Source organism: Mucilaginibacter gossypii (genome assembly GCF_900100945.1).
Classification (GTDB): domain Bacteria; phylum Bacteroidota; class Bacteroidia; order Sphingobacteriales; family Sphingobacteriaceae; genus Mucilaginibacter; species Mucilaginibacter gossypii.
On record NZ_FNCG01000012.1, the window covers coordinates 173,014 to 229,916 of the forward strand.

The window sequence follows — 56,903 nt, forward strand, 5'->3', positions numbered from 1 at the left end:
GGTTGCACGGGCTACTCGGACTATACCAACCTTACCGTACAGCTTGAGCAGGCTAAAACGTATCCTTTGAGCATCACCCTTGGTACTTGCGGCAACAATTTTAATAAAGCTGCAAAAGTGTTTATAGACTGGAATGCTAACGGTGTGTTTGAAGATAATGAACTGGCAGCAACAACCGGGATCATTAATGGAACCGGTACCTATAATACCAACATTACCGTGCCGGGAACAGTAACTGCCGGGGCTTATAGCCTGATGCGGGTTGTGCTTACTGAAACCGGCGATGCATCAACCATTAAAGCTTGCGGCAGCTATACCAAAGGCGAAACCCAGGATTACCGGGTGCAATTTCTGCAAACCAGTATTGACGCAGGCGTTATTTCCATTGTTAGCCCTGGCAGCAGTGGTTCGTGCTCGGCGAGTACACCTGTTACGGTGAGGCTTAAAAATTTTGGCAACGCAGCTATAAACAATATCCCGATAACAGTTACCATTACCAATGCCAATAATGTTACAACTACTTACAACGAGATCTATAAGGCATCATTGCCAGCATTGGCCGAGGATAACTTTACCTTTAGCCAGGAGTTTAATGCGGTTGCAGGAGCATCCTATACTATTACCGCTACCAGTAAACTTACCGGCGATCCGGTTAGCAGCAATAATTCGGTTACAGCCAATATTACCATTAATTCGCCGGCAACTATTGGCGATCTGAGTGCTTATTATTGTACCACTACCAATCAATACGAGTTATTTGGCACCGGTGACGGTACTGTACTATGGTATCAGAATGCAACTGATGAATTGCCCATAGCCGCCGGAAGCGAAGCGTTAACAACTCAGGCGCCGGTTAATAATACTTACTATGCAGGCGTTAATGATTTTAGCGGAACAATTGGTCCTGCTACTAAAAGAGTATTTACGGCTGGGGGGTATAACCAGTTTACCCCTTATGTAACTGTAAACACTAAGGTGCCGGTATTAATTAAAAGCGCGCGTCTTTACATTGGCAATTCGGGGAAAATAACATTTAATGTATCCAATGCTAACGGGCAAATTGTATCGTCGGTTACTATAAATGCTGTTGCAACCCGTACCACCCCTCTGGCAGGCGCACAGCCCGATGACCCTAACGATCAGGGACAGGTGTATGATTTAAACCTGTCGTTACCAGGTGCCGGCAATTACCAGATATCGGTTGATTTTGCTGACCAGGCTACAATATATCGTAACAACGGAGGGGTAACAGGTTATCCGTTTAAGATCGGTAATATATTTAGCATTACCGGTAACAGCGCCACTGCAACCAATGGCGATACTACCGCCTACAAAGGGTACTACTATTATTTTTACGATATGAAGGTGCAAAGCCTGGGCTGTGCATCGGCCACGCGTAAAGCGGTAACGTTGAGCAGACCGTTTATTACCCAAACCAATAACACCCTTAACTCAAACTTTACCGATGGTAACCAGTGGCTGTTAAATGGCACTGTAATAAGCGGGGCCACCGCTGCAACTTACAACCCTGTACAAAGTGGAAAATACCAGGTGCAGGTTACACTGGCCAATGGCTGTGTGGCGCAATCAGATAATTATGTTTACGCACGCGAAGGCAGGGCCGGAAATAAAAATGAAATTGGGTTGAGCGTGTTCCCGGTACCGGTAAGCACTGATTTAAACGTGGTATTTGCGGCCAAAGAAGCCACCACTATGAAATTATCTCTCATTAATGCTTTAGGTGAAGCGGTTTACCAGGGTGGGCAGCAAAATATTGATCATGGTAATTACAGCACTATTTTGAATGTGAGCAGGCAAACGCCTGGGGTATATGTGCTTAGGGTATTGCTTGGACAGAAGGTCTATTCGCAAAAAGTTATCATCACCCGTTAGGCAGGTGATGATAATCTCTTTTATTTTTTAGAAGGTATACTTTAATCCCAGTCCGGGTGCGATATCGAAAAATGGCCCTCTTGCCAGTTCAAGTCGTGGATTAAGGTCAAGGCTGATTGCAATTGGCGCATTAGGGATAACATATTCCAAACCGATAACAGCATCGGCACCTATCAGGATGTGTTTGCCGTTGTAGTATTCGTCGTCGCCGCCAAAACGTTTGTAGTAGCCATTGCCTACCGAACCAAGGTGGCCGCCAAAGCCATAATAAAAGCTCAGTTTATCAACATTAAAAGCTTGCTGGTTTAATTCATACAAGCCGGTTAATACCGCACCGTGATCGCGGATACCCAGGATGCCTTCAAGCGCGGTGCCTTTATCCATAAAATATTTAACAGAGGGGCCAACCTCGTATGCGCCAAATTTTAAACCTACTGCTGTTTTATAGTCTTGGGCCTGTGAGTTTTTGCTGATCAATAAAAAGAATACGGAAAATAATAAAAGGTACGTTAGTTTTTTCATGCAGATGAATTTAATGATTGACAATAATGTAGCTGTAACAAAAAAGTGACCAGCTTGTTTAGCTTAATTTTGAGCTTTTTATTTCATGCAAATAAACGCCAGAATTGCTTTTTTATGCTATATGTGTTTAAAAAACATTGTGCTTTGATTGGTATTGGATTGGTTTTCAATAGAAAAGAATGGTTTCGGATTGTTAAATAAAGCACCCAAATAAGTTATTTTAGTGAAAATTAAATTGCTGTAATGACTATAAACCGCCTTGAAATAAATAATCCGAAATTCCAGATACTGTTTTTATCCGTAATATTTTTTGTTTTGTCGGGATGTGCACCGGGGCAGCTCGGGCTCAATAACAGCGGTCAGTACCGTAACGGAATGGTAGTTTGCGCATATCCCGATGCCGCACAGGTGGGGCTTGATATATTGAAGAAAGGAGGTAATGCAGTTGATGCCGCCGTAGCGGTGCAATTTGCTTTGGCAGTCACTTTGCCCGAAGCCGGCAACATAGGTGGCGGCGGTTTCATGGTTTACCGTGCCGGTAACGGTAAAACAAGCACACTTGATTTTAGGGAAAAAGGCCCGGGTGCAGCTAATGTTAATATGTATCTTGATTCGGCCGGTAATGTAATCCCCAATATGAGTTTGTATACCCACAAAGCATCGGGCGTGCCAGGATCAGTTGATGGAATGGTTGAGGCTCATCGTAAGTACGGCAAACTGAAATGGGCCGATTTGATTGAACCTGCCATTAAACTTGCCCGCAACGGTTTTAAAATAACGAAACATTTGGCCAGCGATCTTAACCATACCGCCGGACAATTTAGAAAATTAAACCCGGGTAAAAATTATTTGGTAAAAGAAGGGGAATGGAAGGAAGGCGATTTATTGATACAGGAAGATCTGGCCAAAACATTTGAACAGATCCGGGATAAAGGGCGTGACGGTTTTTATGACGGGCCTGTTGCGGATTTGATTGTTGATGAAATGAAACTTGGTAATGGCCTTATCACGAAAGCTGATCTCAAAAACTATCATGCTGTTTGGCGTGATGCACTTGTTGGTAAATACAAGGATTACAAGATCATTACCATGCCGCCGCCTTCAAGCGGGGGGATTGCTTTATTGCAATTGCTGAAATCGGTTGAGCCTTATCCGCTTAAAAGATGGGGCTTCAATCAGGATTCTACCATGAGGCTTATCGTGGAAGCGGAGCGCCGGGTATACGCAGACCGTTCTAAATACCTTGGCGACCCGGACTTTTATAACGTGCCGGTTGATAGCCTGCTCCAGCCGGCTTATATTACATCGCGCATGAAAAGCTTTAACTGGGACGCTGCTACGCCAAGTGCCAGTATCCAGCCAGGGTCATTTGTTGGTTATGAAAGCGACCAAACCACGCATTATTCCATTGTGGACAGAGAGGGCAACGCGGTATCTGTTACCACCACATTGAATGATAGTTTTGGCTCAAAGATATTTGTAGGCGGGGCGGGCTTTTTGCTGAATAATGAAATGGATGATTTTAGCTCCAAGCCCGGTGTGCCAAACATGTACGGGTTGGTTGGTGGCAAGGCTAACAGCATCCAGCCCGGGAAGCGGATGTTATCATCCATGACACCCACTATTGTTGAAAAGGACGGCAGATTGTTTATGGTGGTAGGAACTCCCGGCGGTTCAACTATTATTACCTCTGTTTTCCAAACCATACTCAATGTAATTGAATTTAATCAGAACATGCAGCAGGCTGTTGCATCAAAACGTTTCCACAGCCAGTGGCTGCCCGACGAAGTAACTATTGAGAAGGACGGTGTTGACAGTACTACAGTTGGCAAGCTACAAAGCAAAGGATATAAGATTGTAACCACCAAATCCATTGGCCGTGTTGACGCTATCCTCAAAACTAAATGGGGCTATTACGAAGGCGGGGCCGACCCGAGAGGGGATGATACTAAGATGGGTTTTTAGTAGCAATAGCATTTTTTAGTGGCAGTTATAATAGGCAGCAGCAGCAGCAATTTTTAGTTGAAGGATAAATATCCAAAAGCATAATCGAAGCCTATAGTAAGAAGTCTCAATTATTACTGTCACTACAACCGCTACTATTAGTGCTGCTGCAACTAAATTTGCGTAATCAATAAGCATTTCTTACGTTTGGTATGCATGCATAATAATGTAAAACACCAGGAAACTATCGACTATTTTATAAAGATAGTGTGGCAAACCATGGCTAACCGTTACAACCAGTTGGTGACGGAGTTTGGTTTTACACAATCAATAGGTTACCTGCTCATTAATATCGACGAAAAGGAAGGTACTACCGTATCGCAGGCTGCTGCCTTGCTGGGGCTTAAATCAACCAGTCTGTCGCGCATGCTTAGTCAGCTGGAAACTACCGGGCTGATATATCGCGAAAGCAATGAGGGTGATAAGCGTTCGGTTAAAATTTACCTTACTGCATTAGGTAAAGAAAAACGACATCAGGCCCGTGTAATAGTACGCCAGTTCAATAATTACCTTGATGCTAACATCAGCGAAGCCGATAAACAACACCTCATCGAAACTCTTAAAAAGCTGAACAAGCTTACCGTTAACTATAAACCCTGATTGGTCATTTTGCTTCGCGTCATTGCGCTGCGCTGTCATTATGCTGCGCAGTCATTGGTCATTATGCTTCGCGTCATTGCGCTGCGCTGTCATTGGGTCATTATGTTGCGCGTTATTATGCTACGCTGTCATTTTGCTTTGCAGTCATCGAGGCATTTACTTCGTGTCATTAGTCATTATGCTTGGAGCCGTTGAGTTATCGACAGTATGCCAGGCAATGACTTAATGACCAAATGATAAAATGACCGCGCAGCGCCCACACTTTTACTTAAAATCGAGCGTTTTACCTTCGAAATATCCCTTATCGGGTGTTTTAAACGGTGCCTGCTTTTTATTAATTGTTAAAAAGTGTTAAGCTGCCGTTTTTCTATTTTAAAAGAATAAATTTGCCTTTTGAATTGATGAACAGGATACTGATAGTTTTATTGCTTTTAGGCGTTATTGCAGGTGGTTGCGTAAAATCATCCGTCAGCCCCTTAGTTCAATACAACAAGCAAAAGGAAATTGACGACAAGATCATAAGTGATTATGTGGCTGCCAACGGCTTAGTAGATAAGGCTAAAAAGGTGTATGATACAACAGGTGTTTATTACATAGTAAACGATGGAGAAGGGGGAACAGGTAATGTGCTTTACACCAGTTCGACACAGGTTACAGTTGGTTATACCGGTAAAATACTAACATCGGGCGTTGTATTTGCCCAAACGGATCAGTTTCATCCTACCTATATATTGGGGGGGGTAATTAAAGGCTGGCAGTTAGGTATCCCGCAGATCAAACCGGGAGGTAAGGTTCGGTTGCTGATTCCATCGCGTTATGCCTATGGGCCATATGCGCAGGATTCGATACATTTGCCAGCAAACTCGGTACTTGATTTTCAAATTCAGCTGTATAACGTAACCAATTGATAAAGCCAGATAAAAGGGACATATAGCCAGCGAGCAAAAGCTTTAGGCGGTTAAAAAGACAAATTATAATAAATGAAACAAACTATTTTTACGCTCTTAGTACTTATCTCTATAGGCCTTATATCATGCCGGAAAGACAGGAACGATCCGGACATTAAGCAATATGACGACACCCAGATCAAGAATTATATAGCGGCAAACAGCATCACAGGCATGTTACGTGATACCACCGACGGTGATACCACCGGTATTTACTACAAGATCCTTTCACAAGGCCGCGGCACACCGATGGATTATTCAGATCAGATCTCATTTGTATTTACCGTTCGCACGCTCGATGGTAAGTTTGTATCTGTTGACTCGCTTAACGCGAACCATTTTTACGGTTATTTGGGACATGTTAGCAACTCACTGCCCAAAGGTTTACAGACAGCTATCCACAACCTCATAAAATATAAAGGTACGGCGGCAAGGGTGATCATCCCATCACATTTGGCTTATGGCGTTAACGGTTACGGATCGGGTAGCTCAAGTAATGCAAATACTCATATCGGCGGTAACCAAAGTTTGGATTATTATATTAATGTGGTTTCAAACCAGGAGCTGTATGATGACGCTGTAATTAAAAATTATATTAAAACTAAAGGGCTTACCGGATTTACCAAAACGGCTGACGGAGTATATATAAAAGTAGCTACACCTGGTACCGGTTCTGATTTAATAGGCCTCGATTCATATATAACATGTACCTATTCGGGCAAATATTTAAATGATACAGTGTTTGACAGTACCTCTCTGCAAGGGACAACCTCTTCATCTTTTACAGTTAGCGGTTTGGTTAAAGGTGCCCAGGAAGGTTTAACCGGGCAAACAGCCGGATCTGCAGTATCTATCATAATACCTTCGAGATTTGGTTATGGCAACACTGGCAGTGGTTCATCAATAGCTGCAAATGTGGTGTTGTATTTTGACTTTACAGTAGCTACGGTTACTAATTGATGTAATTATTTAGCCAGCGCCTTTTTAAACGCTGCTAAACAACGGTCGCGGGCTTTGCTGTGATCAACAATGGGTTTTGGATATTTGCTGAAGTCGGCATATTCCGGAACCCATTTTTTTATGTATTTAAGTTCGGGGTCAAACTTTTTGGTTTGAGCATCGGGGTTAAAGATCCTGAAGTACGGCGCCGCATCGGTACCTGAACCTGCAGCCCATTGCCAGCCACCTACATTGCTGGCCATTTCATAATCCAGCAGCTTACGGGCAAAATAGCGTTCTCCCCAGCGCCAGTCAATCAGCAGGTCTTTGCTTAAAAAGCTGGCCACTATCATACGCACGCGATTGTGCATAAAGCCGGTTGTATTCAGTTCGCGCATCCCTGCATCAATGATTGGGAAACCGGTTTCGCCTTTGCACCAGGCATCAAACTGTTTTTCATCGTTTATCCAATGGATGCGGTCATATTCCGGCCTGAAAGCATGGTCCATCGTATGAGGGAAATGATGTAATATCATCATATAAAATTCGCGCCAGATGAGCTCATTAAGCCAGGTTTTATCATCATGACTGTAGGCTGTAGCTGCCAACTCCCGGATGCTTACGGTACCAAAGCGTAAATGCATGCCAATATGTGAGGTGCCTTTAATGGCCGGAAAATCACGCTGCTCTTTATAATCTTTAATTACACCTTCATAACTTTTGTCGGGCAGGGGTATATTGCTTTTTTCAAAGCCCATTTCTTTTAACGATGGGATAGGAAATGCTTCGGTTTGATAAAGATTTTTAAGATATTTTTTTGTTGGATAGGCCTTTAAATAAAATGGTTTTAGCGTACTGTACCATTTACGCTGGTATGGAGTGTAAACGGTGTAAGGCTTGCCATCGTCTTTTATAACTTCATCCTTTTCAAAAATTACCTGGTCTTTATAGGTTTTAAAGGGGATGCCATGCTCTTCAAGTTTTGCGCGTACCCTATCATCGCGTTTAGTGGCGTAGGGTTCATAGTCGTGATTGGTGTAAACCGCGGCAATGTTATGGTCTTTGATGAGCTTATCCCAGGCGTGTATTGCTTTATCATAAAGTATCAACATAGTGCTGCCATGCTTATGCAATGCTATACTTAAGCTTTCAATAGTTTGATAGATGAACGTAACGCGGGCATCGTCCTTATCTTGAAGCTTGTCAAGAATTTCTCTATCAAAAATAAATACGGGTAAAACAGGATTGCCGCTTTTAAGGGCATAATAAAGGCCTGCATTATCATCAAGCCGTAAATCGCGGCGGAACCAGAATATGCTAACCGGTGTTTTATGATCCATAAATTTCACTTAATGCTGTATCTATATCAGCAAATTTAAATTTGAAACCGGCGTCTTCAATTTTTTGTGCCGATACTTTGGTACTGCCCAGTACTATACTGCTCATCTCGCCCAATAGAAGTTTGAGCACAAAGCCCGGCACATTTGGCGCCCACAGTGGTTTATGTAATTGTTTGGCAACGGCCTGGGTTAATTGCTTATTGGTGACAGGATTTGGTGCAACCATATTGTAAACGCCGCTAAGGTTCTTATTTTCGATCCCTAAAAAGTACATATCCACAACATCCTGCCAATGGATCCAGGGCACCCATTGTTTACCGCTGCCAATGGGCGAGCCAACATATAGTTTTATAGGTTTTGCAAGGGTTGGTAATGCACCGCCATCTTTATCCAGTACTACACCGGTACGGAATTTCAAAATTCGAATCCCAAACTTTTGGCCCTCATCAACGGCAGCTTCCCACAGTACACAGCATTGGGATATAAAATCCCTGGCCGGAGCGCTTGTTTCATACATCAGTTCATCCCCACGGTCGCTGTAATAACCAATGCCTGATGCGGAGATAACTGAAGTAACCTGATGCTGTTTGCGTTTCAGCAGATCATACACCAGCTCAATTGATTTTACGCGACTATCGATCAGGTCTTTTTTACGGGCATCGGTCCAGTGCTTTTCAGCAATGCCCGAGCCGGCCAGATGCACGATGGTATCAATCCCGTCGATACAATGCTCATCAATGATGCCTTTGTTGATATCCCATATAAATGTCTTTACCTGCGGATTGTTACCGGCTTTTCTGCTTAAATGACTTACGGTATAACCCTTAGCCAATAGTGCTTTAGTGAGATGTGTTCCCAGTAATCCTGATCCGCCGGTTAGTAGTATACTTTTGTCCATAATTTTGTCCATAGTGTTTTTACCTGATACGCTATTGCTATGGACTATGGTCTATCGACTATGATCCCGGCTTTTTCTTTATAATTAACAATCTCCCTTGCCATACCGTTAAATATAAACAGGTGAAAAGGCCACATGGCATACCAGTACAAGCGGCCCCACAGACCATTGGGCCTAAAGGTAGCTACCTGACTTAAACTTTGCTTACCATGGCGTTCAATTATTTTAAATTCAAGCCATGCTTCGCCCGGTAATTTCATTTCAGCGTACAGGAGCAGGCGTTTGTTTTCGCGGTCGGCCAGCAAAACCCGCCAAAAATCAATTACATCACCCGGACTTATATTGATATTGCTTGTGCGCCCCCGGCGCGAGCCAACACCACCAAAGATCTTATCCAGGAAACCGCGGATGTTCCAAATCCAGTCCCAATAATACCAGCCCCGGTTGCCGCCTATAGAAAGCACGTTGGTAAACACTTCGTTGGCCGGGCGTTCAAAAGGCATTTTTACTTTGTATTCCTGCGTGCCGTTTTGAGGTACCTTGATCTGGTCCATAAAACCGGGATTAAGGTAACCCTGGTTAAAAGCATCTTTCCAGCTGGAAACGATGGAGTTTTGCTCAATTTTAACAAAGGCAAGCTCAAGGCATTCTTTATAAGTAAGGCATTTACGTGGCACAACCTCATCAATGCCATGATCATGCATAATGGTTTCGTTCTTCATGCTGTTTACAAGGCTTTGAGCAAGTGTAAAGCTTGTAGAAGTAACAAAATACAGCCAATACGATGATATTTTAGGAGATAGGAAGGGTATGGTTATAATATACCTTTTCAGCTTACGTACCTCAGCATAAGTAAGCATCATCTGCCTGAAAGAAAGGATATCCGGCCCGCCTATATCAAAGGCCCGGTTGTAAGATTTTTCATTTAGCATTACACCTTCCAGATAACCAAGTACATCACGGATGCCGATGGGTTGGGATTTTGTATTGACCCAACGAGGAACGGTCATCACAGGAAGCTTTTCGGTAAGGTCACGAATGATCTCGAACGAGGCACTACCCGAACCGATGATAATAGCCGCCCGCAAAACGGTTAAGGCTGCTTTGCCTTCTTTCAGTACATCTTCCACATGCCGTCGTGATTCCAGGTGACGCGAAAGATGTTGATCGTTGGTTATCCCGCTTAAAAATATGGTTTGTTTGCACCTGGTTTTATCGAGTGCCTTTACAAAGTTATGGGCCGAAAGAGCCTCGAGTGCGGCAAAATCATGAGTTTGCGCCATGGAGTGCACCAGGTAATAAGCTGCATCAAGATCTTCAGGAAATGCTTCGATATTTGACTCTTTAAGCAGATCGCCGGTAATGAGGGTGACTTTACCGCTAAAATCGCTATGCTCGTGAAAACGACGTTTATCACGTACCAGGCAAACTACATCATGGCCTTTCTCCAGTAAAACCGGGATAAGCCGTGTACCTATATAGCCGTTAGCGCCAGCAAGCAAAACCTTCATGCATAATGAAACAACAAAAAAGGCAGGCTGTTTTAAGCTAAACGCCTGCCTTCATAATAAATTAATAAATAGTTATATCCTATATGTTTACACTATCTGTCACCACTACTTTGCTGCACAGTGGCTTAGCATATTCTTCGGCAAATATCACATGGGTAGGGTCAACCTGGTAAGCTTCCTGCGCTTCGGCGGTATCAAATAAAATCAACAGTGATACATCATAAGAGCGGTCAATTACATCGCGATTGGTATCGGCCGGCACGCCGATATGTATATCGCGGATATGTGGAATAGGCAGAAGGATATTAAGCCCTTCAATCAGTTTATCTTTATCGGCTTTGTTTTTTAACCAGAAGTGTACGTGGTGTACAAAAGTGTTTTGGAGTAGAGGCATAAGGATATGTTGTTAGTTTTTTCTTTTGAAAAGTTTTGTGACCTAATTTGAATTAAAAGGTTTATTTAAAACGATGTTTAAATACGCCTGAAAATTCTGATAGCCGTTTTTTGATGAATTTCCAAGGTCGATCATATCACCAAGCCCTGTATCAAATATTTGCCAGTTATTTTTTATGGCGAGATCTATCAGTGGATAAATAGCAGATTCACCATATAAATTGAGCATTAAAGTACTTGAAGGCTCACCATCATCAAAATAATCTATCGTAAAATCATCTTCTTTTATTTCGTGGTGGTCACCATCTGTAATTATATTTTTGAAATACTTTTTAAAAGCCTTGGAAAATGAGACAGGGAGTAGTTGTTTTTCATCCACATCTGCCAGGTCAGTAATTTTTTGCCTCGAATTAAATAGTACTACATCCCAACTCATATAAGATGAAATTAATGCATACAGCCTACATAAACTCTTCCCTTAAAAACAAAGGCCGTTTTAACCTTATCAATAACTTGTAAGGCGCTATCTGCACTGTTTTTGTTTTCATAAATTCCGGCTACTAAAGCAATCGTTTTTGGGCTTGTATCAAATTGGTAGTTCTCAAGATATTCAAGGCTTAACGTTTTGGATGGAAATCTCCGTGGATAATATTCGCCCGCATAAATCTCATCTTCATCCTTATCGGATAATGCAATGAGGTCTTTAGCTTTATTATATCCCCGTTCCATCGTATCAATAGGGATACCGGATAATTTATTCAAGGCAAACATTCTATTCCTGAGCGTATAATAATTGATACCTGTATCGGCAATTAAAATATAGTAATTTGCATAAGCAGGTTCACTATCCGTATTAGATGTATCAATACCTGCTGCCTTAATCTTGATTGTGTTTTTATAGGATGAAGCCAAAACCTTAACATGTTTTACTTTAAGAGAATGGGCATCTTTATCAGAAGGTTTCGATTTGCAGGCAGCAAATAAGCATACTATTATAAGCAGAAAATGAACTTTCATATGAGGGTATAGGTTATCCAAATATAATTGAATTTCAATTTGAAAGGCAAATGCGTGCTGTCCATTGTGAACTCAAAACTGCCAAGTGCTTAATATTCCAATACCACATGCGGTTTAAAAGTATCCGTTTTAACTTTTGCCTTTAGCTCATGTAAAATATTATACAACCCAAAATTGGTGCGGTTTACGTAGATAAAATGTTTAACGCCTCGGGCTTGTTTAAATTCCGGCATTTTTGATATGCGCTCGCCAAAACCGTATAACTGATCAAAAAATTCGGTCTGGCCAAAATCAAATGTATCGGTAATATATGGTTGGGCAAACAGGCTTATCATTTCCTTATACTGGGTATAATAAAACTCGATCTGCGCCGGGGTATCTCCTTTATGGATCATATCCAGCTGGCGGAATGCCTTGATGGTTTCTTCCTTGTTATCCAGTAAATTGGTTGATGTAAGCGAAAAGAACGGATAATAAAAGTCCTCCGGCATTTCCTTAATGCAGCCAAAGTCAATAACCCCAAGTTTGCCTTCTGGCGTGATCATAAAATTACCGGGATGCGGGTCGGCATGTACGGCGCGGAGCTCATGTTGTTGAAAGTTGTAAAAATCCCACAAAGCCTGACCTATCTGGTTGCGAAGATCCTGCGATGGATTGGTGGCCAAAAACTCTTTCAGGTGTTTGCCTTCCAGCCAGTCCATCGTAATGATACGCTTGCTGCTTAGCTCAGGGTAATATTTAGGGAAAACAACATTATTAAGATTGGCACAGGCATTGGAAAACTCAACAGACCGGCGAACTTCAAGCTCGTAATCGGTTTCCTCGAGCAGGCGTTCTTCAACCTCTTTCATGTAAACATCCAGTTCCTTCTCGCTCATGCCCAGCATCCTGAAGGCAAAAGGCTTAACAAGTTTCAGGTCAGACGAGATAGAATCGCCTACACCAGGGTACTGGATCTTAACTGCAAGCTTTTTGCCATTTAGCTCGGCCTGGTGAACCTGGCCTATCGAAGCTGCATTGGTTGATCGGATATTGAACTTATCAAAAATCTGATCGGGGTTTTTGCCAAAATACTTCCTGAATGTTTGCACAATAAGAGGTCCGGAAAGCGGCGGAGCATTATATTGCGATTGGGTAAACTTATCAACATAAGCTTGCGGCAGCAGGTTTTTATCCATGCTGAGCATTTGCGCTACCTTGAGCGCGCTACCTTTAAGCTCACTTAATGATTGATAGATATCAGCGGCATTATCCTCGTTCAACTCCGATTTATCCAGATCAGGGTTGAATAGCTTTTTGGAGTAATGCTTAATATAGTTGCCGCCAATTTTAATACCTGTTTTTACAAATTTGGCCGACCGCTGTACTTTGGTAATAGGTATGCTATTTTGTTCGGGAGTGGCTCCCGGAGTTTCATCTGCCATAGTTTTAAAATCCCATCTTATCCTTTATCCCGCCATTTTGCACCAAAAACTTACCGTATTCAAAAAGGTTGTCGATAGGTGAGCGTTGAAAAAGATCAAAAGTGACATTAATGCCTTTTTCGATGGCCTCATCGGTTTTCTCAAAGCCGACCGAGTTATCGTTGATCCAAAAGTTAAGTACGAAGACAAACTGGATCCATAAGGCGTCTTTATACTTTTTTGAGAAGTATTTACGATCGCTTAGTTCGGTGCTTTCAATTCCTTCCTTCAAAATCTCATCTGCAAAGGCCTCAAAAAGGTCTTTCAGCGGGCTGAATACCCTGGGCGTAGTAAAACCTTTAGGCTGCTTTTTAATGCTGTAAACCGCGAAGCTGCGGCTGCTTTTCAACAACTCAAAAAAACCGTAAAAAAATGATAAAGCTTTTTCACGTGCCGTATAGCCTTCCCAAACTTCCTGGGCACGGATCTCGGCCAGTGTTTTGGTGGCAAAACCAGCCCAAATGCCCTGTTCAACCGCTTCAAATGAGCCATAGAACTGGTAAAATTCGGCTTCGCTCATTTCATTTTGTTTTGCGAAGATATAAACCGATTTAGGCTGTTCGCCTTCGGTTAACACATAATCGATATAGGCGTTCTGGATGTTTTCGATAGTTGCCATGTTAAACCTTTCCTCAATCCTCTCCAAAGGAGAGCACTTTTTTAAGTTGTTATATTTAAATCAAACTCTATAAACTTCCTCTCCTTTGGAGAGGGTTGGGGCGAGGTTACAAAAACTGCTCAACCACCTGTTGCAGCTGCCTGGCCTGCACCACGCCGCTTTGGCGCCATTTGCTTTGCCCTTTTTGAAAAATCATGAGGGTTGGTACGCTTTGTATGCGGTAAGCACTGGCTGCAGCAGGATTTTTGTCAATATCTATTTTGATGATCTTTACCTTATCACCTAACGCTGTTTTAACATCGTGCAGTATAGGCGGCATCATTTTACAAGGCCCGCACCATTCGGCCGAAAAATCGACCAGCACCGGTGTTTCTGATGCTATTATTTCCTGGAAATTTGCCATAAGTATTTTATTAATTGTTCATGGTTCATGGATGATGGTTCATAGTACGGGCATTATAGTGATGCCTGTTTTCTGTAGATAAGCTAATTGCTATGAACTATGATCCATAAACTATATGCTATTCAAATTTAACCATTTACCCGCGAAAAAGTTTAGTGTTTTAATATCAAAGCATCGGCTATGAAGTATATTTACTTTATGCAAACAAAACTAAGCACTTACCTATTCCTGGCGGTCCTTGTATTGCCTTTTTCGGGTGTGGCCCAGGGCACTGTTATACCGCTTTGGCCAAACGGAGCGCCGGGATTTGAAAACCGCCGCAATGAGCCCGAACAGGCTAAAGACTATTGGGTTAAAAATATTCACAATCCATCACTTACTGTTTTTGCGCCGCCGAAGGATAAAGCCAATGGTGCCGCGGTGGTGATATGCCCCGGCGGCGGGCATCGCTTGCTGGTGTATACTGCCGAGGGTGTTGACCCTGCAAAATATCTTAATACGTTGGGTGTTACGGTTTTTGTGCTGAAATATCGTTTAGGCAGAGATACACTATCGCCATACAAAATTGATGTACACGCCAAACAGGATGGCTATAGGGCCATGCGGCTGGTACGCAGCATAGCAACTCAATACGGCTTGGATACAAACCGTATTGGGATGATGGGTTTTTCGGCAGGCGGCGAGGTGGTTGATATGGTTGCTTATGGCGAAGGTAAAGGTGACCCCGGGGCTCCCGATCCTGTCGACAGGTTAAATGCCCGTCCCTCGTTTTTGATCCAGATTTATCCGGGGCCTCTTTATATTCCCGATAAACTACCTTATGACGCCCCGCCGGCGTTTTTGTTAGCCGCCAATGATGATGTTTGTTGCTCGCCATCGGTAGTAAAACTATTGCAGCGTTACCGGGAAGCAAAAATACCGGTTGAGGTACATATTTATACCCAGGGCGATCATGGCTTTAATATGGGGTACCGGTCAAAGCTGCAAAGCATCAGCACGTGGCCCCAACGCATGGCCGACTGGCTGAGTGATAATAATTACCTGCACCCGGCAACAGCCAAAAGGATGAAACTTCATTAAGTACGGTAAAAAAATAGGATTATAAAAGAGAGGCATATGCATGACTGAACAGCATAGCCTCTTCTTTTAACAATAGCCCTATTGTACCCCTACGTTCGGGACTAATGTATCTTGTAACAGCTTTCGGTAAAAGCTGTGCGTTTTGTAATGAATCTCCCCGGTTCGTATTAATTCATTTTTATACAATTTTCCACTACTTCGGTACGCCGGCCAAATGAATAAGTGGCGTCATTGACAAATTTGTAACTCAGCGTAGCTGTTTTTACTGTTGAAACCAATATCACGTCTGAAGCATTATCAACCACAAGTACACCATTCGTATTACTGTTTTGTTCAGGTGCTGATGATGTACTGGTAAGCATCACGTTAGTATACTTGTCAGGCTGTGTTGATTGGCTTACTGTATAAGTAGTGTTTATCTTCTCATTACCCGAAGATATATTGCTCACCCAGCTTGCACCCGTTTTTAATGCTTCCGAGTTATCGGCAACCAGGTTTAAGCGTGTGCCGGTTATAAACTGATCCTGTTTAAAACCTGCGAATAATAACAGCGTGTCGGTAGCGTATCGCTCATCCGGATCATTTACATCGGTTATGATCCCATTTTTATCGATGCTGAGCGTTACCGATTTGCCTATAAGACTTTGCAATGCCATCTGGATATATGAGCTGGTATCGGCAGGCCTGTCTGAGCTGTATTCCATTTTTTTACCAAAGGCATCCATTGTATCGTTGATGTGACTTGTGGTAACGGTTAAAACAAACCCGCTACGGGTAATACCTGTAACCTTATAGGTTTTTGATATTGATGATGTTGTATTGATATTGAATGTTTGCTTCCCCCGCTGCAATATACTTGCCGCACTTATATAGGTTGTTTTATTGTACTCATCGCCCTGCTTAAACGTAAGTTCGCGGCGTTGAGCTTTGCTGAAGCAGGCTGTGAACAGCAATAAAGCCATTAATGCCGTTTTTATATTGAAGAGGTGTGTTTTCATTTTTTTAATCGATTTATATTATCCCCTGTTGGATTGAAAAAGCTAAATATAGATCACTGTTTACTAATGGCTTGGCATATGGGTCGGTGGCGGCATATGCGTTGGCGGTGGCATATGCGTAGGCGGCGGCATATGAGTAGGCGGCGGCATATGAGTAGGCGGCGGCATATGGGTTGGCGGTGGCATATGTGGCCCCGGTCCCGGTGGTGGCGGAGTGGGCGGAATGTTAGGTGGTTTAATCGGTGGCACTGGTATTACCGGTTTATACGGCGGTGGAGGTAGTGGCGGCACTGTGGGTGGCGGAATTACCGGTGGTGGTGGCGTATAAGGAGGTAGCGGTGGTGGTACATTCCAATCTGATTGATTGTTTCTGCTTTGGGCAGAAGTCTGCTTAATGCTTATAACTAAAGTTGCGGACACGACTAATGCTGCTATGATTATCTTTTTCATAGATCTTATATGTTTTAATGAAATAATTAATTTTTTGCTGAGAAAGAATTATCGTCGGTTTAGGGAGAGGGGGTAACCGATGGAGAATACCATATTGGCTTTATTATTGGTATACCGGGTAAGGTTTGCAACCCCTACTGCTAAACTTAAAGGCACCGGGAGCGGTCGGATCCCCGCCGAGATACCGAGGTTCATGCCGGTCCATTCGGCATTTACGTTTACATGCTGTATAAGTTCGTAGGATACGCTGCCAAATACTGCCGTACCGTGTTTTCCTCTGCCGGCAGCAATATCTTTGGGGCTTTTTTCGTAAAACCGGCCACTGCCTATGCCTATTGTATAACTAAGCCTTGAGCAGCCCGGGGTTAATGATTTAATGGTTTGTATAGCATGGGTTACGGCAAGATAATAGGTTGAGCCGGAAGCGTCTGATTGCCTTGCATTGGCAAACATCTGCAATGCCCCGGCCGAGATACTTGTACCTGCAAATAGCTTACGGCTTATTATGAAGTTTCCTGAAAAATCCCTGAACCTGTGCACATCCGTCATGTTTAAACTGGCGGCAAAGTTTATTGCTTTTACAGGATTACCAACGCATGCCCCTGCAGAGGCGATCAGATCGGCTTTGTTGTCTCTGTACACTTCAGGGTAGGTAGCGCCAAGGCCTCCAAACAGATAGGTGCCGTATCCCCCAAAGCCCGATGGAATTAATATGCCGCCTGGGGCATCGCTTGGGTAAAGCTCATTTTGTGCTGATATTGTTTGCTGGTTGGTTTGAGGAACAGGAGCCAGAAAGTTGTCTATCTTTTGCGTAAGTTCCTTTTCAAACTGGTTTTGGCTATAAACAGTTTGTGTACTCAAACAAAATGCGCCGGTAACACAGCAAATAATTGCCCATATTTTGGTTTTACAGATCATTTTAGTAAACGGATTAGGTGTGTTTTGATGATTGTGATGAACAGATCAACGCCAGCAGGCAATGATCTAATGTATGCAATTTACCTGCAAAAAAGCAACCGGTAATTTTTTGTTTTTGGGATAAAACGGCTGGTTTATTAACGGAGCTGCGGGGCTTGTCATAATAAAATTTAACGTGCTGCTGTTAGCAGGCGTTACACCAGGGGTACATGATTGTGGCTTTTTCATTGTGATTTGGATTGTTTTTATATCACAAGTTTACGGAGACCGGGGAGGGCACACAATACAAAGTAGTTTGTATTTTGAGCTGATTGGGTTGAGTAAGCTTAACCGGGATGTTTTTACAAGAGATACAAAGCAATAACGCCTCCTTACATTTAGTGCAGGGAGGCGTTATGAAAATTTCTAAATAATGAGCCAGGTTACTTCTTCTCATCAAGTACAACCCATCTGTTCGCTGTATTATTCAATCCTTCAATAACAACCTTATAAAATTTAGAGGGCATATTTTTAACATCAACCAGCACATGCTCATTAGTAACCGGTACAGTAGCTAACAGCTTATAATCATCGGCCTTACCTTCTTTAAAAGTATTATCGGCTGCTACCCATACCTTAACACTGCCTTTGGGGTCAAGCGCTTTCCATGTGATATCCAATGAGCCCTGCACATAATTAGCGGCAGGCTCTGCCACTGATAGCGGACCGATAAGCGAGATCCCATCCATCTCACGTTGTTGTGCTTCGGGTACTTTTACATTTAAAAAACTATTGATAGAGGGCGTTATATCAACAATACCCGGGGTATAGAATTTAGCATAGTTATTAAGCGGGCGGTAACTGGTAACCATCCAGGTTGAGCGCTGGCGGGTGCTTTGACCACCGTGGTTTTTACCGGTTGCTTCGTCGCGGCCATGATCTGTTGTGATAAAAATCAGCCAGTCTTCTTTAAAATGTTGCTTCCGGTATTGTATTGCTGCCCAGATCTTGCCTACCTGTGCATCCATTTTTTCAATAGCATCATAATATTGCGGGCTATCGCCGTATTTATGCCCCATATCGTCGGTATATTCCAGGTATACCCATGAAAGGTCGGGAGCTTTATCTTTAACACAATCCGCTGCCGCTGCTGCTACCTGCTCATCTATCAGGTGCATATAGTTCCCGGCCTTGTCATGCGGAAATTTAACCGTATCCAGTTCATAACCATCATAAGCAAAATCAGGATGGATGTTACCTGCTGCGGATAACCGGTCCCCAATTAGCTTGGTGCGGTTATCTGTCCAACTGCTAAATACGGCTGTCTTTTTGTTGGGATAAGCATTTTTAAACATCCGGAATATATTCCAGTAATTATAGTTTGGAGCCTTGATGTCGTTGCCCCAAACGTTGTGTTTGTTAACCCAGGTAGCTGTAAGTAAGCTGTTGTAGCCATTGGCAGATATGGTTGGCGTTTGCGAATAACCACCTTTTTCGCCGCCAACATGCGCACGAAGGTAGGTACCCTGTTTAGCTATCAGTTTCAGGTTAGGTGTATTCAATTTTTCAATAACATCTGCTGGGATGCCATCAGCAATAATAAAGACTGCTTTGCGGGTTTGGGCGGTGGTATTTAGCCCTGCCGATATCAGGAGGACAGAAGCTGCGGCTTTAAGTAGATTTCGCATCGATATAAGTAAATGTTTTAAAGGACTAAATTACGGTGTTTTAAAAGTACAGGCGTTAAAAAATTGTTATGCTTTTGGGGCTGTTATATTTTTAACGTGCTGTAGCGTAAATGATTTACAAGGCGTAATATAATTATAAACCTATCAGCCATGATGCGCAAACTAACCTTACTTTGTTTTGGGATTTTAGCTATAACCGCCTGTAAAAAGGGAGGTATCAGCCCAGTTAATAAAGATCCGGGTAAAGATCTGGTGCTTTCCGCAACCGAACAGCAACAGATTGGGCCTGGTAATGCTTTTACCTTAAAGCTTTTCAGCGCGAATGTTAATAGCCTTGACGCGGATAAAAACGTCATCATTTCGCCATTAAGCGTAAGCTTTGCCATAAGTATGACCAGTAATGGCGCCAGCGGGCAAACCCTTACAGATATCCGCAAAACCATGGAGTTTAGCAGTTTTACCGAAGAACAGGTTAACAGTTACTATCATAACCTCATCACAAACCTCCCCGATCTCGATCCAAATACTACGCTTAAAATAGCCAATTCCATTTGGTACGCTCATAATTTTACGGTGCTGCCGGCATTCCTGAAAATCAATACCGATTTTTATAATGCCGAGGTGAAAACCCTCGATTTTAGCAATGAATCAGCATCCCTAACTACTATTAATGATTGGGTAAGCCAGCAAACTAACAGCAAGATTCCAAAGATCCTCGATAAAATTTCGGATGGGGCCCGGATGTACCTCATCAATGCCATTTATTTTAAAAGCATATGGAAAACCCGTTTTGATGCAAAAGCAACTTTCAAGGCGCCATTTAGTTTGTCAAATGGAGGCACTGTACAAGCTGATTTTATGACCAATAGCCATGCTGAACTTAAAAGCGCGTATTATAACGGTACAAACGTGGTTGAACTGCCTTATAGCAACAGTAAATACAGCATGATATTGATGATGCCTGATGGAGATATAAAAAGCTTTGCACAGGGCCTCGATTCAAGTAAATGGAATTTACTGATGGGTAAACTCACCGCCGGCAAATCGGATATTACCATGCCCAGGTTTAAATTTAGCTATGACATTACGCTGAATGATATTTTAAAATCATTAGGGATGAGCATTGCCTTTAGCGATATGGCTGATTTTAGTCGCATTAACGCGGGTGGTGGCCTTAGTATATCCGAGGTGAAACACAAAGCTTATATTGATGTGAATGAAGACGGTACCGAAGCCGCGGCAGTAACATCTGTTGGCATAGTGACTACGGCAGCTCCACCGACTCATGTTTTTAATAAACCTTTCATTTTTGCAATACGGGAAATGAAAACCGGGCTGATACTATTTGCAGGGATAGTGAGGAACCCGGCGCTGAGTGAATAAAATGCTCTCCGGGTTTATGCCAGGACCACAGCACTGCTCAATACATTTCTACAAAAGCCTTCAAAGGTCTTGATTGAGGAATGTTTTTACGATAGATGAGCACCGTAGACATAGTGCCCAGTTCTTTGTTTAAGGTATGTGTTTTTAGTTTGCGGCCTGCGTAGTATTGCTCAATCAGTTCGGCAGGAAGGATGCTGATCCCCAAACCCGCTTCCACAAAGTTAATGATCCCTTCCAGTGAGTTCAGTACAATACTTTTATATTGGATAATACCTTTTGAATTTAACCATGCTTCTAATCGGGCCCGAAATACGCAGCCTTGGTCAAACACAATGATCTTGAGTGGCGAGGTAATAAGGAATTCTTTAAGTTCCAGGCCTTGTGCGGGGGCGAGGATCACCAGTTGTTCTTCTTTGATATGTACCTGTTCCAGTTCGGGCGAGTTGATAGGGGCTGATACAAAGGCTGCATCGAGTTTGTAATTGATTACATCGCTAATGAGGTCACTGCGCATTTGCGACCTAAATTCCAGGTCGACATCGGGATAAGTATCGGTAAAGCGGGTGAGGATATCCGGTACTTTAAAAGCCATGGTGGTCTCAATGCATCCTATTTTAAGGCTGCCGCTTACCCGGCTGAATTTTTTAATGTCCTGTTTGGCTTCATGCACTAAGTGATCTATCCGCTTGCTGTATTGCAACAGTGTTTCGCCGGCACTGGTTAGCGTTACTTTGCGCGATGTGCGGGTAAACAAATCGGCACCAAACTCTTCTTCCAGGTTTTTAATACGTGCCGTAACGTTAGACTGTACGGTAAACATCGCTTCGGCCGCTTTAGTAAAACTTCCGTTGGTAGCTACTGCTTCAAAAATCTTCAGATCGTTAGTATTCATAAATCGTTATTTATGATTTTATATATCGTTATTAATCGTTTTTAATAATCAAATGTCGATATTAATTTTGACTCATCAAACACAAAAATGAAAACTAAAAATCTCATACTAAGCGCAATTATAGCTACTGTAATTACCAACGGGGCCAATGCACAATCAAAACCGAATTCAACTTTAAAAATTCAAACCATGGAAAAAAATCAAATTCATTACCGTAATATCAAAGCCAGGGGCTTAAATATTTTTTATCGCGAAGCAGGGCCTGAAGACGCCCCAACAATATTGTTATTGCACGGCTATCCTACATCTTCACACATGTTCAGGAACCTGATCCCGACGTTAAGCACAAAGTATCATGTACTGGCGCCCGACCTGCCCGGTTTTGGATATTCTGACGCGCCCGATCATACCCAATTTCAATATACTTTTGATAACCTGGCTAATACCATGCAATCGTTTATTGATGAACTTGGGCTTAAACGTTTTGCCATTTATATATTTGATTATGGTGCCCCTACCGGTTTAAGGCTGGCTGTAGCTAACCCCGAAAAAATAACCGGCATCATATCTCAAAATGGTAATGCATACGAAGAAGGCCTGAGCACAGGCTGGAATCCTATTCAAAAATATTGGCAATACCCAACCCAGGAAAACAGGGATGCATTGCAGGACTTCGTAACCGAAAAAGTAACTAAATTTCAATACTTTGAAGGCGTATCCGATCCGTCGCTGATAGCCCCTGAGTCATACGGCTTAGACCAGCACTTCCTCGATCGCCCGGGAAACGTGGAGATCCAGCTTGACCTGATGCTTGATTACCGTACCAACGTGGCTTTATATCCTAAATTCCAGGCTTATTTCCGCGAATATAAACCAAAGCTCTTAGCTGTCTGGGGTAACAAAGATCCTTTCTTTTTACCTGCCGGAGCCGAAGCCTACAAACGAGATAACCCCAATGCTACCGTTAAATTTTATAATACAGGCCACTTTGCGTTGGAAACACATGCCAGAGAAATAGGCCTGGATGTGCTGGGCTTTTTGGATGGATTGCCTAAGTAATTGAATAATCAATGGCCTCACCCAACCCTCTCCATTGGAGAGGGTTGAAAAAGTTTCTTAAAGTAGTCCTTCCGGGAAGATTTAGAAGAGCCTATTGCTTTGTCAACGTCCCTTTCTCCGCCAACAAAAAATCGGCAGTAGTAAAACCTTCCAGCTTTTTGGCCAGCGAACCATCGGCGTTGAAAAAGAACAGGGTAGGAGTGGCCCTAATAGGATATTGCTCCTTTAACTTTTTACCGTCCCCGCTATCTATATCAATAGCTACATTAACTAAACTTGGGTTATAAGCTTTACCTAATTCTTGTTTAATCAATACTTCCTGCTCCATTTGTTTACAGGTTGGGCACCATGACGCATGGGCAAATACAAACAGCGGTTTGTTTTCGGCTTTGGCCAATGCCTGCGCATCTGCAAGAGAAATAGTTTTAAAATTGATACCCTGCTGTGAGCTAAGTCTTGGTTTGTACCTGGGGGTGCATGATGCAAGGCCAATTACCAAAGGAGCCAAAAACACCAATAATATTTGAGCTGATTTTTTCATTTGATTTCTATTTAGTTGTATTTGTGCTGCAATGAGTTTATAGGCCTGTACCAGGCCTGTCATTAATAGAGTTAATCCTAATATCCAATTGATGAGGTTATGCTGTGCTTTAAGTATATTCATGAGGTAATTACCCACAACACCATAGATAATAAAAGAGAGCAGTGTTCCTGTGCCAATGGCAATTATAAAAATATTGTAATCGCGGGTTTCATTGCTTAACACTTTGCGGTTTTTTAAAACGGCTGTCCAGCCCATCCAAAAAGGTAAATGAAGCGGGTTGAGCAAGCTTAGCAATAAACCCGAATAAAAAGGGTTTATCCTTGCAAAGGGCAGTACATCCCGGAAATTGTGCATGTGGAACGCGGCCCAGAGGGTTTTATAGGCCAGCATGAGTATAGCGATGCAAAATACTATACTTAATATTTTGAACAGTTTTTTTAAACGAACCAGGTGGTCAACCACCACAAGGCCAATGCGAACGATCACTACCTCAACCAAAATAGCGGCAAAGGCAAACCAGGCAGCCCCCGCAACATCATTGTTGAGGGCGAAGTTGGCTATGCTGGTATTTAATGTACCAATGGGCAGCGCACCAACAAAACTAATGCTGAATGCCACCCAAAATAGTTTTAATTGCTTTGTCATGGTCACGATACCAGCTTTAAGTATTCGGTGTTATTTTTAAGCATGGTAATGCCTTGCTTATGAGTCATGTAATTAATGCTTTTTTGTTGTTTATTAAGTTTGCTTACGCGATAAAGGAGCTTCCAATGCCTGATGATCTCGTACCAGGCGAAGAATATTGAATGTTTGGGATCGTAAATATGAGTTGGTTCGCTGCCGGCACCGTTCAGTTCTATGATGGATAGATTTTTGCCGCGGCATAGCTCATCCCAGGTGTTATACATTACATCCAGCCGGCCAAAATAAAATCCGGGGATCTGGCGGCATATGTCATCTATCGCATCCGTCAATTCATCGGTAATAAGATGACTAAGGTCAATGAATTTAGCACCCCGGGCATGGTTACCATAAGGCACCAGCGTTTTTGATTTGCCAATAGGTAAAACCTGTTTCAGTTCATCACCATAGGTGTCTATCAATACAGGCAGTTGCAGCAGGTAGCGGGGCTCTTTGATAATGAGCTCCATCATGGTATGTTTGCCATCGCCGGTTAGGGCTAAAAACTCCTTGCCAACTATACCGGTTACCTGGCCTTTGGCTTCGCCCGGTAAGCGGTAGTAAAATATGCCTACTTCGCTTTTGTACTTAATATATTCCTGCACCAGGAAATCAACCCTGATTTGTTGGGTATATTCCAGCAATTCTACTTCGTTATGCACCAGTTTGACCTGTACACCCCTGCCTCCAATATCCGGTTTGGCGATTAAGGGGAAGTCGAAATTTTTATCCTTTATGACCGATTTGATCTGCCTAAAGTCTGTTTTTGTTTTAAAGAGGATGGTTTTTGGATAATATTGTTGGGGGATGAGGTTATAAATACTGGCTTTGCTTTCCAATGTAAAACCACCATTTTCGATCAGTGGATTAGCCGTGCTGAAAAAGAAAAATGAACGAGCCTTAAAACTCAACCAGAACCAATAAAACATAACAGGTGCGTAAAACATATTGAGCGACCAGTATTCCCAATTAAAAAGCCTGATTAAAAATCTTCTTAAGCCAAAAAAACGGGGCAATACAACAGGTCTGTTGCTATCAGCTTCTATAGCAAGATCATGCACATATTCATTGCCATCTCTCAAATCATGATAGGTCATGGTAATGTTTTGCAGACTGACGTTGATGTTGGTAACACTTACCGTTTTCATTTTACCGCTACGGTTTATTACCAATGCGTCGGTATCATCACCTTCGCCAGCATGGTGATGAAAATACATGATATCTTCCACCTGATCCGGATTGGCTGATTTACACCAGTTATTAAACCAATTGACACGTTTGGCGGCTGCCACCTCATCATACAAAGTAGCCGACGACCAGATATGTGCGTCCTTGCCATCCAGCAATTTAATATGTTTCCGCTCGCCGTCCCAGCGGCACTCATATAAACTGCCTTGTGCATAAAGCACTAAAGTGAAGGGCTCAACAGCTATAAGATCAATGTCCTGATAAAAAAGGAAAGGGTTCTGTGCATTGATAATATCCATTAGTACCAGCCCACGGCTGGTTTTATAGGGAGGTACGGCCGTATGTTTTACAAAAGCTCCATTTAACAATACAACAGTGTCGCCATTGTTTTTGGTGGCTATCCAGCTGCCGTTGCGGTCGGCGTCTTTTGGGTACAATAGGGTGTAATTGCCATTTTGATATTTGCGTGGTGCTATGGCCTGCTTGCGGTTAACGTTTTCATCGCGGTTGGAGGTAAGCTGGAACCCGCTTTTTGTAGGGATATAGGTTACTGTGCACATGCCTTACGGTACTTAAGTGTTGACGCGGCAACGCCAAATTCATCAGGAATAACCACATCCGATACCGCGTTTACGCCAATACGGATCAGGGCCATATGATGAACGGTATGTTCCAGGTTATAAACCAGCTCGCGGTAGTAATTTGAAAATACCTGTGCCGAATGTGCTTCGCCTTCGCCGTATTCGGCTTGTAGCAATAATTGTTTATCAGGCTTTTGAACGTTTGCTTCTACCTGGCGAATGGTTGTGACGGCGAAATCTTTATCAGCTTCAATGGCTTTATTGCGGACGCGTTTATCATAATCAACCATGCCGGTTTCGTAACCTTTATTCAATTCAATAAAGAACTCAAGAATATGACGGGTATGCTGGCCGATACTTGATTGCGACAGCAGTTTTACCGGTTGGGTGTATTGTAAAGGACTTAATTCGTCAATTACATATTGTAGCTGCTCCAGCAGGTTGGAGATAGGTTCTTTCAATTGCATGATGCTAATTATTAGCAGTGGTTTTTAATTTTATTAATGAAGAAGAGGGATGAGGTTTAAAACCTCTTTCCTGAAAATGTAAAGCAGTATGGCTGATGTTGCGAACACGATAGTTGCCAGTATAAAAAGCTGACCGCCATCGCCCTGTACTACGATTCCCAGTTTGGTAAGATGAAAAAATATGGCACCGGCCATTAACCCTACAGCTATCAAAGCGCCTATGCCGGTAGTGCGGGGGATAATGATCAGTATGGCGGCTACCAGTTCCATGCTGCCAATGCCAATCCTGCCCCAGGGTTCCATACCCAGTTTGGTAAATATGTAAACCGACTCGGGGGCAGCGGTGAATTTGAAGAACAAGGTTTGTAACATGATGATGGCTGCTACAAGGCGCAGGGCCCAAACAAGTATGTTAAATTGTGTGTAAGTCATGATATTGAGTGGTGTGTTTGCTGAAAATATTTATGCTTGTACAGGCGCTTGCAGTCTTTGGCTCACTTTGATGGCGGCCATAACAATATCCCGGGCTACCTCTGCTTTGCTTTTAAGCGGGTATGCCTGGAACAGGAAATCGCGGTTGATGACCGTGATCTTGTTTGTGTCGTACCCAAATGTTGCGCCTTCGTCCTGTACAGAATTGAGCACCACCAAATCGAGATTTTTACTGTATAGTTTTTTGAGCGCGTTTTGCTCCTCATCGTTAGTTTCAAGAGCGAAGCCGATTGATACCTGATCCTTGCGCTTGATCTTACCGAACTCAAAGGCGATGTCGACATTTTTAACCATTTGCAGGCTAAACTCCTGGGTCGATTTTTTCATTTTTTGAGCGTATATCTGTGCCGGTTTATAATCGGCCACTGCTGCGGCGAAGATTGCTATCCGGGCTACGGGGAAATATTGTTGACAGGCCGCATACATTTCATCAGCCGAATCAACATGGATAACTCTGAGGCTGCTGTGAGATAAACTGATATTTACCGGCCCCGAAACTAAAATCACCTCAAAGCCCTGATCTAAAAAAGCCCCGGCAATGGCATAACCCATTTTGCCCGACGAATGGTTGCTAATGAAACGTACCGGATCGATAGCTTCGCGGGTGGGGCCGGCGGTGATTAACACTATGGGTTTGTTGTGTGTGGTTTTCATATTGTTTGGTGGTGTTTCTTGAAAGCATGGGCTTGCATGATTCCCCTCTTGAGAGGGGCGGAGGGGGGCAGCCTTGAAAAGCGTACTGCATAAACACCCCCCTTCCGTCGCACCTTGCCTTCGCGCCGCCTCTCAAGAAGGGATTTTGAATTGCTTTTACTTTTGCCCCTTTACCTCGGGCCATTTTTCATCGGCCACTTTAATGAGGTTTGCCTGGTCTTTGGTCCACAGTTCTTTTACCTTATCGTTGTAGTTGAAATAAAGCTTATCGTTCAGTACCGTCCAGGTATCAGTTTGGGTAGGGGCTTTGTGACCTTGTGAAGTGCCATAAGCGCAGTAACCGCCGTACTGTGGGGCATACTTTTCAGGGTCGGCTTTAAACGCTTCGAGGTTTTCATTGCTGGAGAAGAGCCAGGTAGCTTCTTTCCATTTGTATTGAAATTTGTCTGAGCCTTTTACCGGTTTCGATTCTTTGAAAAATGCAACCGGATCATAGCCTTTAATAGCCTTGCCGCCCGGAGCAAATATTTCTGATTGCTGGGCATAGGTTTGAACTGCGGTAACAAATGCGAGTGCCGCGATAATTAATAAACGTTTCATTTTTTTGATTTTAGATTGATTTATAATTGATTATTAAAAGCTGTTTATCGGATGGTTTTAGCCCAGTTGGCATCGGCTTTGGTTTTGAGGTTAGCCTCGTCCTTATCCCAGGATTTTTTTGTATTATTAAAAAACTTGTTGTAAAACAGGTACAGCTTGTTATTAACGAGTTTGAAGGTCTTGGGATCTATCTCTACTTTTTCGCCTTTAGCGCCCATGGCATAAGCGCACCAGCCGCCGTATTGTGGTTCGTATTTAGCAGGATCGACTTTAAATAAGTCCCTGTCCTGAGTGGAAGCGAAGTAATAAATAACGCCATCGTTTGCAAGGGAGATTTCTTTTTTGCCCTCTACGGCTTTTTGCTGAGTGAAGTAAGCTACAGGATCATAGCCTTCGAGCGCCAAGTCTGTTTTATCTAAATTGAACTGCTTTTTACGAACGTTTGTCTGGCTTTGTGCCGAAGCCATGCTTACAACAAATACAGTAGCTAAGAATAAATTGAATAATTTTTTCATGATTGTGTTAAACTTGATGTTTGGTTTTTCCTCCTTTGTCGGGGCGGACTATCAAACCTTACAGCGAATCAGAAAAATATTTAAACAGGGGAGCGAAGCGATTTATAAAGGAAATGAAATAGGTTTAAATTTTGTTTATCGGTCGTTTTTTGCTGATCTGGGCTGGTGTTAATTCTGAAGTTTATCTATTTTGCTTTGAATAAGGGTGTTATCAGCAGGCGTTTTTATCAGCGTTAGTGCTTGCTCAAAGTTTAGTTTTGCCCGTTCATTGTCAATGCCGGTGTATAGTTCGCCAAGCAGGGTATAGTAAAACTGGTTTCCGGTGAGTTTCAATTTTTCTGCCTCACTAATGGCTTCTTCGGGGCTGTTGGCTCTGGCAAGCGCAAAGGTGCGGTTGAGTGCCGCTATAGGTGAGTAGGCTATTTGCAGCAGGCGATTATAAAGCTGCAATATGTTTTCCCATTTTTGTTTGGAATCGGTTTTTTGGGTATGCCAATAGGCTATACTGGCTTCAATGTGATATTTTGATAATTGAGTGCCGGTGGTGGCTAGGTTTAAATAAAAGGCACCTTTGGCTATAAGGTCATAGTTCCAGAGGTTGGTGTCCTGATCTTCATATAAAATTAGTCCGCCGTTTTGATCTGTGCGGGCTTCAAACCTCGAGGCATGAAAATACATGAGCGAAAGCAATGCGTTAACCGGCGGTTTGTTGGTGCCTTCGTTTTCAATAAGCATGTGGCAAAGGCGCATGGCCTCAAAGCAAAGGTCTTTACGCAGAACCTGGTTATCACTAACAGAATAATAACCCTCGCTAAACAACAGATAAATAGTGGTGAGCACGTTTTCGAGCCGGTTATCAATTTCAGCCGGACCAGGCATTTGGATTTCTATTTTTTCATTGCGGATTTTTTCCTTAGCCCTGAACAGGCGTTTGTTAATGGTTTCTTTATTGGTCAGGAATGCTTCGGCTACTTCATCAATTCCGAAACCGCAAAGTATGCGTAACGAAAGTCCGATCTGTGCCTCGGGAGGGATAGCAGGATGACAGATTGCAAACATCATTTGCAACTGGCTGTCGGTGATGTTTTGGAGCGAAAGATCGATTTCCGGTTCATAGGTCTCCGCGGTTTGAATTTCCGTGGATATTTTGTTTTCAAAAATGCTATTACGTTGTAAATGATTTTTCGCCTTGTTTTTGGCTACGCTATAAAGCCAGGCGGTTGGGTTAGGCGGGATGCCTTTATAACTCCAGGCCTGGGCTGCGGTAAGGAAGGTATCGCTGGCGATGTCTTCGGCAGTTTCCATCTGATCAAACCCAAAGCGGCGGCACAGCACCGATACTATTTTGCGGTACTCGGTGCGGAATAGATGGGGAATGATTTCGGGGTTTTGCATGGGGCAAATGGAAAAATGTCATTGCGAGTGATAGCGCGGCAATCTCGTAGCTGTGCTTCGCCGCTTTGCATATCTCGCAGGCATAACTACGGGATTGCCACGTTGCGCCGGATACTCTTTTGCCCGAGCTGCTCCCCGCAATGACATGATTTATAAAATTATTCTTAATGCACCCCGTCATTTTTGGCAACCTTCCGTACTTCAACGGTATTACCATCGCCCTGCAAAACAGGGCAGCCTTTGGCAAACTCCACAGCTTCTTCAACAGATTCGGCTTTTACAGTGATTAAGCCGCCGATCGTTTCTTTGATCTCGCCAAAAGGACCGTTGGTAACTACGCCACCGTGACCTACAATTTTGGCATCGGCAAAAGGCAAACCAGTGCCACTCACAAATTTGTTTTGAGCAGCTATGCCGCCAATCCAGTCCATAGTTTGTTTCATCCAGATTTGGATCTGTTCGGGAGAAGCCACTTTGGTGCCGTCCTCGTGCCTGAAAATTAAAACGAATTCGTCCATCTTTTTAAATTTTAAAGGTTAATAAATATATGAATTACACCTCTATATCAAATGGAAATGGCTAAATAGGACAGGGCGGGTAATATTTATTTTGAATTTGAGATGTTCAATTTCGGAGTTTTTCTGAACCCGGGTAATTTCAAAAATCAGAAAGTTTATGTGATAGATAATCGCTTTTTAAATTCCAGGAAACAAACAGTTCGCCCTTCGGCAATATCTGTCTGACTTTTAGCAATCCTTTCCAAAACCCACAATGGTAAAATCTCATCTGATTTATAGTCAAGCTGCTTGGCATCAGGAGACGATGCCTGGGCTTTATTTTCTTTACCTATTATATTTGTTGTGTCAGCTTTCATCGCTTTATTATTTGATTTTAGCAATTATACCATAACATGTTTTCTTGATTGTACAATCGTATTTGAGATCGCCAATTGCTCCTGTTACTCCATCGGTTTCATAGGGACTTACAAGTACAGAATCGGAAGGGACAGTATTTTGAGTATAACACGGACCGCCTATGCGGATTGTATCGGTTTTATTAACAATGATTATGGTGTTGGCATGTATATGAACATATCCGCAATATCCCTTTGTATGTAATATAACTAGTCCTTTTATGGGTTGGGTTAATTTGAAGTATTGCCACTTTGCTTTACATTTATCAACAGTTTTTGCCATTTTGTGTATTTTACGCTGTGTTGAGCAGCTAAAACTTAATAGCATAATTGCCAATAAAAAAAGGAAACTTCGCATAACTAAATGTAAAATTTATAAACCAAAAAAGACCATCCGCGTATGCAAATGGTCTTTTTATTTTTTGATCCCACACCTTTCAGTGGGCCGGTCGTCTATCAAACTTTGATCTCAACCTCAACACCGCTTGGCAATTCAAGCTTCATCAGGGCATCTACAGTTTTTGAGTTAGAGCTGTAAATGTCTAATAAGCGCTTGTATGAGCAAAGTTGGAATTGCTCACGTGCTTTTTTGTTTACGTGTGGTGAACGTAATACGGTGAAGATTTTCTTTTCGGTTGGTAACGGAAGTGGTCCGCTAACTACAGCGCCTGTTGGCTTTACTGTTTTTACGATTTTCTCGGCAGATTTGTCTACCAGGTTGTAATCGTAAGATTTCAATTTGATCCTAATTCTTTGGCTCATTGTTAATTAATTTTTGTGATTTCACCGATTAAAGTGATTTCACTGATTTGATTTGACCAACCATAAGAGCTATTTATTATGGCTGATCGGGTTATTATTATTTGAAAATTTGAAGATGAGGCAATTTGATAACGTAATTTTCAAATTATCAAATCGCCCAATCTTCAAATTAAATTAGTCGATAGCAACTTGTTTGCGGCCTTTTGATTTGGCAACAACTTCGTCCTGTACGTTACGAGGTGCATCAGAGTAGTGGTCAAACTCCATAGTTGAAGTTGCACGGCCTGAAGTGATAGTACGTAATTGAGTTACATAACCAAACATTTCAGAAAGTGGTACCATAGCTTTGATTACCTGTGAGCCGTTACGGGTGTCCATACCTTGCAGCTGGCCACGACGACGGTTCATGTCACCGATAACGTCACCCATGTTTTCTTCAGGGGTTAGGATTTCGATTTTCATGATTGGCTCAAGCAATACCGGTTTACATTTTGGCAATGCTTCGCGGTAAGCAGAACGTGCAGCAATCTCGAATGATAACGCGTCCGAATCGACTGCGTGGAATGAACCATCAATCAAACGAACTTTTAAGCTTGTAAGTGGGTAGCCTGCAAGTACACCATTGTCCATAGCGGCTTTGAAACCTTTTTCTACAGATGGGATAAACTCACGTGGGATTGAACCACCAACAATCTCGTTAACAAACTGCAAGCCTTCTTTGTTATCGTCGGCTGGAGAGATAACAACCTGAATATCCGCGAATTTACCACGACCACCAGTTTGTTTCTTGTAAGTTTCACGGTGTTGGATAGTGCCGGTGATAGCTTCTTTGTAAGCTACCTGAGGAGCACCCTGGTTAACTTCCACTTTAAACTCGCGTTTTAAGCGGTCCATCAAAATATCCAGGTGTAACTCACCCATACCAGAGATAACTGTTTGACCAGTATCTTGATCTGTTTGTACCCGGAAAGTTGGATCCTCTTCTGCCAGTTTACCTAAAGCGATACCTAATTTATCAACGTCGGCCTGAGTTTTAGGCTCAATTGCCAAACCGATAACCGGCTCAGGGAATACCATCGACTCAAGAACCAACTGATGTTTCTCGTCGCAAAGGGTATCACCTGTTTTGATATCTTTAAAGCCTACTACCGCAGCAATATCACCTGCACCCACGTTAGGGATAGGGTTTTGCTTGTTAGCATGCATCTGGAAGATACGGCTGATACGCTCTTTGCTTTCTGAACGCATGTTGTACACGTATGAACCAGCATCAAGGTTACCAGAGTAAACACGGATGAAGCATAAACGACCTACAAACGGGTCGGTAGCAATTTTAAATGCTAATGCTGCAAATGGTTCTTTTACATCTGGTTTAACCAAAATTTCGGCACCCGTATCAGGGTTAGTACCAACAACACCTTTTGAATCAAGAGGTGAAGGCATTAACTCCATTACATAGTCAAGCATGGTTTGTACACCTTTGTTTTTGAAAGATGAACCGCAAGTCATCGGAACGATTTTGCCGGCCAAAGTAGCCTGACGTAAAGCGTCTAATACTTCGCGCTCAGTGATGGTTGTAGGATCTTCAAAGAATTTCTCCATTAAAGAGTCATCAAACTCAGCAACTGCTTCCAATAATTTCTCTCTCCACTCTGTAGCTTCGTCAAGCATATCGGCAGGGATTGGAACTTCGGTAAAGGTCATACCTTTATCATGTTCATTCCAAACAATACCACGGAAGTTGATCAAATCAACCACACCTTTAAACTGGTCTTCAGCACCGATAGGCAACTGCAATGGGATAGCAACGCTGCCCAACATTTCTTTAACCTGTTTTACCACATTAAGGAAATCGGCACCAGAGCGGTCCATTTTGTTAACGAAACCAATACGCGGAACGTTGTAGTTGTTAGCCAAACGCCAGTTAGTTTCTGACTGAGGCTCAACACCATCAACCGCGCTGAATAAGAACACCAAACCATCAAGTACACGTAATGAACGGTTTACCTCCACGGTAAAGTCCACGTGACCCGGGGTATCAATGATGTTCATGTGATAGTTATGGTTACGATATTTCCAGTTTACGGTTGTTGCAGCCGAAGTGATGGTGATACCACGTTCCTGCTCCTGGGCCATCCAGTCCATGGTAGCGGCACCTTCGTGTACCTCACCAATTTTGTGGCTTACACCAGCATAGTAAAGGATACGCTCGGTAGTGGTAGTTTTACCAGCATCAATGTGAGCGGCAATACCAATGTTTCTTGTATATTTTAGATCTCTTGACATTTTATTTGTTTTGTGATTTCACCTGATCCGTTAATAATTACACCGATTAAAAAGTGTAAACGTAAATAATCGGTGTAATCTTATTATTAAATCGGTGTAATCTAAATTTTTAGAACCTGAAGTGTGAGAACGCTTTGTTAGCCTCAGCCATTTTGTGCGTATCTTCTTTCTTCTTAACAGCGGCACCTTCGCCTTTTGCAGCAGAGATGATTTCGCCTGCTAATTTCTCCATCATGGTTTTTTCACCACGACGACGTGCATAGCTGATTAACCATTTCATACCCAAAGCTATTTTACGCTCAGGACGAACCTCTGTAGGTACCTGGAAGTTAGCACCACCTACACGGCGGCTTTTTACTTCAACAGCAGGCATTACATTGTTTAAAGCTTTTTTCCAGGTTTCTAAGCCGTTTTCGCTTGTTTTTTTCTCAACAATTTCAACAGCGTTGTAAAAAATAGAGTATGCGGTTGATTTTTTACCATCATACATCATGTTGTTTACAAACCTTGTTACCAAAGTATCATTGAACTTTGGATCAGGAAGGATAATTCTCTTTTTTGGTTTTGACTTTCTCATTGCTTTCTATCCTCCTTAATTATTTCTTTTTACCTTTTGTTGGCGCTGCTGCTACCTGACCTGGTTTAGGACGTTTGGTACCATATTTTGAACGACGTTGGTTACGGCCAGCTACACCTGATGTATCCAGTGCACCACGGATGATGTGGTAACGTACACCCGGTAAGTCTTTAACACGACCACCACGGATCAAAACGATAGAGTGCTCCTGTAAGTTGTGACCTTCACCTGGGATGTAAGCGTTTACTTCTTTACCGTTGGTTAAGCGCACACGGGCAACTTTACGCATTGCTGAGTTTGGTTTTTTAGGGGTAGTGGTGTACACACGGGTGCACACGCCTCTTCGCTGTGGACAGCTGTCCAACGCTGGTGACTTACTCTTGTCAACCAGAGCTACTCTACCTTTTCTAACTAATTGCTGAATAGTAGGCATTTCTTGCTTTTTTGTCTAATTATTTTATCCCGCATTTCGGGACTGCAAAAGTACGAACATTATTTTTGATTTTCAAGTAGTTGTGTGAAAGTTTTTTTGAGGGGAAGAAGTTGAGGGTGTGGTGGTTGGAATTTTGTTTTTGCTATATAGCAAGCCGGGTGTATATTAGTCAATAGGCGGCGGGGGAAGTAACGTGACACTAATATTACTTGGTTCTAATCCGAAAAACTTATCGCCTCTTGTAAAGATCATGTCAGGACACTGATCAAGCAGCCTGTTGAAAAGCGCATTGTGTACTCTGGTTTTATCAGTATAATTATCATGTGTGTACAAGCCTTCAATTGAACATTGCGTTATATAAAAAGGGACAAATTTGTGACCCGGAAATTGCTCTTGTATTGATTTCATTATAAAGTTGAACCCGGTTTCAAATTCCTGATAAGGGGAAGCCGTTACCACATTAATGGCGCTATAGTCAATTTCCCTTTGAAACCTGTCGTCATAGGCAGGTACCGAAGTTTCGTCAATCCCAAAAATTGAAAACAGAGGAGCAAGCATGCTTATTGAAAAAACTAACTTTTTTGTATGATTAAACGATTTATAGTTATTGCGTTGAATGATCATCTCGCCGCTGAATGCTATTTCATGGGGCAAGGCAGTATTGTGGATTTTTTTTGTTGTGTCAGTTTTTAGCTTTTTTAAAAAATCAGTCCAAGGTTTAAATGATTTTTTATAGTTGGTCATATTCTCTTCTACAATTTTTGTTAGTTCAATGATTCCGGGGTATTCTGCATAAACAGGATCAAGATTGTTAACTCCGATTGGATAATACTTTTTAATAACCCCGGAGATTTCGGCAACCAGTTTATTAGGAGAGTTTGTATCTAACACGAAATTATTCAACATAAAGTGCTTGGGTTAACATTAATAACGAGGTACATGAAGTTGATGAATATATTGAACTGCCCCAAAAAAGGGCCGGACACCGATGTAACCAGGTTTAGGTGACAGCGGGCCGGCCCGTAATACTTTATATATTGAATTAATAAGGGAGTTTATTCTTTTACCTTATTCCAGGTGTCGCGGTTAAAAGCCAATACTTTAGTAGGGTTACCGCTTGCATCTTTGGTGAATTTTAACGGGAAGCCAAAAGCTTGATTTAAAAATAACACTTCAGACAAGGGTTTAAAATTGATTTCCTTGCCATCCCATGATTGTTTGAGCGTTAATCCGTCGGGTATCGCGGTTATAGTCAGAAAAAGATCAGCCCTCTCATCCGATTGATATTTGCCCGCCAAAACTTTTATTTGTTCGGGTTTCAGTTGTACCTCTTTAGGTGGAGTATAGCTGTTTATCTTTGCCCATATTTGCCTGCCACCTAAAGTGATCTGGTTTATTTCGCCGGCTTCATTCTTTGAAAATACAACAGGGATCTTTTCATCGCCGTCATCATCTAAAAGTTCAAATTCCAGGTCTGATTTGCGGGTTAAAGTTAGTTTTTGATCTCCGCCAAGCTGTTGGGCAATTAGTTTATCACCATCTGCTGTTACTTTATATACTCTATACTCGTTATCCTTTTGCTGATAAATGCCTTCAAAAGCTTTGAGCTGGGTATCTGCAATAATTATTGTTGGGGACTTTGCCACTTTTGCGATAACCGGTGCAATGCCCGGGCCGGTTAAAGCAACTACAGCTATAAATGCAAACCTGCATATATAGCCCGTGATAATTTTAATGCTGGTCATTTTTGATAGGTTTATAATGTTGAACCAAATCTACGAAAAATGATTTTGGAAAATCAAATTTTACAGAATTAAATTTTGGTGATATTTATTTTTATTGTTTTAAATTCTGATTTTTATCTATTTTTCATTTTAAACCATAATAAAATTCTGCGCTGAATAAATCAGATGAGCATAAAAAGAGCGCCGGTAAAACCAGCGCCCTCTTTCATCACTCACTAAACTACTTATGGAAAACTTAAATTAAAAACATTAATAACCGCGGTCGTGATAATGACCGTGATCGTCACCGTCATGGTAGCCATTATTATACCCGTTGTTATAGCCGTTACGGTACCTGTGATGGTGACCATAATCTTCACGAACAACGCAACCTGAGGTTACAGATACTACTGCTGATATTAATAGTGCCAAAGCAACAAATTTCCTTTTCATGGTATAAAATCTTTAATCATCATCTATATTGAAGATGTACACATATATGACTGATGGAAATGGAAAAGGATTAATCGGGGATTAATTTGGAGAGAAGAGAACTATTTGTTGTCAATGATGCTGGTTATAATCATCAAACCAACCCCATGCTTTCTCTATACTCTTGCTGAATAATGAGCAGGCAATTGGCGCACAAACACCCGTCATACAGCTCGCTCACATATTGTACCTCGTTAATAGTAAGCTGCACAGTACTGCACTGGCACTTGGTGAATGAATTGGCTTTACATTCAAAAGGTGTTTTGCAGCGTTCGCAACGGATGATTTCGTGTTTGGGCATCTCTTTAGTCCATAGCTAATGGTCCATAGACCATAGAAAAGGTTTGCTAAAATATGGAATGTAGCAGTGACTTATTAAATATAACTGTCATTAAATAAAAAGTCCATGAACTATAGCTTTGTAGCTATGGTCCATGGACTATCATCTATCGACTAAAAAAACTTATGCAGAGCAAGTCACGCAGCCTTCTTCCATTGAGCAGGTTGGGCCTGCCGGAATTTCGTCGGCAACGGCGTCAACAACGGCCGGGATAACCGGATCCATGTTTTTACCGCCCTGGTTTTCAACTGTAAATTTAACTGCTTGTGATGCTGCTTGTGTACGCAGGTAGTACATGCCTGTTTTCAAGCCTTTTTTCCATGCGTAGAAATGCATTGAAGTAAGTTTAGAAGCGTTTGGTGAGTTGATGAACAGGTTCAATGATTGCGACTGGCAAATGTACGCGCCCCTGTCGGCAGCCATATCAATAATGCTGCGCATTTTGATCTCCCAAACAGTTTTGTACAATGCTTTGATATCAGCAGGAATCTCAGCTATTTCCTGGATTGAACCGTTTGCGCTGATGATCTTATCTTTCATGCTGGTGCTCCACAAACCAAGGTTTACTAAGTCACGCAGCAAATATTTGTTTACTACAATGAATTCACCACTTAATACACGGCGGGTGTAAATGTTTGAAGTATAGGGTTCAAAGCATTCGTTGTTACCTAAAATCTGTGATGTTGAAGCAGTTGGCATCGGTGCAACTAATAATGAGTTGCGTACGCCGTGGTTCATTACATCTAAACGCAGGTTTTCCCAATCCCACCTGCCGCTTTCTGGTTTTACACCCCACAGATCGAACTGGAATTTACCTTGTGACAATGGTGAGCCTTTGAATGTTTCATAAGCACCATCTTTTATAGCCATATCTTTTGAAGCTGTCATTGCTGCAAAGTAGATGGTTTCGAAGATCTCGATGTTTAGTTTTTTAGCTTCATCGCTTTCAAACGGCATACGCAGTTGAATGAAAGTATCAGCCAAGCCCTGTACACCTAAACCAATAGGACGGTGACGCAGGTTTGAGTATTCAGCTTCTTTAACCGGGTAGTAGTTACCATCAATGATCCTGTTAAGGTTGATAGTTGCCTGGTAAGTTACTTCGTACAGTTTATCATGATCAAAAGCACCATTGTTGATGTAACGTGGTAATGCTAATGAAGCCAGGTTACAAACAGCTACCTCGTTTGCATCGGTATACTCGATGATCTCGGTGCAAAGGTTTGAGCTTTTAATGGTACCCAGGTTTTGCTGGTTTGATTTACCGTTAGCCGCATCTTTATATAATAAGTATGGCGTACCGGTTTCAACCTGTGCATCAAGCACTGCAAACCAAAGTTCCTGTGCTTTTACTGTACGACGCTGACGGCCTTCTTTTTCGTATTTAATGTACAGCTCTTCAAATTCTTTGCCCCAGCAATCGGCTAAGCCTGGTGCTTCGTGCGGGCAAAATAAGCTCCAATCCTCATTGGCTTCAACGCGCTGCATGAACAGGTCTGATACCCAAAGGGCATAGAACAAGTCGCGGGCACGCATTTCTTCTTTACCGTGGTTTTTACGCAGATCAAGGAATTCAAAGATATCGGCATGCCATGGCTCTAAGTAAACGGCGAAAGCGCCTTTACGTTTACCACCGCCCTGATCAACATAACGTGCGGTATCATTAAATACACGCAGCATTGGGATAATACCATTGCTGGTACCGTTAGTGCCGCTGATGTATGAACCTGTAGCCCTTACGTTGTGGATACTTAAACCGATACCACCCGCGCTTTGCGAAATTTTAGCAGTTTGTTTTAATGTATCATAGATACCCTCAATGCTATCATCTTTCATGGTTAACAAAAAGCATGATGACATTTGAGGTTTTGGTGTACCTGCATTAAACAAAGTTGGTGTAGCATGGGTAAACCAACGCTCGCTCATTAAATGGTAGGTTTTGATAGCGCTCTCGATATCGTTTTTGTGGATACCTACAGATACACGCATAAATAAATGCTGCGGGCGCTCGGCAATTTTACCGTCGATCTTTAACAGGTATGATTTTTCGAGGGTTTTGAAACCGAAGTAATCAAAGCCAAAGTCGCGGTCATAAATGATGGTGCTGTCAAGCAGTTCCGCGTTTTCTTTAATCACTTCATAAACGTCGTCAGCGATAAGCGAGGCATCTTTACCTGTTTTCTTGTCAACATACTCATGCAGGAGGCGCATGGTTTCCGAAAACGATTTGATGGTGTTTTTGTGCAGGTTTGATACCGCGATACGCGAAGCCAGCAAAGCATAATCAGGGTGCTTGGTGGTTAATGACGCGGCGGTTTCGGCAGCCAGGTTATCCAGCTCGGAGGTGGTTACGCCATCAAATAAACCTTCAATTACCTTTTTAGCCACATCAATGGGGTCAACTAATTGAAACCCATAGCACAGTTTTTCAATACGTGCGGTGATCTTGTCAAATTTTACGGATTCTCTTCTTCCGTCTCTTTTTACTACGAACATTTTGCCCCTCCTTTTGCCCCGTTAAAAGCGAAGCTTTTTTAGTTAATATTATTGTGATTTGATTATTTTCTGAACCTTGATTTTTTTTGATTTTGGGATTGGCCTGAGACTACCTAACCTCTAATCACCAATCTCTAACCTCTTCAATTAAAAATCATCATCAAGCGAAAAGCTTTTGCTTTCGGCCGATGCATTCAGTACACCACTTTTTTGATAATCGCCTACACGCTTTTCAAAAAAGTTGGTTTTGCCCTGTAACGAGATCATTTCCATGAAATCGAACGGATTGGTTGCGTTATAGAATTTATCGTACCCAAGTTCGCTCAGCCACCTGTCGGCCACAAACTCAATGTACTGGCTCATTAGCTTGGCATTCATTCCTATCAGGTTAACCGGTAATGCCTCGGTTATAAATTCTTTTTCTATCTCTACCGCATCGGTAATGATCTTGGTAACCTGTTCCTGCGGTAGTTTGTTTTCAAGCATGCCATATAATAAGCAGGCAAATTCGCAGTGCGAACCTTCATCGCGCGAGATCAGCTCATTGCTGAAAGTTAAGCCCGGCATCAGGCCGCGTTTTTTAAGCCAGAATATGGAGCAAAAGCTGCCTGAAAAGAAGATCCCTTCAACCGCCGCGAATGCAACCAAACGCTCGGCAAAGTTGCCGTTGTTGATCCATTTTAGCGCCCATTCGGCTTTTTTGCCAACACATGGTACGGTTTCAATAGCATGGAAAAGGCGATCTTTCTCGGTCGGATCTTTTACGTAGGTGTCTATCAGCAGGGCATAGGTTTCAGAGTGGATGTTTTCCATCATGATCTGGAAACCGTAAAAGCAGCGTGCTTCGGGCAATTGTACTTCGCTCATGAAGTTTACCGCCAGGTTCTCGTTCACGATACCATCGCTTGCGGCAAAAAAAGCGAGTACATGCGAGATAAAATGTTTCTCGCCCGAATTAAGACTTTCCCAATGTTTGATATCGTCCGATAGGTCGATTTCCTCGGCGGTCCAGAAGCTGGCCTCCGCTTTTTTATACATCTCCCAAATTGCGGGATACTTAATGGGAAGGATAACAAACCGGTCCTTGTTTTCCCGTAGTAATAATTCGTTTTCCAAACTCATTGGTGTCTACTTTTTTAGTTTCTTTCTTTAATCAGGTATTCAGACACGAAAGCAAGCCCTACTTTTCAATAAAGCTTTAAATTTTGATGCCTTCGGGTTTACTCCTTAGCAACTGTATTGTGTAACTTTCTGACAGCCAGTTATTTAATTAGAAGTTGACGAGTGCTTCTGGCTGCCGGCTGAATGCCTTTTTTATTACCTTGCTGAGCAAAGTTAATGTTTGAGTTGTGTAGTTGTGAATGATAGTTTTTCACAAACCCCCGAGTTATCCACACTTTATCGGCACTTGTTATATTGATGAAAAATTAATGGACTTGAAAACAGCCGATTAAAAATTTGATTGAAATTAGCATGCCTTGATACTTGCGGATTACGATAATTTAACATTATAAATTACTTGACTTAACACCGACAATTATTGCCAATAATGAAATGCTTTTGCTTGCAGCAGGTATCAATATTAAAATGCGAAGTTAAAAGGTTGTTGCAAGCCGGTATGTGGAAAACAATTACGCCCGTTAGCCATGAACCAACGGGCGTATTCCTAAAAGTTTTACGAATTATTTTGCGTCCTCAACCGGAACAAATTTCATCGACACTGAATTTACACAATGGCGGGTGTTTTTTGGCGTCATATATTCACCTTCAAACACATGGCCCAGGTGTGCGCCGCAATTTGCACACAGGATTTCTACCCTGCGGCCATCGGCGTCTACTTCGCGGCGAACAGCTCCTTCAATCTCATCGTCAAAACTCGGCCAGCCGCAAAACGACTCAAACTTATCTTCCGATCGATACAGCGGCGCATCACAGCGTTTGCAAACGTATAAACCTTGTGCCTTATTGTTCAGTAACGAGCCGGTGAACGGCCTTTCGGTGCCTTTGTATAATATTACCCTTTCTTCTTCGGGCGTTAATTGATTGTACTCCATATTTTTTGTTGGGGTTACACAAATTTTTTTGATGATTTCACCGATTGGGAAACTCCATCCGGTGTTTTGATCTACTATAAAGATACGACAATTTAGGCCGACATAATGCTTTGCAGGCTGATGTTTACACTGGTTTGACGGGGAGTGGCAGATGTGTTGATGTGCAGATTTCAGATGTGCAGATTGCTGAAAATATATAGCTACCAGGACCACTGAAAGCCTGCGGCAGAAGGTTTAATATCCCGCATCCAGTTTTTTTAACAGTTCGAGGCCTTCATTCCACTCTCCGTAACCCGCTGATACATTGATATGGCCGGCATCGCCAATATTCACAATTTCACTTCCCCAACTGTCTGCAAATAATGAGGCCCGTTCCCTGCTTACATAGAAATCATTGTTACTAAATACGGTTATTGATTTGAATGGTAGCTTGCCTAATGGCATCGGGGTAAAACCACTTGTGCCGGTTGGATAACTATCTGCTTCAGTATCGCTCGGCGCAACCAGTAATACACCCTTTATTGCAATGTTATATTGTTTTGCCCACGAGGCTATGGCTGCACAAGCCAGGCTGTGGCCAACTAAGATTACGTTTTCCGGGTCATAGCGGTTTACATAATCATTTATAGTTTTTATCCAATCGCTGCAAACCGAGGTTTCCCAATCCTGTTGTTCAATACGGGTAAAATTGAACTGTTTTTCCCAAATGCTTTGCCAATGTTGTTGATCTGAATTACCCAATCCCGCGTGTATAAGAATATCAGCGTTGAAAACCATAGTTTCGGTAAGATGTTAAATAACTTAATAATTGAAAGCTCAAGATAGGGATTTTAATCCTCGGTCATGAGTTTGAACGACCTTCAGCCACCTGTTTAATCACTTTATTCCTCTTTACCAACAATTGTGTCATATAGTTAGACAGGAACAGAAAGTTTACCGCTTCTCCCAATATTCCGCCCGGCGATTCGAACGTGAAAATATCCCGCATCATGGTTTGGTTAAGGATAGGATAAAAATAATGCTCATGCGTAAAGTTTTTGAAAGCACCCTCAACCTGGATATCGGTAAAGTAATTTGGATATTCCATTTCAGTGATCTTTGAGGTAAGGTTTTGCCATATGCCGAAATGCTTTGCCCGCCAGGTAACAGTTTCGCCGAGTTCAATCAAGCCGGTTGTACGCCCGGCAATAGCTCGTTCGCCAGTATGTTTTGTTGACTCTACATGTACATCAATGTTACGGGCAATGTCAAACACTCTTTCAACAGGCGCATTAATATGGGTAGCAAGCAGAATTTGTGATGGCATATAGTATAAAAAAGGCTGTCGTTTAGCGACAGCCCAAATATAGTGTTACGCATTACAAATAATCAGCGTAATCATCAAAATAAAAAAAACAATCAACGGTTAAAATTCCGCATTCTTGGGGAATCTCGGGAAGGGGATTACATCGCGGATGTTGCCCATGCCGGTAACAAACAGCACCAACCGCTCAAAGCCTAAACCAAAGCCGGCATGCGGACAAGAGCCGAAACGGCGGGTATCCAAATACCACCAAAGTTCTTCGGTAGGGATGCCCATTTCGTTCATGCGCTGCTCAAGCTTGTCTAAACGTTCTTCACGCTGTGAACCACCTACAATTTCGCCAATGCCCGGGAACAGGATGTCCATGGCGCGCACAGTTTTGCCATCGTCGTTCTGGCGCATGTAAAACGCTTTGATCTCCTTTGGATAATCGGTCAGGATCACCGGCTTTTTAAAATGTTTTTCAACCAGGTAGCGCTCGTGCTCACTTTGCAGGTCGGTACCCCAGCCTTCAACAGGATAAACAAACTTTTTCTTTTTGTTTGGGGTAGATTCTTTCAGGATGTCAATCGCCTCGGTATAGGTTAGGCGCTCGAAATCGTTATTTAAGCAAAACTGCAGTTTTTCAAGCAGCGTCATTTCTGAGCGCTCGTTTTGCGGCTTGGTTTTTTCCTCTTCAGTTAAGCGCTGGGTTAAAAATTCAATGTCATCGGCATTTTTATCCAACGCGTATTTGATCACATATTTCAGCATGTCCTCGGCAAGGTCCATGTTGTCAACCAGATCGTTAAAGGCTACTTCCGGCTCAATCATCCAAAACTCGGCCAGGTGGCGTGTGGTGTTTGAATTTTCGGCACGGAAAGTTGGGCCGAAGGTATAAATATCACTCAGGGCCATAGCGCCAAGCTCACCTTCCAACTGACCGGATACGGTTAAGTTAGTGGCACGACCAAAAAAATCCTGTTTGAAATCAATCTCGCCGGTATCAGTTTTCGGAATGTTATCCAGGTCGAAGTTGGTAACGTGAAAAGTCTCGCCCGCGCCTTCAGCATCTGAAGCCGTAATTACAGGGGTATGCAGGTAAACAAAACCCCGTTCCTGGAAAAACTGGTGCACCGCGAATGCCAGGCTGTTACGCACCCTGAAAATAGCGCCAAACGTACTGGTACGGAAACGCAGGTGGGCGTTTTCCCTCAAAAACTCAAGGCTATGCTTTTTAGGCTGGATAGGATATTTTTCAGGATCGCTGTCACCTAAAATCTCAATCTCAGTTGCAACAACCTCAACTGTTTGGCCTTTACCTAAAGATGCTATCAATTTACCCTGAACACTAAGTGCTGCACCAACGGTAATGCGTTTAAGTAATGCCGGGTCGGTATTTTCAAAATCAACAACTACCTGGATGTTATTATTAGTTGAGCCATCATTCAAAGCAATAAAGCGATTTGAACGGAATGCACGCACCCATCCTTTAACTGTTACATCAATTTCGGTTTGCTGGCTTTGCAGCAATGCTTTGATCTTAGTTCGCTGACTCATATCATGTATAATTTTTAGAGTCGCAAAAATACAATTAATTATGAAAGCGCACTTTGAAACATGAGCTAAAAAACATTAGCATGTTAACACGGAAAGATATATCAGGAGAAAAGGGGAAAAGGAAACCAGCGACTAAAAATGTAGCCGGGAACATGAAGTATCCCGGCTATTTCTTTTTGACGCTTACTTGTTTGTAACCATGATTGTGTCACGGAGTAACGTGTTTGTCGTCGCGCCGCCTACCATAATAGTGTCTTTGCTTTTATTCAATGACTGGTTGGTAATGCTTTTTTTTGCACTAACACTGTCTTGTTTTGGGGCTACGCCATTTTTTTGGCAGCCAGCAAATAACAGAAGTGATACTGAGGCGGTTAATAATAGAGCTTTTTTCATAAAACAAATTTACAACTAATACGAATGATAATTAAGCTTAGTTACAATTAATATAAAAGTTAATATTTGAGCTTAGCTTTAAACTTGCCCTCGCTAAAAGTAACCTTGTCCGGATGACTTTCGGTTTGGCTATCAATTACTTTCAGAAAACGTAATTCGAACAATCCCTGCAGTATTTTATCGGCCTGGTTGTATGAAATTATAGTTACCGAACTAAGATGGGTAGGGTCAGGTTTGTATCCGGCTAACGGGGAGCCGTTTTTTGTAATGTGGTAATAGTTTTCGTTTGCTTTGAGGGTATAATACCCAACACCATCAAACACAATTTTAAAACCTACCTGCTCTTCTTCACCTCCAATGGTGCTTTTTGCTGATATGGTAATGGTATCACCCATTATATTCGAACCGGAAGGATTAGCCTCCCATTTGATGTTGTTTTTTTGCGCAAGCATAAAATCGGGTATGACCGGAAAATTACAGCAGTCCTTTTTTTTGCAGGCCGAAAAAAGCAGGGCCACGGCTATGGCTAATATCAAACAGGGATATTTCATTGCTTTACTGATGACAGGTTAATAAATTGTACAGGAAATATAAAGATATTTAAAAGTAAAGCATATTATACGTGGTTTCAGTAAGTTTGCCGCTCATTTTGTTTTATCGCCCATGAATCCCAAATTGAGCCTCGTTATTGGCATTCTATGCATTTCTTTTTCGCCGATATTTGTAAAGCTTGCCGGGGTATCACCAATTGGTTCGGCATTTTACCGGGTGTTTATAGCCTGGATTTGTCTTGCCCCATTTTGTGTATTTAGGCAAAAACTTAAAATAAATAAAAAGCAATTGCTTATTTCCATAGCTGCGGGCATGGTTTTCGCCCTTGATATTGCGGTATGGAATATTTCGCTGTTAAAGATCAGCGCCACTGTATCAACCCTTATTGCCAACCTGGCCCCGGTTTGGGTAGGCCTGATGAGCTTCCTGTTTTTAAGAAAAGGATCAGGTCGGCTATTTTGGATAGGTACGCTCATTGCCATCGCCGGTATGGTTGTTTTGGTAGGTTATGAACATATTTTGCACATGGAACTTAATGCCGGCATACTGCTGGCTATACTCGCCAGTTTTTTTTATGCTACTTATATCATGATCACCAAAAATATTATGGCCGGTATTGATGTGTTTAGTTTTATGTTTTACAGTATGCTGAGCGCCAGTATTTTTTTGCTGGTAGTCAATGGATCTATGCATAACGATATTGTTCATCTTTCTTTAAAAGTTTGGCTTTGCTTTATAGGTATGGGGCTTATTTGCCAGTTAGCAGGCTGGCTAACCATCAATTACTCGTTACGTTATCTGGAACCAACCAGGGTTTCCATTGCCTTATTAAGCCAAACGGTTTTTGCCGGGCTGCTGGCTGCTTTTTTACTGCATGAACGTTTAGGTTTTAATGAGATTGTTGGCAGTATAATTGTATTGGCCGGGATAGCAGTGACCTTTTTAAAACCACGAAATCGAAAAGCGAATACCTTGGTTTAAACGGGTTTAAGCGCAGTACAAATGAAGCTGTATCATATCATGATGTTAATATCTTCAGTTCGCTTCGGTCGCAACGATCGAAGTACGATTGTATAATTTTATTACTTTTTTAATACTTTAGTGGTATTTAATGTAACCCCATTGCTTTATTAAGTAGTTGATTATAAGTTTGCTGTGTTTAAATTATGGAATTTATGTTAACCCTGTTAACCCCTGTCATCGCAGTAATTAAATTGGTATATATCTCAGGATCTTAACTCAAAGCGTTAAACGGTAACTTGTCTCTTAAGGAGATTGAATTTTAAACAGCTCGTTATCAAACAAAACCGTATTTTAACGTTTTCGAATTACGGGCAACGATCTATCTTCCCTACATTTGCTTTAACTCATGATTCAAAAATCCACTATCGACCGTATTATGGAAGCCACCGACATTGTGGAGGTGATAGGGGAATTTGTGCAGTTAAAAAAGCGCGGGGCTAACTACGTAGGCCTTTCGCCTTTCGCGAATGAGCGTACCCCTTCGTTCACGGTATCCCCGGCAAAAGGTATTTTTAAAGATTTCTCAACAGGAAAAGGCGGTTCGGCTGTTACGTTTTTAATGGAGCTGGAAAAGTTCAGCTATCCCGAGGCCTTGAAATGGCTCGCTAAAAAGTACGGCATCGAGGTTGAAGAAACTGTTGAAGTTCCCGAAAACCGCGAGGAGGATCTGCGCCGGGAAAGCCTTATGATCGTATCGGCATTTGCTGCTAAGTTTTTTCACGAGGCCATGCTCGAAACGGAGGAAGGGCAAAGCATCGGTCTCAGTTATTTTAAAGAACGCGGCTTTACTGCCGAAACCATCAAGAAGTTTGAATTGGGTTACTCGCCCGATCAATGGGAAGCTTTTACAGGTGCCGCTATCAGGAACGGCTATAAAGAGCAGTTTCTGGTCGAGAGCGGTCTGTCGGTAAAGCGGGATAACGGGGCCTTGTTCGACAGGTACCGCGGTCGGGTAATGTTCCCGATCCATAGTTTTACCGGCAGGGTAATTGGTTTTGGCGGCCGTACACTAAAAAAAGATAAAAACGTAGCCAAGTATGTTAACTCGCCCGAGTCGGAGATCTACCATAAATCAAATGTACTTTACGGCCTCTACTTCGCTAAAAAGGCTATTCGTGAGCAGGATAACTGTTACCTGGTAGAAGGCTATGCCGATGTACTTTCGGTACACCAGGCGGGGGTTGAAAACGTGGTGGCTTCATCAGGCACATCGCTCACTACTGAGCAGATTAAGCTCATTGCCCGTTTTACTAAAAACATCACCATATTATATGATGGCGACGCAGCCGGGATCAAAGCTTCACTGCGTGGTTTGGATATGATCCTGGAGGAAGGGCTTAATGTAAAAGTAGTGCTGTTTCCGGATGGACATGATCCTGATTCATTTGTACAATCGAAAGGGTCAAGTGCTTTTAAAAAGCACATCGAGGAAAATAAGAAGGACTTTATCCTGTATAAAACCCAGATCCTGCTTAAAGAAGTTGGTAACGACCCGATAAAAAAGGCTGATGTGATCCGTGAGGTTGTTGAAAGTATCGCCAAGATCCCGGATAGCATCAAGGCGTCGGTATTTATAAAGGAGTGTAGCGGCTTATTGCAGATAGACGAGCGCGCCCTTTTATCCGAGCTCAATAAAATGCGCACTGCCAAAGCCAAAAAGGAGGAGCAGCAGCGTCAGCAGCAAAACAACAGGTTTGCCGAAATGCCCGACGAACCCCACTTCTTTGATGAGCCTGTTGAACTTGAGCCACATGTTGCTAAAGACGATGCTTTTCAGGAAAAGGAAATTGTGCGTTTATTGCTGCATTATGGAAGCCGTATGATTGACTGGGACGGTATTGCCAATACCTATATAGGCCCGTTCATTATAGCCGAGTTGAGTGATGTTAGTTTTGATCATCCGGTTTGTAAGCAGATTACCGAAATTTACCGTCGCGAAGTAGAAAACGGTGTACTGCCGGATGAGGCTTATTTTATTCACCATAAGGATAAAGCTATAGTTGATTTAACTATTAACATGTTAGCCAGTAAATATTCGCTCAGTGAAAACTGGTACGAAATGCATAGGATCACGGTGAACGATGAGCAGGTTAATATGAAGGCAACTATTCTTGGTGCGATATTTCACCTTAAAAAGCATAAGGTTGGTAAAATGCTGGAAGACCTGCGAACTCAGCTTCAAAAAGCCGATACCGAGGCCGACCAGGAAATACTGCTTAATCAGTATATGCGTATGAAAAAGGTAGAAAAATCAATATCTGACTTTTTGGGCTCCGTAATCATAAAATAATGGCCCAACACCTTGAACTTGGCCGCACCGGCGAAGCATTAGCCAAAACCCACCTCGAAAAAGCAGGCTACGAAATTCTTGATGAAAACTGGACTTACGGAAAAGCTGAGATAGATATAATTGCTTATAAAGACAAGGTTATTATATTTACCGAAGTAAAAACCCGCACGGGCAATGGCTTTGGAGAACCCGAAGATTTTGTAGATAACCGTAAGCAAAAACTGCTGGCCGAAGCCGCCGATGAATACATCTACCTCATGAACCACCAGGGCGAAGTGCGGTTTGATATCATCGCTATTTTGTTTGACCGCAGTGGAAATTATATACTAAACCATATAGAAGATGCGTTTTGGCCTTCGGCCACATAACACTTATGAATAATAAACTAAAGCTATTTTTTGCCGCCCTTGCCCTAATGGCCTTCGGCTGCAGCTGTAACCATAAACCTGATAGCTCGGCTACAGATTATACTATCACCCCCGACGCCGGTGCAAACTACAAAGCCGGCGATAAGATCGACATCAAAGTAGGCTATCGTACAGGCAGTAAAGTTGATTCGGTAGTTTACCTGCTCGATTCCGTAAAGTTCGCATCCAGTAAGGATACTGCAGGTATCAGTCTTAAAACGGATACCATTGGCCTGGGCATCAGGATAATCACGGCTAAGGTTTATGAAGGCGGTAAAAGCAATGAGGTATCAACCAATGTCTTGTTATTAGCAGCAAAAGCCCCTGCCAGGTACACTTATAAAGTTGAAAAAGTTTTCCCTCATGATACCGCTGCATATACCGAAGGCCTGCAGTATGTTGATGGTGTTTTATACGAAAGTACCGGAGACTATAAACACTCATCCATCCGCAAGGTTGATTTGAATACAGGTAAGGTTTTACAGGAAACCAAGCTTGATGAGAAATATTTTGGTGAAGGCCTCTCGGTTATTGGTGATAAAGTAGTGCAGCTTACCTGGAAGGAAAAGGTAGGGTTTGTGTACGATAAAAATACATTGAAGTTGCTTAACAACTTCACCAACAACGTTGGCCCCGAAGGTTGGGGGATGTGCTATGACGGAACAAAATTATACATGGATGATAGCACCAACCGGATCTGGTTCCTTGACAAGAATGATTATCACCAGATAGGCCACATTGATGTGTGTGACGATAAACAACAGATAGATTCGATAAACGAACTGGAATACATCAACGGTAAGATCTATGCCAACGTTTATCAAACCGATAACATATTGGTGGTCAATCCTAAAACTGGTGCGGTGGAGCAGATAATAGATATGAAAGAGATTTACCCGGTGGCAAGCCGTCCGCAGGACAGGGACTGGAATAATAACGTGCTAAACGGAATTGCCTGGGATGCCAAAGGTCAACGCCTGTTTGTTACCGGTAAAAAATGGCCGCATTTGTACCAGGTTAAGTTTGTGCCGGTTCCGTAAGCCTTGGCCCCTAACAGAACCATAGCTTGAATTAGTATTTTTATAAAGCGAAACGCCCGGATTATCCGGGCGTTTCGTGTTTTAGTTATTGAGCAGTTGCCAGCCATATCGGTTCATAAATTCTTCAACCTCATCACTGAATGATTTCTTTTGATGATGATTTTCCTGATTGTTAATATAGCTAATGACTGTTGATACCTGTGATTCACTTACCGATACTGCAAAGTAGTCGTCCTGCCAACCGAATTGTTGTTTTATTAGTTTGTTCTTATTTATCCAAAGAGATGATTCTCCTTTAATTAGCTGGCTTATTTTGGCAATATTTTGATCTTTTCCTAAAGAAATAAGGCAATGGATATGATCGGTATAGCCATTAATCGCTTGTAAGAATATCCCTTTCTCTTTGCAGTTCTCTATGATGTATTTATGTATCTGGTATCTTATGTTTTGAGTAAGCAAGGGTTGTCTGTCTTTAGTTGCAAATACCAAATGGGTCCAGATTTTTACAAATGACATGGTTTGTCCTAAATGTATGGTTATTTTGGCTAAAGCCACTTAGCACCTGGCAACTTTATCCGTTGGTTAAAACCAACGGTAATGAAAACAAGATTTCGAAAAGGCTTCTTTCAACCAATAAATAGGAAATTGCTCGACTGCGTTAATTCTCTATAAAAAGAAAATTCATTGCCGTTGGTTTTAACCAACGGAACAAAAAAAGCAACATGAGGCGGCTTTAGCCGAAATCGCCAGAAAAGGTTCTACTAAGCACTCAGTTTTTTTAACAACACCCCCCCGGAAAATCCGGTGGGGTGTTGTTAAAATATAAAACTTCCCCCCTTTAGGAGGCTGGGGAGATTACCTCCACGCTTTATATTGATTGATTAGTCCATTAGTTGATGAATCATGGCTGCTGATCTCAGCGTTATCTTTTAGTTCAGGAAGGATTTTGCCGGCAAGTTGTTTACCAAGCTCAACACCCCACTGATCAAAGCTGTATATGTTCCAAATGATGCCCTGGGTAAAAATTTTATGCTCATACATGGCAATCAGCGCGCCTAAAGTGTATGGTGTGATCTTTTTAATCAGGAACGAGTTTGTTGGACGGTTGCCTTCAAATACCTTGAACGGAGCTATTTTAGCTATTTCCTCGTCAGATTTTCCGGCAGCTTTTAGTTCTTCAATAACTACCTCTTCGGTTTTACCGTTCATTAAAGCTTCGGTTTGAGCAAAATAGTTTGACAGCAGCATGTTGTGATGTTCGCCCAGTGGATTGTGAGATTGTGCCGGGGCGATAAAATCGGCAGGGATCAGTTTAGTGCCCTGGTGAATCAATTGATAAAAAGCGTGCTGACCGTTTGTACCAGGTTCGCCCCAAATGATCGGACCGGTAGAGTAGTCAACATCTTTACCATTACGGTCAACATGTTTGCCATTACTTTCCATATCGCCTTGTTGGAAATAAGCAGAGAAACGGTGCAGGTATTGGTCGTAAGGTAAGATAACATTGGTTTCGGCCTCAAAGAAGTTGTTATACCAGATACCGATCAGTCCCATAATAACCGGGATGTTTTGGTCAAATTCGGCAGTTTTGAAATGATTGTCAGTCGCGTGGGCACCGGCAAGCAAATCGGCAAAGTTTTCAAAACCAATGCTTAGGGCAATTGACAAACCGATAGCGCTCCATAAAGAGTAACGGCCACCAACCCAGTCCCAAAATTCAAACATGTTTTTAGTATCGATGCCAAATTTTTCAACAGCTGCTGCATTGGTTGAAAGAGCGGCGAAGTGTTTAGCTACATCGGCCTCAGTAGCACCGCTGGCCAGGAACCAGTCGCGGGCGCTGTGGGCGTTGCCCATAGTTTCCTGGGTAGTGAAAGTTTTTGAAGCCACCAGGAACAGCGTAGTTTCAGGATCAACTGCTTTCAGGGTTTCAACTATATGAGTACCATCCACGTTACTTACAAAGTGGAGGTTCAAATGATTTTTGTATGCTTTTAAAGCTTCAGTAACCATTACCGGGCCAAGGTCTGAGCCGCCGATACCAATATTAACCACATCGGTAATAGCTTTGCCGGTATAACCTTTCCACTCGCCCGAAATGATGGCTTCACTGAAGGCTTTCATTTGGTCAAGCACTTTATTTACATCGGGCATAACATCTTTACCATCAACATAAATAGGAGTGTTGCTGCGGTTACGTAATGCGATGTGTAATACCGGACGGCCTTCCGTAACGTTAATTTTTTCGCCGGAATACATGGCGTCTATCGCCTCTTTTAATGAACATTCTTTGGCCAGCTGTATCAATAAAGCAATGGTTTCATCATCGATACGGTTCTTTGAATAATCAAGCAGGATATCCTCAAACTGGATCGAGAACTTATTAAAACGCTGGTCGTCAGCATCAAACATTTCTTTCAGGTTTTTTGATACAATATCAATGTAATGATCTGTAAGATATTTGTAAGCCTGGGTTGTTGTAAAATCAGTAGTTGGCAGCATAATTGTGTTGTTTTTCAACAAAAGTAAAAAGTTAATTGTTAGATAGTCATTAAATAAATTATTAGCCTGTCTTAGTGTTGTTTAAACACGGCCGGCATAGTGTTGATTTTACACTTGAAAATTATGAGAATTACAAAAGAATTACAAATATATTTTGAAGTTTAAAATTTTTATTTAATATATTTGTGTCGATGGTAATCAAATGAGGTATTTATCATCAATTTGTAAATTTACTTTAAAAACACGTATTACTATGTTCGAAAAACTGTTTTTGCTTGTAAAAGATAACGCCGGGACGGCTGTTATCAACAACCCGGTGATTCCTGCTAAATATCATGAAGCAGTGATCAATGAAGCTTCAAGTTCAATCATTGAAGTTTTAAAAGGCCAGCTTGAAAGCGGCAAGGTGAAGGAACTTATTAAATACTTTCAGTTCTCGGGTAGTTACAACAATTCATTAGTATCGAGCATAACCAACCGCTTTGCAAATAAGCTTAACACTTTTTACAGTATTGACCCGGCACATGCGTTAACAGTTGCAAAGGCTCTGATCCCAACTGTAATGAATGAACTGATTAAGGAAACAAAAAGCGGCGAAGCCAAAGAGTTTGCTTTGGGTACTATGTTAACTAAACTGAACGGTAACCGTACCGATCTGAACCCGCTTGTGAACAACCTGATGGTTGCCTAACATACTATTACATCTGCCTAATGAACAGGCCTGCCGATTGTTAAACAATTTGCAGGCCTTTTTATTTATAGCAATTTTTCAAATTATATATATTTGCCGCATGACTAAAGAACAAGTTCAGGATTTAAGGGATAGAGTAACTTCCCTGAGGAGGCATCTTTGACATTGATAAGAAGCTGGAACTATTACATGAAGAACAGGAAATAACCATCGGCCCGCATTTTTGGGATCATCCTAAAGAGGCCGAAAAAGTACTGGCGTCCATCAAAGTTAAAAAAGTATGGACGGATGCTTTTCAGAAGGTGGTATCGGTTGTTGATGACGCCGGCGTGCTTTTTGAATTTTACCAGGGCGGTGATGCTACCGAGGCCGAAATGCAGGAACAATATAATGCGGCTTTAAAAGCCGTTGAAGAGCTTGAGTTTAAAAATATGCTCTCGGCCGAAGAAGATCAACTAAATGCGGTGCTTCAGATCACGGCGGGTGCCGGTGGTACCGAAAGCTGCGACTGGGCCGGCATGCTCATGCGTATGTACATTATGTGGGGCGAAAAGAACGGTTATAAAGTAACCGAGCAGGATTACCAGGAAGGCGACGTGGCCGGCGTAAAAACCGTTACCCTGCAGTTGGAAGGCGAGTTTGCCTATGGCTATCTGAAAGGTGAAAATGGGGTACACCGCCTGGTGCGCGTATCGCCTTTTGATGCTAATGCCAAACGTCACACCTCTTTTGCCTCTGTATATGTTTATCCCCTGGTTGATGATACCATTGAGATTGAAGTAAATCCGGCCGATATCGAATTTGAAACTTTCCGCTCGGGTGGTGCCGGTGGTCAGAACGTGAATAAGGTAGAAACTGCCGTGCGTTTATATCACAAGCCATCGGGCATCATCATCAAAAACCAGGAATCGCGTTCGCAATTGCAAAATAAAGATAACGCCATCCGCTTGCTTAAATCACAGTTATACGAAATTGAGATGCGCAAACGTATGGAACTAACCAATGCTATTGAGGGCAATAAAAAGAAGATAGAGTGGGGCTCACAGATCCGTAACTATGTTTTACATCCATATAAACTGGTAAAAGACCTCCGTACCGATCACGAAACTTCCAACGCTGCGGCAGTGCTCGATGGTGATCTGAATGATTTCCTGAAAGCCTACCTGATGGAATTTGGCGGGCCAAAGAGTTAAAAATAAGAAAGTAAGGTCATGCCGAATTTATTTCGGTACCCCACATGCCGTATACCGTCCGTATGGCGTAGGCCAGGTAAGTGGGGGCCTGAAACAAGTTCAGGATGACGGTATAGTATAAAAAACGGAGTATCATTTCTGATACTCCGTTTTGTTTTTGGAAGATTAATTGTATTTTGGACACATCCAATTTGCCTTTTAAAAAATATGAAAACCTTCTTATCTGCCTTAGTCTTGACAGTTATAACATTTGTATCCTTCGCACAGGAAAAACCGATGCTGCTTTATCCTAAAGGTGTTCCCAATTCAAAAAAAGCCCCGGCAACTTATGTTGAAAAAACAGACAACAGGAGCTGGATCACCATGGTAACTGAGCCAACGCTAACGCCTTACCTGCCCGAAAAAGGTAAAGCTAACGGCGCTGCCATTGTTGTTTGCCCTGGCGGTGGCTATTCAGGACTGGCTTCAGATCATGAAGGTAAAGCCGTAGCACAAGCCTTCGCTCAAATTGGCGTAACCGCTTTTGTATTAAAATATCGTTTACCAAGTGATGATATTATGGCTGATAAATCTATCGGTCCGTTACAGGATGCGCAAATGGCCATATACACCGTACGTAAAAATGCCGCAGAATGGAATATCAACCCATCTAAAATAGGAATTATCGGTTTTTCGGCAGGGGGCCACCTGGTATCAACGGAAGGAACTCATTTTGATAAACCGGTTATTGAAGATAAAGAAAACATCAGCGTACGCCCTGATTTTATGATGCTGATCTATCCTGTAATTTCTTTTGGTGAATATGCCCATGTTGGCTCGAGGGAAAACCTAATAGGTAAAAACCCATCAGCAGCGCAGTTAGATCTGTATTCGAACGAAAAACAGGTTACTGCCAATACCCCGCCAACATTTTTAGTGCACGCCGAGGATGATAACGTAGTACCAGTACAAAACAGTCTGTTATTTTATGATGCCCTGTTAAAAAACAAAGTAAAGGCCGAAATGCATCTTTTCCAGGAAGGCGGTCATGGTTTCGGCATGAACAATTCTAAAAATAAAGGCAAATGGTTTGAATGGGCTGCCGCGTGGCTGGAGGAGAATGGCTTTTTGAGCGGGAAGTGATCCGGGACAACTAATTTCTTCTTCTGTAAAACAGTAGGCTAATTTTATTGTTGAGGTAAACAGTCTTTTTTTGAAAGCTTGAAGTTCGACCTTAATGATGATTTTATGTTGAAAAGAATACTGTTAGCAGCGTTGCTTGTTGCCGGTGCCTGCTTTAATGTTATCGCCCAATCCATCAAATACAAAAGCGTATCCAACCAGGATCTTACTTACGTTTTAAATAACCTGCAAAAGCGCTATGTATATACCGATCATAAAACGCTGAGCATTGCGGTGTACCTTGTCGCCGATCAGCAAGGTGACGTTGATGCTCCGGCCGATTGCAAAACGCCCGGTTCTATTTATATAGCGGTATCGGAAGTTAAGCCTCAGCCTCAACAGTATGTTTATAAACTGAACCCGGTTTGCGACCCGAAGTTTGTAAATTGGATCAAATCAAAAAAGATGTACAAGATTGCTTTCAGCTATGGCGCAGCGGCTAAAAGGAAAACAGCTACTATTGGAATTACATTGAAGAAGCTGATGGTAGAGTAAAACGTTGATGTTTAAAAATGGGTGTCATCCTGAGTGATTTAAATCCGGTGGCCTCTGAAGGTAAAATGACATCTGCGTCACGTCATTGCTGTAAGGAATGAAGCAACCCCCGACAGGCTGGTAA

59 protein-coding genes (1 of these 59 running past the window's edge) are annotated in these 56,903 nt (G+C 42.3%); 16 read left to right on the forward strand and 43 right to left on the reverse strand.

Translation table 11 applies throughout. The annotated features are described in order from the left end of the window. Positions 1 to 1,893 carry the 3' portion of a S8 family serine peptidase gene (locus BLS28_RS20615; protein ID WP_091171898.1) on the forward strand. The gene continues 1,848 nt to the left of window position 1, outside the view, so 1,893 of the gene's 3,741 nt are visible here — the last part of the coding sequence; the start codon falls outside the window, past its left edge; its stop codon occupies positions 1,891 to 1,893. A 27-nt stretch (positions 1,894 to 1,920) separates the two neighbouring features. On the opposite strand, the gene BLS28_RS20620 is transcribed toward BLS28_RS20615, so the two are convergent. Beyond that, entirely contained in the window at positions 1,921 to 2,415 is a 495-nt protein-coding gene (locus tag BLS28_RS20620; protein WP_091171899.1) for a hypothetical protein, read from the reverse strand. Positions 2,416 to 2,658: 243 nt separating this feature from the next. On the opposite strand from BLS28_RS20620, the gene ggt reads away from it, so the two are divergent. The 4 genes from ggt (at position 2,659) to BLS28_RS20640 (ending at position 6,926) form a co-directional block, all read left to right on the forward strand. Beyond that, positions 2,659 to 4,380, forward strand: coding sequence for a gamma-glutamyltransferase (gene ggt, locus BLS28_RS20625; protein ID WP_091171901.1), 1,722 nt, complete (start codon positions 2,659 to 2,661; stop codon positions 4,378 to 4,380). Positions 4,381 to 4,575: 195 nt separating this feature from the next. Beyond that, on the forward strand, positions 4,576 to 5,019 hold the full coding sequence (locus BLS28_RS20630; RefSeq protein WP_090530294.1) for a MarR family winged helix-turn-helix transcriptional regulator: 444 nt from the start codon (positions 4,576 to 4,578) through the stop codon (positions 5,017 to 5,019). 401 nt (positions 5,020 to 5,420) lie between these two features. Then, on the forward strand, positions 5,421 to 5,927 hold the full coding sequence (locus BLS28_RS20635; protein WP_091172003.1) for an FKBP-type peptidyl-prolyl cis-trans isomerase: 507 nt from the start codon (positions 5,421 to 5,423) through the stop codon (positions 5,925 to 5,927). A 72-nt stretch (positions 5,928 to 5,999) separates the two neighbouring features. After that, positions 6,000 to 6,926 carry an FKBP-type peptidyl-prolyl cis-trans isomerase gene (locus BLS28_RS20640; RefSeq protein WP_091171905.1) on the forward strand — a complete coding sequence of 309 codons (927 nt, stop codon included), beginning with the start codon at positions 6,000 to 6,002 and terminating at the stop codon, positions 6,924 to 6,926. A 5-nt stretch (positions 6,927 to 6,931) separates the two neighbouring features. Here BLS28_RS20640 and BLS28_RS20645 read toward each other — a convergent pair whose 3' ends face one another. The 9 genes from BLS28_RS20645 to trxA form a co-directional block, all read right to left on the reverse strand. Then, positions 6,932 to 8,245, reverse strand: coding sequence for a cryptochrome/photolyase family protein (locus BLS28_RS20645; RefSeq protein ID WP_091171907.1), 1,314 nt, complete (start codon positions 8,243 to 8,245; stop codon positions 6,932 to 6,934). Beyond that, on the reverse strand, positions 8,235 to 9,143 hold the full coding sequence (locus tag BLS28_RS20650; protein WP_091172005.1) for a TIGR01777 family oxidoreductase: 909 nt from the start codon (positions 9,141 to 9,143) through the stop codon (positions 8,235 to 8,237). The genes BLS28_RS20645 and BLS28_RS20650 overlap by 11 nt, the downstream gene beginning before the upstream one ends. A 44-nt stretch (positions 9,144 to 9,187) precedes the next feature. Further along, positions 9,188 to 10,654, reverse strand: a complete 1,467-nt coding sequence (locus BLS28_RS20655) for an SDR family oxidoreductase (RefSeq protein WP_091171909.1) — start codon at positions 10,652 to 10,654, stop codon at positions 9,188 to 9,190. Positions 10,655 to 10,733: 79 nt separating this feature from the next. Then, positions 10,734 to 11,048, reverse strand: coding sequence for a Dabb family protein (locus BLS28_RS20660; RefSeq protein ID WP_091171910.1), 315 nt, complete (start codon positions 11,046 to 11,048; stop codon positions 10,734 to 10,736). 42 nt (positions 11,049 to 11,090) lie between these two features. Then, entirely contained in the window at positions 11,091 to 11,483 is a 393-nt protein-coding gene (locus tag BLS28_RS20665; protein ID WP_091171912.1) for a hypothetical protein, read from the reverse strand. An 11-nt stretch (positions 11,484 to 11,494) separates the two neighbouring features. Beyond that, positions 11,495 to 12,064 (reverse strand): hypothetical protein, encoded by a 570-nt coding sequence (locus BLS28_RS20670; RefSeq protein ID WP_091171914.1) that lies wholly within the window; start codon positions 12,062 to 12,064, stop codon positions 11,495 to 11,497. 89 nt (positions 12,065 to 12,153) lie between these two features. Beyond that, a complete protein-coding gene (locus tag BLS28_RS20675) occupies positions 12,154 to 13,488 on the reverse strand; it encodes an ABC1 kinase family protein (RefSeq protein WP_091171916.1) in 1,335 nt (444 codons plus the stop codon). A 4-nt stretch (positions 13,489 to 13,492) separates the two neighbouring features. Continuing rightward, complete coding sequence (locus tag BLS28_RS20680; RefSeq protein ID WP_091171918.1) at positions 13,493 to 14,146, reverse strand: TetR family transcriptional regulator C-terminal domain-containing protein; 654 nt, start codon at positions 14,144 to 14,146, stop codon at positions 13,493 to 13,495. A 106-nt stretch (positions 14,147 to 14,252) separates the two neighbouring features. After that, on the reverse strand, positions 14,253 to 14,549 hold the full coding sequence (trxA, locus tag BLS28_RS20685) for a thioredoxin (RefSeq protein WP_090530271.1): 297 nt from the start codon (positions 14,547 to 14,549) through the stop codon (positions 14,253 to 14,255). A gap of 198 nt (positions 14,550 to 14,747) precedes the next feature. On the opposite strand from trxA, the gene BLS28_RS20690 reads away from it, so the two are divergent. Then, positions 14,748 to 15,629 carry an alpha/beta hydrolase gene (locus BLS28_RS20690; protein WP_091172007.1) on the forward strand — a complete coding sequence of 294 codons (882 nt, stop codon included), beginning with the start codon at positions 14,748 to 14,750 and terminating at the stop codon, positions 15,627 to 15,629. Between the two features lie 167 nt (positions 15,630 to 15,796). Here BLS28_RS20690 and BLS28_RS20695 read toward each other — a convergent pair whose 3' ends face one another. The 4 genes from BLS28_RS20695 to BLS28_RS20705 form a co-directional block, all read right to left on the reverse strand. Continuing rightward, a complete protein-coding gene (locus BLS28_RS20695) occupies positions 15,797 to 16,627 on the reverse strand; it encodes a DUF6263 family protein (protein ID WP_091171920.1) in 831 nt (276 codons plus the stop codon). Between the two features lie 63 nt (positions 16,628 to 16,690). Beyond that, positions 16,691 to 17,077 carry a hypothetical protein gene (locus tag BLS28_RS30590; RefSeq protein WP_129568159.1) on the reverse strand — a complete coding sequence of 129 codons (387 nt, stop codon included), beginning with the start codon at positions 17,075 to 17,077 and terminating at the stop codon, positions 16,691 to 16,693. 48 nt (positions 17,078 to 17,125) lie between these two features. Further along, positions 17,126 to 17,995 (reverse strand): hypothetical protein, encoded by an 870-nt coding sequence (locus BLS28_RS20700; protein ID WP_091171922.1) that lies wholly within the window; start codon positions 17,993 to 17,995, stop codon positions 17,126 to 17,128. Positions 17,996 to 18,417: 422 nt separating this feature from the next. After that, entirely contained in the window at positions 18,418 to 19,662 is a 1,245-nt protein-coding gene (locus BLS28_RS20705) for an alkaline phosphatase family protein (protein ID WP_091171924.1), read from the reverse strand. A gap of 150 nt (positions 19,663 to 19,812) precedes the next feature. On the opposite strand from BLS28_RS20705, the gene BLS28_RS20710 reads away from it, so the two are divergent. Next, on the forward strand, positions 19,813 to 21,045 hold the full coding sequence (locus BLS28_RS20710) for a serpin family protein (RefSeq protein WP_091171926.1): 1,233 nt from the start codon (positions 19,813 to 19,815) through the stop codon (positions 21,043 to 21,045). A gap of 37 nt (positions 21,046 to 21,082) precedes the next feature. Here the strand turns inward: BLS28_RS20710 and BLS28_RS20715 are convergent, their stop codons facing one another. Beyond that, positions 21,083 to 21,937: a LysR family transcriptional regulator gene (locus BLS28_RS20715; protein WP_091171928.1), complete on the reverse strand. Its 855-nt coding sequence runs from the start codon at positions 21,935 to 21,937 to the stop codon at positions 21,083 to 21,085. A gap of 87 nt (positions 21,938 to 22,024) precedes the next feature. On the opposite strand from BLS28_RS20715, the gene BLS28_RS20720 reads away from it, so the two are divergent. After that, the gene (locus tag BLS28_RS20720; RefSeq protein WP_091171930.1) at positions 22,025 to 22,996 is read left to right on the forward strand and encodes an alpha/beta fold hydrolase; all 972 of its coding nucleotides are present in this window, start codon (positions 22,025 to 22,027) and stop codon (positions 22,994 to 22,996) included. Between the two features lie 91 nt (positions 22,997 to 23,087). Here the strand turns inward: BLS28_RS20720 and BLS28_RS20725 are convergent, their stop codons facing one another. The 26 genes from BLS28_RS20725 to BLS28_RS20855 form a co-directional block, all read right to left on the reverse strand. Continuing rightward, positions 23,088 to 24,185: a thioredoxin family protein gene (locus BLS28_RS20725; RefSeq protein ID WP_091171932.1), complete on the reverse strand. Its 1,098-nt coding sequence runs from the start codon at positions 24,183 to 24,185 to the stop codon at positions 23,088 to 23,090. Between the two features lie 2 nt (positions 24,186 to 24,187). After that, positions 24,188 to 25,969, reverse strand: coding sequence for an NRDE family protein (locus tag BLS28_RS20730; RefSeq protein WP_091171935.1), 1,782 nt, complete (start codon positions 25,967 to 25,969; stop codon positions 24,188 to 24,190). After that, positions 25,957 to 26,457 carry a hypothetical protein gene (locus BLS28_RS20735; protein ID WP_091171936.1) on the reverse strand — a complete coding sequence of 167 codons (501 nt, stop codon included), beginning with the start codon at positions 26,455 to 26,457 and terminating at the stop codon, positions 25,957 to 25,959. Before BLS28_RS20735 ends, BLS28_RS20730 begins: the two co-directional genes overlap by 13 nt. Positions 26,458 to 26,490: 33 nt before the next feature. Further along, the gene (locus tag BLS28_RS20740) at positions 26,491 to 26,889 is read right to left on the reverse strand and encodes a DoxX family protein (RefSeq protein WP_091171939.1); all 399 of its coding nucleotides are present in this window, start codon (positions 26,887 to 26,889) and stop codon (positions 26,491 to 26,493) included. Between the two features lie 30 nt (positions 26,890 to 26,919). Further along, complete coding sequence (locus tag BLS28_RS20745) at positions 26,920 to 27,603, reverse strand: phosphopantothenoylcysteine decarboxylase domain-containing protein (protein ID WP_091171940.1); 684 nt, start codon at positions 27,601 to 27,603, stop codon at positions 26,920 to 26,922. Between the two features lie 156 nt (positions 27,604 to 27,759). Beyond that, the gene (locus BLS28_RS20750) at positions 27,760 to 28,203 is read right to left on the reverse strand and encodes a YHS domain-containing (seleno)protein (RefSeq protein WP_091171942.1); all 444 of its coding nucleotides are present in this window, start codon (positions 28,201 to 28,203) and stop codon (positions 27,760 to 27,762) included. Between the two features lie 44 nt (positions 28,204 to 28,247). Continuing rightward, positions 28,248 to 28,718 carry a YHS domain-containing (seleno)protein gene (locus BLS28_RS20755; RefSeq protein ID WP_091171945.1) on the reverse strand — a complete coding sequence of 157 codons (471 nt, stop codon included), beginning with the start codon at positions 28,716 to 28,718 and terminating at the stop codon, positions 28,248 to 28,250. A gap of 168 nt (positions 28,719 to 28,886) precedes the next feature. Continuing rightward, entirely contained in the window at positions 28,887 to 30,113 is a 1,227-nt protein-coding gene (locus tag BLS28_RS20760; RefSeq protein WP_091171947.1) for an RNA polymerase sigma factor, read from the reverse strand. Positions 30,114 to 30,277: 164 nt separating this feature from the next. After that, positions 30,278 to 30,631, reverse strand: coding sequence for a YciI family protein (locus BLS28_RS20765; protein ID WP_091171949.1), 354 nt, complete (start codon positions 30,629 to 30,631; stop codon positions 30,278 to 30,280). A 155-nt stretch (positions 30,632 to 30,786) separates the two neighbouring features. Further along, the gene (locus BLS28_RS20770; protein ID WP_091171951.1) at positions 30,787 to 30,987 is read right to left on the reverse strand and encodes a hypothetical protein; all 201 of its coding nucleotides are present in this window, start codon (positions 30,985 to 30,987) and stop codon (positions 30,787 to 30,789) included. A gap of 7 nt (positions 30,988 to 30,994) precedes the next feature. Beyond that, on the reverse strand, positions 30,995 to 31,309 hold the full coding sequence (locus tag BLS28_RS20775; RefSeq protein WP_143020833.1) for a hypothetical protein: 315 nt from the start codon (positions 31,307 to 31,309) through the stop codon (positions 30,995 to 30,997). A 173-nt stretch (positions 31,310 to 31,482) separates the two neighbouring features. After that, a complete protein-coding gene (rpsJ, locus tag BLS28_RS20780; protein WP_022830652.1) occupies positions 31,483 to 31,788 on the reverse strand; it encodes a 30S ribosomal protein S10 in 306 nt (101 codons plus the stop codon). Between the two features lie 174 nt (positions 31,789 to 31,962). Then, the gene (fusA, locus tag BLS28_RS20785) at positions 31,963 to 34,074 is read right to left on the reverse strand and encodes an elongation factor G (protein ID WP_091171954.1); all 2,112 of its coding nucleotides are present in this window, start codon (positions 34,072 to 34,074) and stop codon (positions 31,963 to 31,965) included. A gap of 109 nt (positions 34,075 to 34,183) precedes the next feature. Continuing rightward, entirely contained in the window at positions 34,184 to 34,651 is a 468-nt protein-coding gene (gene rpsG / locus BLS28_RS20790; RefSeq protein ID WP_022830654.1) for a 30S ribosomal protein S7, read from the reverse strand. A 19-nt stretch (positions 34,652 to 34,670) separates the two neighbouring features. Beyond that, positions 34,671 to 35,084, reverse strand: coding sequence for a 30S ribosomal protein S12 (gene rpsL, locus BLS28_RS20795; protein ID WP_073405808.1), 414 nt, complete (start codon positions 35,082 to 35,084; stop codon positions 34,671 to 34,673). 165 nt (positions 35,085 to 35,249) lie between these two features. Beyond that, a complete protein-coding gene (locus BLS28_RS20800) occupies positions 35,250 to 35,990 on the reverse strand; it encodes a hypothetical protein (RefSeq protein WP_091171957.1) in 741 nt (246 codons plus the stop codon). A gap of 149 nt (positions 35,991 to 36,139) precedes the next feature. Continuing rightward, positions 36,140 to 36,829 (reverse strand): hypothetical protein, encoded by a 690-nt coding sequence (locus tag BLS28_RS20805; RefSeq protein ID WP_091171959.1) that lies wholly within the window; start codon positions 36,827 to 36,829, stop codon positions 36,140 to 36,142. 249 nt (positions 36,830 to 37,078) lie between these two features. Continuing rightward, positions 37,079 to 37,261: a hypothetical protein gene (locus BLS28_RS20810; RefSeq protein ID WP_090530234.1), complete on the reverse strand. Its 183-nt coding sequence runs from the start codon at positions 37,259 to 37,261 to the stop codon at positions 37,079 to 37,081. 133 nt (positions 37,262 to 37,394) lie between these two features. Then, the gene (locus BLS28_RS20815) at positions 37,395 to 37,601 is read right to left on the reverse strand and encodes a cysteine-rich CWC family protein (protein WP_091171961.1); all 207 of its coding nucleotides are present in this window, start codon (positions 37,599 to 37,601) and stop codon (positions 37,395 to 37,397) included. Between the two features lie 162 nt (positions 37,602 to 37,763). Continuing rightward, positions 37,764 to 40,136 (reverse strand): ribonucleoside-diphosphate reductase subunit alpha, encoded by a 2,373-nt coding sequence (locus BLS28_RS20820; RefSeq protein ID WP_091171962.1) that lies wholly within the window; start codon positions 40,134 to 40,136, stop codon positions 37,764 to 37,766. 147 nt (positions 40,137 to 40,283) lie between these two features. Beyond that, on the reverse strand, positions 40,284 to 41,258 hold the full coding sequence (locus BLS28_RS20825; RefSeq protein ID WP_090530224.1) for a ribonucleoside-diphosphate reductase small subunit: 975 nt from the start codon (positions 41,256 to 41,258) through the stop codon (positions 40,284 to 40,286). 560 nt (positions 41,259 to 41,818) lie between these two features. Beyond that, positions 41,819 to 42,235 carry a methionine-R-sulfoxide reductase gene (locus BLS28_RS20830; protein ID WP_431200945.1) on the reverse strand — a complete coding sequence of 139 codons (417 nt, stop codon included), beginning with the start codon at positions 42,233 to 42,235 and terminating at the stop codon, positions 41,819 to 41,821. 189 nt (positions 42,236 to 42,424) lie between these two features. Further along, positions 42,425 to 42,967 carry an RBBP9/YdeN family alpha/beta hydrolase gene (locus tag BLS28_RS20835; protein WP_091171967.1) on the reverse strand — a complete coding sequence of 181 codons (543 nt, stop codon included), beginning with the start codon at positions 42,965 to 42,967 and terminating at the stop codon, positions 42,425 to 42,427. 64 nt (positions 42,968 to 43,031) lie between these two features. Continuing rightward, a complete protein-coding gene (locus BLS28_RS20840; protein WP_091171969.1) occupies positions 43,032 to 43,496 on the reverse strand; it encodes an SRPBCC family protein in 465 nt (154 codons plus the stop codon). A gap of 99 nt (positions 43,497 to 43,595) precedes the next feature. After that, positions 43,596 to 45,032 carry an asparagine--tRNA ligase gene (gene asnS, locus BLS28_RS20845; RefSeq protein WP_091171971.1) on the reverse strand — a complete coding sequence of 479 codons (1,437 nt, stop codon included), beginning with the start codon at positions 45,030 to 45,032 and terminating at the stop codon, positions 43,596 to 43,598. A 452-nt stretch (positions 45,033 to 45,484) separates the two neighbouring features. Further along, positions 45,485 to 45,976 (reverse strand): DUF6252 domain-containing protein, encoded by a 492-nt coding sequence (locus tag BLS28_RS20855; RefSeq protein WP_090530207.1) that lies wholly within the window; start codon positions 45,974 to 45,976, stop codon positions 45,485 to 45,487. A gap of 112 nt (positions 45,977 to 46,088) precedes the next feature. On the opposite strand from BLS28_RS20855, the gene BLS28_RS20860 reads away from it, so the two are divergent. From BLS28_RS20860 to BLS28_RS20875, 4 genes are all read left to right on the forward strand, one after another. Continuing rightward, complete coding sequence (locus BLS28_RS20860; protein WP_091171974.1) at positions 46,089 to 46,958, forward strand: DMT family transporter; 870 nt, start codon at positions 46,089 to 46,091, stop codon at positions 46,956 to 46,958. A 388-nt stretch (positions 46,959 to 47,346) separates the two neighbouring features. Further along, positions 47,347 to 49,290, forward strand: a complete 1,944-nt coding sequence (gene dnaG / locus BLS28_RS20865) for a DNA primase (RefSeq protein WP_091171975.1) — start codon at positions 47,347 to 47,349, stop codon at positions 49,288 to 49,290. After that, a complete protein-coding gene (locus BLS28_RS20870) occupies positions 49,290 to 49,658 on the forward strand; it encodes a YraN family protein (RefSeq protein ID WP_091171976.1) in 369 nt (122 codons plus the stop codon). The genes dnaG and BLS28_RS20870 overlap by 1 nt, the downstream gene beginning before the upstream one ends. A gap of 5 nt (positions 49,659 to 49,663) precedes the next feature. Next, positions 49,664 to 50,737 (forward strand): glutaminyl-peptide cyclotransferase, encoded by a 1,074-nt coding sequence (locus tag BLS28_RS20875; protein WP_256337499.1) that lies wholly within the window; start codon positions 49,664 to 49,666, stop codon positions 50,735 to 50,737. 81 nt (positions 50,738 to 50,818) lie between these two features. On the opposite strand, the gene tnpA is transcribed toward BLS28_RS20875, so the two are convergent. Together tnpA and pgi are read right to left on the reverse strand one after the other, a co-directional pair. After that, positions 50,819 to 51,253: an IS200/IS605 family transposase gene (gene tnpA, locus BLS28_RS20880; RefSeq protein ID WP_091171978.1), complete on the reverse strand. Its 435-nt coding sequence runs from the start codon at positions 51,251 to 51,253 to the stop codon at positions 50,819 to 50,821. A gap of 339 nt (positions 51,254 to 51,592) precedes the next feature. Further along, on the reverse strand, positions 51,593 to 53,239 hold the full coding sequence (gene pgi, locus BLS28_RS20885) for a glucose-6-phosphate isomerase (protein WP_091171980.1): 1,647 nt from the start codon (positions 53,237 to 53,239) through the stop codon (positions 51,593 to 51,595). Between the two features lie 253 nt (positions 53,240 to 53,492). On the opposite strand from pgi, the gene BLS28_RS20890 reads away from it, so the two are divergent. From BLS28_RS20890 to BLS28_RS20905, 4 genes are all read left to right on the forward strand, one after another. After that, the gene (locus BLS28_RS20890) at positions 53,493 to 53,930 is read left to right on the forward strand and encodes a hypothetical protein (protein ID WP_091171982.1); all 438 of its coding nucleotides are present in this window, start codon (positions 53,493 to 53,495) and stop codon (positions 53,928 to 53,930) included. Between the two features lie 100 nt (positions 53,931 to 54,030). Continuing rightward, positions 54,031 to 55,123 (forward strand): peptide chain release factor 2 gene (prfB, locus tag BLS28_RS20895; RefSeq protein ID WP_129571506.1). Its coding sequence is split into 2 segments (ribosomal slippage): positions 54,031 to 54,090 and positions 54,092 to 55,123, totalling 1,092 coding nucleotides; the frame shifts between segments, so codons are not numbered across the junction. Positions 55,124 to 55,330: 207 nt separating this feature from the next. Further along, complete coding sequence (locus BLS28_RS20900; protein WP_091171986.1) at positions 55,331 to 56,245, forward strand: alpha/beta hydrolase; 915 nt, start codon at positions 55,331 to 55,333, stop codon at positions 56,243 to 56,245. Between the two features lie 105 nt (positions 56,246 to 56,350). Continuing rightward, positions 56,351 to 56,779 (forward strand): hypothetical protein, encoded by a 429-nt coding sequence (locus BLS28_RS20905; RefSeq protein ID WP_143020834.1) that lies wholly within the window; start codon positions 56,351 to 56,353, stop codon positions 56,777 to 56,779. Positions 56,780 to 56,903: the final 124 nt, after the last annotated feature.

Bases quoted from the DNA above. Each gene is read 5' to 3' on its own strand.
- BLS28_RS20620 (WP_091171899.1), bottom strand. From the start codon at position 2,415: ATGAAAAAACTAACGTACCTTTTATTATTTTCCGTATTCTTTTTATTG.
- ggt (WP_091171901.1), top strand. From the start codon at position 2,659: ATGACTATAAACCGCCTTGAAATAAATAATCCGAAATTCCAGATACTG.
- BLS28_RS20630 (WP_090530294.1), top strand. From the start codon at position 4,576: ATGCATAATAATGTAAAACACCAGGAAACTATCGACTATTTTATAAAG.
- BLS28_RS20635 (WP_091172003.1), top strand. From the start codon at position 5,421: ATGAACAGGATACTGATAGTTTTATTGCTTTTAGGCGTTATTGCAGGT.
- BLS28_RS20640 (WP_091171905.1), top strand. From the start codon at position 6,000: ATGAAACAAACTATTTTTACGCTCTTAGTACTTATCTCTATAGGCCTT.
- BLS28_RS20645 (WP_091171907.1), bottom strand. From the start codon at position 8,245: ATGGATCATAAAACACCGGTTAGCATATTCTGGTTCCGCCGCGATTTA.
- BLS28_RS20650 (WP_091172005.1), bottom strand. From the start codon at position 9,143: ATGGACAAAAGTATACTACTAACCGGCGGATCAGGATTACTGGGAACA.
- BLS28_RS20655 (WP_091171909.1), bottom strand. From the start codon at position 10,654: ATGAAGGTTTTGCTTGCTGGCGCTAACGGCTATATAGGTACACGGCTT.
- BLS28_RS20660 (WP_091171910.1), bottom strand. From the start codon at position 11,048: ATGCCTCTACTCCAAAACACTTTTGTACACCACGTACACTTCTGGTTA.
- BLS28_RS20665 (WP_091171912.1), bottom strand. From the start codon at position 11,483: ATGAGTTGGGATGTAGTACTATTTAATTCGAGGCAAAAAATTACTGAC.
- BLS28_RS20670 (WP_091171914.1), bottom strand. From the start codon at position 12,064: ATGAAAGTTCATTTTCTGCTTATAATAGTATGCTTATTTGCTGCCTGC.
- BLS28_RS20675 (WP_091171916.1), bottom strand. From the start codon at position 13,488: ATGGCAGATGAAACTCCGGGAGCCACTCCCGAACAAAATAGCATACCT.
- BLS28_RS20680 (WP_091171918.1), bottom strand. From the start codon at position 14,146: ATGGCAACTATCGAAAACATCCAGAACGCCTATATCGATTATGTGTTA.
- trxA (WP_090530271.1), bottom strand. From the start codon at position 14,549: ATGGCAAATTTCCAGGAAATAATAGCATCAGAAACACCGGTGCTGGTC.
- BLS28_RS20690 (WP_091172007.1), top strand. From the start codon at position 14,748: ATGCAAACAAAACTAAGCACTTACCTATTCCTGGCGGTCCTTGTATTG.
- BLS28_RS20695 (WP_091171920.1), bottom strand. From the start codon at position 16,627: ATGAAAACACACCTCTTCAATATAAAAACGGCATTAATGGCTTTATTG.
- BLS28_RS30590 (WP_129568159.1), bottom strand. From the start codon at position 17,077: ATGAAAAAGATAATCATAGCAGCATTAGTCGTGTCCGCAACTTTAGTT.
- BLS28_RS20700 (WP_091171922.1), bottom strand. From the start codon at position 17,995: ATGATCTGTAAAACCAAAATATGGGCAATTATTTGCTGTGTTACCGGC.
- BLS28_RS20705 (WP_091171924.1), bottom strand. From the start codon at position 19,662: ATGCGAAATCTACTTAAAGCCGCAGCTTCTGTCCTCCTGATATCGGCA.
- BLS28_RS20710 (WP_091171926.1), top strand. From the start codon at position 19,813: ATGATGCGCAAACTAACCTTACTTTGTTTTGGGATTTTAGCTATAACC.
- BLS28_RS20715 (WP_091171928.1), bottom strand. From the start codon at position 21,937: ATGAATACTAACGATCTGAAGATTTTTGAAGCAGTAGCTACCAACGGA.
- BLS28_RS20720 (WP_091171930.1), top strand. From the start codon at position 22,025: ATGAAAACTAAAAATCTCATACTAAGCGCAATTATAGCTACTGTAATT.
- BLS28_RS20725 (WP_091171932.1), bottom strand. From the start codon at position 24,185: ATGACAAAGCAATTAAAACTATTTTGGGTGGCATTCAGCATTAGTTTT.
- BLS28_RS20730 (WP_091171935.1), bottom strand. From the start codon at position 25,969: ATGTGCACAGTAACCTATATCCCTACAAAAAGCGGGTTCCAGCTTACC.
- BLS28_RS20735 (WP_091171936.1), bottom strand. From the start codon at position 26,457: ATGCAATTGAAAGAACCTATCTCCAACCTGCTGGAGCAGCTACAATAT.
- BLS28_RS20740 (WP_091171939.1), bottom strand. From the start codon at position 26,889: ATGACTTACACACAATTTAACATACTTGTTTGGGCCCTGCGCCTTGTA.
- BLS28_RS20745 (WP_091171940.1), bottom strand. From the start codon at position 27,603: ATGAAAACCACACACAACAAACCCATAGTGTTAATCACCGCCGGCCCC.
- BLS28_RS20750 (WP_091171942.1), bottom strand. From the start codon at position 28,203: ATGAAACGTTTATTAATTATCGCGGCACTCGCATTTGTTACCGCAGTT.
- BLS28_RS20755 (WP_091171945.1), bottom strand. From the start codon at position 28,718: ATGAAAAAATTATTCAATTTATTCTTAGCTACTGTATTTGTTGTAAGC.
- BLS28_RS20760 (WP_091171947.1), bottom strand. From the start codon at position 30,113: ATGCAAAACCCCGAAATCATTCCCCATCTATTCCGCACCGAGTACCGC.
- BLS28_RS20765 (WP_091171949.1), bottom strand. From the start codon at position 30,631: ATGGACGAATTCGTTTTAATTTTCAGGCACGAGGACGGCACCAAAGTG.
- BLS28_RS20770 (WP_091171951.1), bottom strand. From the start codon at position 30,987: ATGAAAGCTGACACAACAAATATAATAGGTAAAGAAAATAAAGCCCAG.
- BLS28_RS20775 (WP_143020833.1), bottom strand. From the start codon at position 31,309: ATGGCAAAAACTGTTGATAAATGTAAAGCAAAGTGGCAATACTTCAAA.
- rpsJ (WP_022830652.1), bottom strand. From the start codon at position 31,788: ATGAGCCAAAGAATTAGGATCAAATTGAAATCTTACGATTACAACCTG.
- fusA (WP_091171954.1), bottom strand. From the start codon at position 34,074: ATGTCAAGAGATCTAAAATATACAAGAAACATTGGTATTGCCGCTCAC.
- rpsG (WP_022830654.1), bottom strand. From the start codon at position 34,651: ATGAGAAAGTCAAAACCAAAAAAGAGAATTATCCTTCCTGATCCAAAG.
- rpsL (WP_073405808.1), bottom strand. From the start codon at position 35,084: ATGCCTACTATTCAGCAATTAGTTAGAAAAGGTAGAGTAGCTCTGGTT.
- BLS28_RS20800 (WP_091171957.1), bottom strand. From the start codon at position 35,990: ATGTTGAATAATTTCGTGTTAGATACAAACTCTCCTAATAAACTGGTT.
- BLS28_RS20805 (WP_091171959.1), bottom strand. From the start codon at position 36,829: ATGACCAGCATTAAAATTATCACGGGCTATATATGCAGGTTTGCATTT.
- BLS28_RS20810 (WP_090530234.1), bottom strand. From the start codon at position 37,261: ATGAAAAGGAAATTTGTTGCTTTGGCACTATTAATATCAGCAGTAGTA.
- BLS28_RS20815 (WP_091171961.1), bottom strand. From the start codon at position 37,601: ATGCCCAAACACGAAATCATCCGTTGCGAACGCTGCAAAACACCTTTT.
- BLS28_RS20820 (WP_091171962.1), bottom strand. From the start codon at position 40,136: ATGTTCGTAGTAAAAAGAGACGGAAGAAGAGAATCCGTAAAATTTGAC.
- BLS28_RS20825 (WP_090530224.1), bottom strand. From the start codon at position 41,258: ATGAGTTTGGAAAACGAATTATTACTACGGGAAAACAAGGACCGGTTT.
- BLS28_RS20835 (WP_091171967.1), bottom strand. From the start codon at position 42,967: ATGGTTTTCAACGCTGATATTCTTATACACGCGGGATTGGGTAATTCA.
- BLS28_RS20840 (WP_091171969.1), bottom strand. From the start codon at position 43,496: ATGCCATCACAAATTCTGCTTGCTACCCATATTAATGCGCCTGTTGAA.
- asnS (WP_091171971.1), bottom strand. From the start codon at position 45,032: ATGAGTCAGCGAACTAAGATCAAAGCATTGCTGCAAAGCCAGCAAACC.
- BLS28_RS20855 (WP_090530207.1), bottom strand. From the start codon at position 45,976: ATGAAATATCCCTGTTTGATATTAGCCATAGCCGTGGCCCTGCTTTTT.
- BLS28_RS20860 (WP_091171974.1), top strand. From the start codon at position 46,089: ATGAATCCCAAATTGAGCCTCGTTATTGGCATTCTATGCATTTCTTTT.
- dnaG (WP_091171975.1), top strand. From the start codon at position 47,347: ATGATTCAAAAATCCACTATCGACCGTATTATGGAAGCCACCGACATT.
- BLS28_RS20870 (WP_091171976.1), top strand. From the start codon at position 49,290: ATGGCCCAACACCTTGAACTTGGCCGCACCGGCGAAGCATTAGCCAAA.
- BLS28_RS20875 (WP_256337499.1), top strand. From the start codon at position 49,664: ATGAATAATAAACTAAAGCTATTTTTTGCCGCCCTTGCCCTAATGGCC.
- tnpA (WP_091171978.1), bottom strand. From the start codon at position 51,253: ATGTCATTTGTAAAAATCTGGACCCATTTGGTATTTGCAACTAAAGAC.
- pgi (WP_091171980.1), bottom strand. From the start codon at position 53,239: ATGCTGCCAACTACTGATTTTACAACAACCCAGGCTTACAAATATCTT.
- BLS28_RS20890 (WP_091171982.1), top strand. From the start codon at position 53,493: ATGTTCGAAAAACTGTTTTTGCTTGTAAAAGATAACGCCGGGACGGCT.
- BLS28_RS20900 (WP_091171986.1), top strand. From the start codon at position 55,331: ATGAAAACCTTCTTATCTGCCTTAGTCTTGACAGTTATAACATTTGTA.
- BLS28_RS20905 (WP_143020834.1), top strand. From the start codon at position 56,351: ATGTTGAAAAGAATACTGTTAGCAGCGTTGCTTGTTGCCGGTGCCTGC.